General features: G+C 71.1%; 57 protein-coding genes and 1 tRNA gene (1 of these 58 running past the window's edge). 39 read left to right on the top strand and 19 right to left on the bottom strand.

Features of this window, described 5'->3' with window-relative positions; translation table 11 throughout:
• Positions 1-2,142, top strand: the 3' portion of a protein-coding gene (locus ABGB11_RS29985) for a DUF4132 domain-containing protein (protein ID WP_347638212.1). Its footprint begins 2,748 nt before the window's first position; the window shows 2,142 of its 4,890 coding nt (coding positions 2,749-4,890); its start codon lies off the left edge, out of view; the stop codon is at positions 2,140-2,142.
• 14 nt (positions 2,143-2,156) lie between these two features.
• Positions 2,157-3,077 (top strand): ankyrin repeat domain-containing protein, encoded by a 921-nt coding sequence (locus tag ABGB11_RS29980; protein ID WP_347638210.1) that lies wholly within the window; start codon positions 2,157-2,159, stop codon positions 3,075-3,077.
• 122 nt (positions 3,078-3,199) lie between these two features.
• Here the strand turns inward: ABGB11_RS29980 and ABGB11_RS29975 are convergent, their stop codons facing one another.
• Positions 3,200-3,793: a helix-turn-helix domain-containing protein gene (locus ABGB11_RS29975; RefSeq protein ID WP_347638208.1), complete on the bottom strand. Its 594-nt coding sequence runs from the start codon at positions 3,791-3,793 to the stop codon at positions 3,200-3,202.
• Between the two features lie 377 nt (positions 3,794-4,170).
• On the opposite strand from ABGB11_RS29975, the gene ABGB11_RS29970 reads away from it, so the two are divergent.
• Positions 4,171-4,308: a hypothetical protein gene (locus ABGB11_RS29970; RefSeq protein ID WP_347638206.1), complete on the top strand. Its 138-nt coding sequence runs from the start codon at positions 4,171-4,173 to the stop codon at positions 4,306-4,308.
• A gap of 54 nt (positions 4,309-4,362) precedes the next feature.
• Here ABGB11_RS29970 and ABGB11_RS29965 read toward each other — a convergent pair whose 3' ends face one another.
• Positions 4,363-4,899, bottom strand: coding sequence for a transposase (locus tag ABGB11_RS29965; protein ID WP_347638204.1), 537 nt, complete (start codon positions 4,897-4,899; stop codon positions 4,363-4,365).
• Positions 4,900-5,267: 368 nt separating this feature from the next.
• Between ABGB11_RS29965 and ABGB11_RS29960 the strand changes: the two genes are divergently transcribed.
• Positions 5,268-5,840 (top strand): DUF5994 family protein, encoded by a 573-nt coding sequence (locus tag ABGB11_RS29960; protein WP_347638200.1) that lies wholly within the window; start codon positions 5,268-5,270, stop codon positions 5,838-5,840.
• Between the two features lie 203 nt (positions 5,841-6,043).
• On the opposite strand, the gene ABGB11_RS29955 is transcribed toward ABGB11_RS29960, so the two are convergent.
• Positions 6,044-7,138 carry an acyl-CoA desaturase gene (locus ABGB11_RS29955; RefSeq protein WP_347638198.1) on the bottom strand — a complete coding sequence of 365 codons (1,095 nt, stop codon included), beginning with the start codon at positions 7,136-7,138 and terminating at the stop codon, positions 6,044-6,046.
• 274 nt (positions 7,139-7,412) lie between these two features.
• On the opposite strand from ABGB11_RS29955, the gene ABGB11_RS29950 reads away from it, so the two are divergent.
• Positions 7,413-8,087 carry a GAF domain-containing protein gene (locus tag ABGB11_RS29950; protein WP_347638196.1) on the top strand — a complete coding sequence of 225 codons (675 nt, stop codon included), beginning with the start codon at positions 7,413-7,415 and terminating at the stop codon, positions 8,085-8,087.
• 100 nt (positions 8,088-8,187) lie between these two features.
• Positions 8,188-8,955 (top strand): GAF and ANTAR domain-containing protein, encoded by a 768-nt coding sequence (locus ABGB11_RS29945; protein ID WP_347638194.1) that lies wholly within the window; start codon positions 8,188-8,190, stop codon positions 8,953-8,955.
• A 614-nt stretch (positions 8,956-9,569) separates the two neighbouring features.
• Here ABGB11_RS29945 and ABGB11_RS29940 read toward each other — a convergent pair.
• The gene (locus ABGB11_RS29940) at positions 9,570-10,178 is read right to left on the bottom strand and encodes an STAS domain-containing protein (protein ID WP_347638192.1); all 609 of its coding nucleotides are present in this window, start codon (positions 10,176-10,178) and stop codon (positions 9,570-9,572) included.
• A gap of 372 nt (positions 10,179-10,550) precedes the next feature.
• Between ABGB11_RS29940 and ABGB11_RS29935 the strand changes: the two genes are divergently transcribed.
• From ABGB11_RS29935 to ABGB11_RS29915, 5 genes are all read left to right on the top strand, one after another.
• Positions 10,551-11,159 (top strand): YhjD/YihY/BrkB family envelope integrity protein, encoded by a 609-nt coding sequence (locus ABGB11_RS29935; protein WP_347638190.1) that lies wholly within the window; start codon positions 10,551-10,553, stop codon positions 11,157-11,159.
• A 409-nt stretch (positions 11,160-11,568) separates the two neighbouring features.
• Positions 11,569-11,940 carry a hypothetical protein gene (locus tag ABGB11_RS29930; protein WP_347638188.1) on the top strand — a complete coding sequence of 124 codons (372 nt, stop codon included), beginning with the start codon at positions 11,569-11,571 and terminating at the stop codon, positions 11,938-11,940.
• A gap of 47 nt (positions 11,941-11,987) precedes the next feature.
• Positions 11,988-12,566, top strand: coding sequence for a DUF5994 family protein (locus tag ABGB11_RS29925; protein ID WP_131951010.1), 579 nt, complete (start codon positions 11,988-11,990; stop codon positions 12,564-12,566).
• Between the two features lie 58 nt (positions 12,567-12,624).
• Entirely contained in the window at positions 12,625-13,023 is a 399-nt protein-coding gene (locus ABGB11_RS29920) for an STAS domain-containing protein (protein ID WP_347638186.1), read from the top strand.
• Complete coding sequence (locus tag ABGB11_RS29915) at positions 13,020-13,238, top strand: hypothetical protein (protein ID WP_347638184.1); 219 nt, start codon at positions 13,020-13,022, stop codon at positions 13,236-13,238. The genes ABGB11_RS29920 and ABGB11_RS29915 overlap by 4 nt, the downstream gene beginning before the upstream one ends.
• A gap of 67 nt (positions 13,239-13,305) precedes the next feature.
• On the opposite strand, the gene ABGB11_RS29910 is transcribed toward ABGB11_RS29915, so the two are convergent.
• From ABGB11_RS29910 to ABGB11_RS29900, 3 genes are all read right to left on the bottom strand, one after another.
• Positions 13,306-14,544, bottom strand: coding sequence for a PP2C family protein-serine/threonine phosphatase (locus tag ABGB11_RS29910; protein ID WP_347638182.1), 1,239 nt, complete (start codon positions 14,542-14,544; stop codon positions 13,306-13,308).
• Between the two features lie 658 nt (positions 14,545-15,202).
• Positions 15,203-15,278, bottom strand: a tRNA-Glu gene (locus ABGB11_RS29905).
• A 73-nt stretch (positions 15,279-15,351) separates the two neighbouring features.
• Positions 15,352-17,034, bottom strand: a complete 1,683-nt coding sequence (locus ABGB11_RS29900) for a metallophosphoesterase (protein WP_347638180.1) — start codon at positions 17,032-17,034, stop codon at positions 15,352-15,354.
• A gap of 32 nt (positions 17,035-17,066) precedes the next feature.
• Between ABGB11_RS29900 and ABGB11_RS29895 the strand changes: the two genes are divergently transcribed.
• Both ABGB11_RS29895 and ABGB11_RS29890 read left to right on the top strand, forming a co-directional pair.
• Positions 17,067-17,408 (top strand): metallopeptidase family protein, encoded by a 342-nt coding sequence (locus ABGB11_RS29895; protein ID WP_347638178.1) that lies wholly within the window; start codon positions 17,067-17,069, stop codon positions 17,406-17,408.
• A 96-nt stretch (positions 17,409-17,504) separates the two neighbouring features.
• Positions 17,505-18,836, top strand: a complete 1,332-nt coding sequence (locus tag ABGB11_RS29890) for an MFS transporter (RefSeq protein ID WP_347638176.1) — start codon at positions 17,505-17,507, stop codon at positions 18,834-18,836.
• Between the two features lie 11 nt (positions 18,837-18,847).
• Here the strand turns inward: ABGB11_RS29890 and ABGB11_RS29885 are convergent, their stop codons facing one another.
• Entirely contained in the window at positions 18,848-19,156 is a 309-nt protein-coding gene (locus tag ABGB11_RS29885) for a PspC domain-containing protein (protein WP_347638174.1), read from the bottom strand.
• Positions 19,157-19,300: 144 nt separating this feature from the next.
• Between ABGB11_RS29885 and ABGB11_RS29880 the strand changes: the two genes are divergently transcribed.
• Positions 19,301-20,452, top strand: a complete 1,152-nt coding sequence (locus tag ABGB11_RS29880; protein ID WP_347638172.1) for an acyl-CoA dehydrogenase family protein — start codon at positions 19,301-19,303, stop codon at positions 20,450-20,452.
• Positions 20,453-20,555: 103 nt separating this feature from the next.
• The gene (locus ABGB11_RS29875) at positions 20,556-21,578 is read left to right on the top strand and encodes an aspartate-semialdehyde dehydrogenase (protein ID WP_347638170.1); all 1,023 of its coding nucleotides are present in this window, start codon (positions 20,556-20,558) and stop codon (positions 21,576-21,578) included.
• Positions 21,579-21,637: 59 nt separating this feature from the next.
• Here the strand turns inward: ABGB11_RS29875 and ABGB11_RS29870 are convergent, their stop codons facing one another.
• From ABGB11_RS29870 to ABGB11_RS29855, 4 genes are all read right to left on the bottom strand, one after another.
• Positions 21,638-21,856, bottom strand: coding sequence for a DUF2277 domain-containing protein (locus ABGB11_RS29870; protein WP_347638168.1), 219 nt, complete (start codon positions 21,854-21,856; stop codon positions 21,638-21,640).
• A 558-nt stretch (positions 21,857-22,414) separates the two neighbouring features.
• Complete coding sequence (locus ABGB11_RS29865; protein WP_347638166.1) at positions 22,415-23,407, bottom strand: M28 family metallopeptidase; 993 nt, start codon at positions 23,405-23,407, stop codon at positions 22,415-22,417.
• Positions 23,408-23,479: 72 nt separating this feature from the next.
• Entirely contained in the window at positions 23,480-25,066 is a 1,587-nt protein-coding gene (locus tag ABGB11_RS29860) for a M4 family metallopeptidase (protein WP_347638164.1), read from the bottom strand.
• Positions 25,067-25,409: 343 nt separating this feature from the next.
• A complete protein-coding gene (locus ABGB11_RS29855) occupies positions 25,410-26,438 on the bottom strand; it encodes an alpha/beta hydrolase-fold protein (RefSeq protein WP_347638162.1) in 1,029 nt (342 codons plus the stop codon).
• 136 nt (positions 26,439-26,574) lie between these two features.
• Between ABGB11_RS29855 and ABGB11_RS29850 the strand changes: the two genes are divergently transcribed.
• Together ABGB11_RS29850 and ABGB11_RS29845 are read left to right on the top strand one after the other, a co-directional pair.
• Positions 26,575-27,306 (top strand): isocitrate lyase/phosphoenolpyruvate mutase family protein, encoded by a 732-nt coding sequence (locus ABGB11_RS29850; protein ID WP_347638161.1) that lies wholly within the window; start codon positions 26,575-26,577, stop codon positions 27,304-27,306.
• Between the two features lie 101 nt (positions 27,307-27,407).
• Complete coding sequence (locus ABGB11_RS29845; RefSeq protein WP_347638159.1) at positions 27,408-28,232, top strand: oxygenase MpaB family protein; 825 nt, start codon at positions 27,408-27,410, stop codon at positions 28,230-28,232.
• 108 nt (positions 28,233-28,340) lie between these two features.
• On the opposite strand, the gene ABGB11_RS29840 is transcribed toward ABGB11_RS29845, so the two are convergent.
• A complete protein-coding gene (locus tag ABGB11_RS29840) occupies positions 28,341-30,005 on the bottom strand; it encodes a BCCT family transporter (RefSeq protein WP_347638157.1) in 1,665 nt (554 codons plus the stop codon).
• 23 nt (positions 30,006-30,028) lie between these two features.
• Complete coding sequence (locus ABGB11_RS29835; RefSeq protein ID WP_347638155.1) at positions 30,029-31,483, bottom strand: pyridoxal-dependent decarboxylase; 1,455 nt, start codon at positions 31,481-31,483, stop codon at positions 30,029-30,031.
• 71 nt (positions 31,484-31,554) lie between these two features.
• On the opposite strand from ABGB11_RS29835, the gene ABGB11_RS29830 reads away from it, so the two are divergent.
• The 4 genes from ABGB11_RS29830 to ABGB11_RS29815 all read left to right on the top strand — a co-directional run bounded on the left by ABGB11_RS29830 (position 31,555) and on the right by ABGB11_RS29815 (position 33,984).
• On the top strand, positions 31,555-32,499 hold the full coding sequence (locus tag ABGB11_RS29830; RefSeq protein WP_347638153.1) for a helix-turn-helix domain-containing protein: 945 nt from the start codon (positions 31,555-31,557) through the stop codon (positions 32,497-32,499).
• A gap of 78 nt (positions 32,500-32,577) precedes the next feature.
• On the top strand, positions 32,578-33,345 hold the full coding sequence (locus tag ABGB11_RS29825; protein ID WP_347638151.1) for an ATP-binding cassette domain-containing protein: 768 nt from the start codon (positions 32,578-32,580) through the stop codon (positions 33,343-33,345).
• 169 nt (positions 33,346-33,514) lie between these two features.
• Positions 33,515-33,754 carry a hypothetical protein gene (locus ABGB11_RS29820; protein WP_347638149.1) on the top strand — a complete coding sequence of 80 codons (240 nt, stop codon included), beginning with the start codon at positions 33,515-33,517 and terminating at the stop codon, positions 33,752-33,754.
• Positions 33,751-33,984 carry a hypothetical protein gene (locus tag ABGB11_RS29815; RefSeq protein WP_347638147.1) on the top strand — a complete coding sequence of 78 codons (234 nt, stop codon included), beginning with the start codon at positions 33,751-33,753 and terminating at the stop codon, positions 33,982-33,984. Before ABGB11_RS29820 ends, ABGB11_RS29815 begins: the two co-directional genes overlap by 4 nt.
• A 125-nt stretch (positions 33,985-34,109) precedes the next feature.
• Here ABGB11_RS29815 and ABGB11_RS29810 read toward each other — a convergent pair whose 3' ends face one another.
• A complete protein-coding gene (locus tag ABGB11_RS29810) occupies positions 34,110-35,918 on the bottom strand; it encodes a 5'-nucleotidase C-terminal domain-containing protein (RefSeq protein WP_347638145.1) in 1,809 nt (602 codons plus the stop codon).
• Positions 35,919-36,154: 236 nt separating this feature from the next.
• On the opposite strand from ABGB11_RS29810, the gene ABGB11_RS29805 reads away from it, so the two are divergent.
• The 6 genes from ABGB11_RS29805 to ABGB11_RS29780 all read left to right on the top strand — a co-directional run bounded on the left by ABGB11_RS29805 (position 36,155) and on the right by ABGB11_RS29780 (position 43,030).
• A complete protein-coding gene (locus ABGB11_RS29805; RefSeq protein ID WP_347638143.1) occupies positions 36,155-37,042 on the top strand; it encodes a serine protease in 888 nt (295 codons plus the stop codon).
• Between the two features lie 358 nt (positions 37,043-37,400).
• Positions 37,401-38,993: an AMP-binding protein gene (locus ABGB11_RS29800; RefSeq protein WP_347638141.1), complete on the top strand. Its 1,593-nt coding sequence runs from the start codon at positions 37,401-37,403 to the stop codon at positions 38,991-38,993.
• Entirely contained in the window at positions 38,990-40,219 is a 1,230-nt protein-coding gene (locus tag ABGB11_RS29795) for an acyl-CoA dehydrogenase family protein (RefSeq protein ID WP_347638139.1), read from the top strand. Before ABGB11_RS29800 ends, ABGB11_RS29795 begins: the two co-directional genes overlap by 4 nt.
• A 29-nt stretch (positions 40,220-40,248) precedes the next feature.
• Positions 40,249-41,007, top strand: coding sequence for an enoyl-CoA hydratase/isomerase family protein (locus tag ABGB11_RS29790; RefSeq protein WP_347638137.1), 759 nt, complete (start codon positions 40,249-40,251; stop codon positions 41,005-41,007).
• Positions 41,008-41,015: 8 nt separating this feature from the next.
• The gene (locus tag ABGB11_RS29785; protein WP_347638135.1) at positions 41,016-41,954 is read left to right on the top strand and encodes a VOC family protein; all 939 of its coding nucleotides are present in this window, start codon (positions 41,016-41,018) and stop codon (positions 41,952-41,954) included.
• A complete protein-coding gene (locus ABGB11_RS29780; RefSeq protein WP_347638133.1) occupies positions 41,945-43,030 on the top strand; it encodes an acyl-CoA dehydrogenase family protein in 1,086 nt (361 codons plus the stop codon). Before ABGB11_RS29785 ends, ABGB11_RS29780 begins: the two co-directional genes overlap by 10 nt.
• Before the next feature lie 15 nt (positions 43,031-43,045).
• Here ABGB11_RS29780 and ABGB11_RS29775 read toward each other — a convergent pair whose 3' ends face one another.
• A complete protein-coding gene (locus ABGB11_RS29775) occupies positions 43,046-43,648 on the bottom strand; it encodes a TetR/AcrR family transcriptional regulator (protein WP_347638131.1) in 603 nt (200 codons plus the stop codon).
• 66 nt (positions 43,649-43,714) lie between these two features.
• Here ABGB11_RS29775 and ABGB11_RS29770 point away from each other — a divergent pair, with 66 nt between their 5' ends.
• Entirely contained in the window at positions 43,715-44,272 is a 558-nt protein-coding gene (locus tag ABGB11_RS29770) for a TIGR03086 family metal-binding protein (RefSeq protein WP_347638129.1), read from the top strand.
• Positions 44,273-44,353: 81 nt separating this feature from the next.
• A complete protein-coding gene (locus tag ABGB11_RS29765) occupies positions 44,354-45,445 on the top strand; it encodes an epoxide hydrolase family protein (protein ID WP_347638127.1) in 1,092 nt (363 codons plus the stop codon).
• 33 nt (positions 45,446-45,478) lie between these two features.
• Here ABGB11_RS29765 and ABGB11_RS29760 read toward each other — a convergent pair whose 3' ends face one another.
• A complete protein-coding gene (locus ABGB11_RS29760; RefSeq protein ID WP_347638125.1) occupies positions 45,479-46,684 on the bottom strand; it encodes a helix-turn-helix transcriptional regulator in 1,206 nt (401 codons plus the stop codon).
• A gap of 179 nt (positions 46,685-46,863) precedes the next feature.
• Here ABGB11_RS29760 and ABGB11_RS29755 point away from each other — a divergent pair, with 179 nt between their 5' ends.
• The 3 genes from ABGB11_RS29755 to ABGB11_RS29745 are packed head-to-tail and all read left to right on the top strand — an operon-like array spanning position 46,864 to position 47,806.
• Positions 46,864-47,301, top strand: coding sequence for a hypothetical protein (locus tag ABGB11_RS29755; protein WP_347638123.1), 438 nt, complete (start codon positions 46,864-46,866; stop codon positions 47,299-47,301).
• Positions 47,301-47,513, top strand: coding sequence for a hypothetical protein (locus ABGB11_RS29750; RefSeq protein ID WP_347638121.1), 213 nt, complete (start codon positions 47,301-47,303; stop codon positions 47,511-47,513). Before ABGB11_RS29755 ends, ABGB11_RS29750 begins: the two co-directional genes overlap by 1 nt.
• A gap of 14 nt (positions 47,514-47,527) precedes the next feature.
• Positions 47,528-47,806 (top strand): hypothetical protein, encoded by a 279-nt coding sequence (locus tag ABGB11_RS29745; RefSeq protein ID WP_347638119.1) that lies wholly within the window; start codon positions 47,528-47,530, stop codon positions 47,804-47,806.
• Positions 47,807-47,939: 133 nt separating this feature from the next.
• On the opposite strand, the gene ABGB11_RS29740 is transcribed toward ABGB11_RS29745, so the two are convergent.
• Both ABGB11_RS29740 and ABGB11_RS29735 read right to left on the bottom strand, forming a co-directional pair.
• Entirely contained in the window at positions 47,940-48,263 is a 324-nt protein-coding gene (locus ABGB11_RS29740; protein WP_347638117.1) for a type II toxin-antitoxin system PemK/MazF family toxin, read from the bottom strand.
• A complete protein-coding gene (locus ABGB11_RS29735; protein ID WP_347638115.1) occupies positions 48,260-48,568 on the bottom strand; it encodes a hypothetical protein in 309 nt (102 codons plus the stop codon). The genes ABGB11_RS29740 and ABGB11_RS29735 overlap by 4 nt, the downstream gene beginning before the upstream one ends.
• Before the next feature lie 263 nt (positions 48,569-48,831).
• Between ABGB11_RS29735 and aac(3) the strand changes: the two genes are divergently transcribed.
• From aac(3) to ABGB11_RS29700, 7 genes are all read left to right on the top strand, one after another.
• Positions 48,832-49,683 (top strand): aminoglycoside 3-N-acetyltransferase, encoded by an 852-nt coding sequence (gene aac(3) / locus ABGB11_RS29730; protein WP_347638267.1) that lies wholly within the window; start codon positions 48,832-48,834, stop codon positions 49,681-49,683.
• Between the two features lie 9 nt (positions 49,684-49,692).
• Complete coding sequence (locus tag ABGB11_RS29725) at positions 49,693-50,886, top strand: histidine kinase (protein ID WP_347638113.1); 1,194 nt, start codon at positions 49,693-49,695, stop codon at positions 50,884-50,886.
• Between the two features lie 55 nt (positions 50,887-50,941).
• Positions 50,942-51,703 (top strand): LytTR family DNA-binding domain-containing protein, encoded by a 762-nt coding sequence (locus tag ABGB11_RS29720; RefSeq protein ID WP_347638111.1) that lies wholly within the window; start codon positions 50,942-50,944, stop codon positions 51,701-51,703.
• A gap of 149 nt (positions 51,704-51,852) precedes the next feature.
• Entirely contained in the window at positions 51,853-52,119 is a 267-nt protein-coding gene (locus ABGB11_RS29715) for a DUF485 domain-containing protein (RefSeq protein ID WP_347638109.1), read from the top strand.
• On the top strand, positions 52,116-53,846 hold the full coding sequence (locus tag ABGB11_RS29710) for a cation acetate symporter (RefSeq protein WP_347638107.1): 1,731 nt from the start codon (positions 52,116-52,118) through the stop codon (positions 53,844-53,846). The genes ABGB11_RS29715 and ABGB11_RS29710 overlap by 4 nt, the downstream gene beginning before the upstream one ends.
• 156 nt (positions 53,847-54,002) lie before the next feature.
• A complete protein-coding gene (locus tag ABGB11_RS29705; protein WP_347638106.1) occupies positions 54,003-54,377 on the top strand; it encodes a DUF485 domain-containing protein in 375 nt (124 codons plus the stop codon).
• Positions 54,374-55,984 (top strand): cation acetate symporter, encoded by a 1,611-nt coding sequence (locus tag ABGB11_RS29700; RefSeq protein ID WP_347638104.1) that lies wholly within the window; start codon positions 54,374-54,376, stop codon positions 55,982-55,984. The genes ABGB11_RS29705 and ABGB11_RS29700 overlap by 4 nt, the downstream gene beginning before the upstream one ends.
• Positions 55,985-56,024: the final 40 nt, after the last annotated feature.

Here is a 56,024-nt window from a genome sequence, read left to right as displayed (position 1 = left end):
GACATCTCCCACCGGTCCCACGAACGGACCGAGGCGCGCGACCTTGACGACCGCTGCCTGATCGCCGTGGACGGCCGGGTGACCGTACTGGACCACGGCGGCCCGCACTGCCCGCACGGCAGCGCGCACCCTGCCGCCCGCCCTGTCGTGCCGGCCGACGGCGAACGTGTCGCTTTTCCCGGTGGCGCCGAGGCGACCGTCTGGCGCGGCCGGGGCCGGATCATCGAGCTGCGGGACCCGGCCGGGCGGACCATCGGACGCTACGTCCGCGGCTTCGGCAGGGTGCCCGAGCACCAGGGCGCCGAGAACATCGGCTGGGTCGGGCACCACCGCTACGCGTCCGGGACGCGCCTGGTCGCGCCTCCCGGCTGGTGGTCGGCGATGCGTCCGCGCGACCCCGAGGGATCCAGAGCGCTGCGCGCCGTCGACGAGAAGAAGGCGCAGGCCCTCATCGACGTCGCGGACGCCGCGCTCGCCACCGACCTCATGCGTGTGCTGGACCCCGAGACCCGGTTCGAGGAGCAGACCGCCGCCCGGGACGAGCTGGCGGGACGGCTCCGCCCGCTCCTTCCGGAGATCACCGACGAGTCGCTCCGGAAGGGCGTCACGTTCCTGGTATGGACGGCCGTCGAATGCCGCGAGCGCGCGTTCGCCCTGCCGGAACGCCTGGCGCTGGCCCCGCCGCCCCAGCTGCGCCCCGCGCCCGTCTCCGCGGCGCCCGCGGTGCAGTCCGAGAAGCCCTCCGAGCCAGAGGATCCGGGGCCTCAGTCCGCGTACGAGAGGATCGTCCACTTCAGCCGTGCCGCCGTCGATGTGCCGTACGACGGGGACATCGCGATGTTCAACTTCCGCGCCGTCGAGGGGATCGAGAACACGCTCGGCCGCCTCGGCGCCGCCGTTCTCGAAGCCGCGTGGGGCGATGGCGACGGGCGCACGCGACTTCTGGAACTGGCCGCCGTCCCCGAACTCCTCCGTACCGACGGCACCTGGCACGTCGCCCGGCTGCGCCCGGAGTACAGGCTCGGGCAGATCCGTTCGGGCTACGGTCCCATCGCGGTCGCCGCTGTCGCCGACTACGAGCTGGTGGATTACTGGTATGCGGTCACGGCGCTCCTCTACACCCCGGACGGTCCCGACCCGCTCCTGTTCACCCGCAACCGCGTCGTCGAGCTGCGGACCTGCCGCGGCTGGGGCGACCCGGAGCGGCTCCGCCGGGCGCTCGGCCTGGTCGCCGAGAGCGGCCCGCCGCCCGTGAACCGGGAGGCGACCGTGCAGGCGTTCGCCGAGGCCACCGGCCTGTCACCGGCCCAGTGCCTGCTCCTGCTGTCCACCTCGGCCCGCACGCTTTTCTGGCCGGACGGCTGGGCGCGGGGCCGCGTCGCCGCCTTCCACAGGGGCGGCGCCACAAGCACTCGCGACCTGACCCGGGTCGAACTGCGCATCGCCGCGCTCTCCCTGGAGGCGCTCACCACCGCCGACGAGGCCCTCGAAGTCGTCGAGCTGCTCATGCCCGACGACCCCGCCGACCTCTGGCGTACGGGCCCCGATGTGGACCGGGCTGTCGCGTACTGGACGGAACGCCACCCGAGGCTCACCCCGCTCACCACCGAGCAGTGGGTCACCCTCGCCTCCGATGCCGAGGACGCCCTGGAGGCGCTGGTCGCCCTGCTCGGCGAGCGTCCGTCCGTACCGCCGCTGGGTCACATCGCCCGCGCTGCGAGGCTCCTGGCCGACCGCCTCCCCGAGGACCATCCCGCCCGTACGACCGCCGCCGCCCGCCTGCGTGACCTGCACGACCACGTCACCGGCCCGGACACGCACCTGCCCATCGCCGCAGGGGTCACCTCGGTCACCGCCCTGGAACGAGCCGCCGGGGCGACCGCGGCCCACATCCCGGGGAGCAGGCTCGCCATCGGTGAAGCCCTCACCCTGGAGCCGGCCGGAGGCGGCTACCGCGTCCACCTCCGCCCATCCCGCTGGTCCGACCTGGACGCGTTGGCCTCGGCCCTCCGCCGCGGTGGCGCCACCGATGCCGCCTTGGTCATGGAGGACCTGCGCTACCTCCGTTCGTCCGAACCGCTGGAGGCCGCCTCTCGGATGCTGGTGGGAACGCTCAGTAGCCGGAGTGGCACTCACATGTGACACACTTCTTGATCTTGACGGAAATCGAGCAACGGCAGTCGGGACGACTCATGACGGACATTGCGGGTGCGGCAAGCCCGGCCGACAGTGCGGGACCCACGACGGACTCCGAGGACGTGTCGCGGGCGGACGCCCTGCGGACCGCCGCATACCTGGGGGATCTTCCCGTCCTCAAGGAGCAGATAGCGGCCGGGGTCGATGTGAACGTCGCCGACGAGCGGGGCTGGACAGCGCTGCTGGTCGCGTCGCGCGAGGCGTTCCGAGATGGTGTCGAGGCGCTGCTCGCGGCGGGCGCGGATCCAGGAATCGCACTCCCGGGCGGCTTCACCACGCTGCACCAGGTGATCCAGCGCACCAAGGATCGACCGATGGAGTATGCGGTCACCGTGGTGCGCGACGGCGTCGAGACGGTTCTCACCGGCCGCGACGAGATCCGCGCGGAGATCGGATCCCACCCGGACGACGAATACGATGACTGCGTCGATATCGCGCGCATGCTGATCAACGGGGGGATCGACGTCGAACTGGCGACGTCCGCAGGGCAGACCCCGCTGTCGCACGCCGCGTCGCGGGGCACCGCCGAGATCACCGAGCTGCTCATCGCGACGGAGCGGGTCGATCTCGACTCGCGTGACGAAGACGGCGTCTCCCCGCTGCACTACGCCAGTCGCCACGGCCATGTCGACCCGGTACGGCTGCTCCTCAAGGCCGGAGCGAACCCGAACATCACAGAGAACTATGGGTTCACCCCGCTGCACGAAGCGGCGGAGAACGGCCACGCCGAGATAGTGCGTACCCTGCTCGCGGCGGGCGCGGACCCCGGATGTGGGCTGGCAAAGCCGTTCGAGAGCTACCCGGTGAACGCCACACCGCTCGACATCGCGCGGATCAAAGGGCACCAGACGATCATCGATGTGCTCGACCGCCGAAACTGATCGTCGCAACGGCGACGCTGACCGCGATCGACGCCGCCGGGCTGATCGCGGCGACAGTCCCCGCTCTTGCCCGGGTGACCACTCGGAGCCCCCGAACCGCGGGTGGGCGTCTGGCGGTGAACTCAGGGTTGAGGCGGGGCGAACAGGCGGTCGATCATGGCGTGCAGGAAGGCCTGGAAGCCGTGGATGTCGGTGCGGCGAGGAGCGCTGCTAGGGCGTTGGGAGGTGTGGACGGTGCCGGTGTTGAGGAAACCGTAGACGCACCACATCACGCTCCACACCAGGTAGTCGGGATCGACATCGGGGGGAACCCGGTCGCGGATCTTGTCGGCGATCTGCGCGGATCGGGGCTGCACGTAGAGCACGTCCACACCGGCCACGTCGGCGGCGTCTCCCATCCATCCGTGCTGCCACAGCGCCAGCGCCTGCGGGTGGTCGGCGTAGAAGGCCAGGAAAGCGTCCGCGAGCAGCTTGATGCCCTGCCGGTCGGATGTGAAGCGGGCGACGGCGTCCTGCATGGCCTGGTCCTCGGCCGTGTGGACACGCTGCATTACCTGTCGGTACAGGTCGGCTTTGGTCGCCGCGACCTGGTGGACAGAGCCGATGTCACACCCTGTCGCGTCGGCGATCATCCGCAGTGATGCCCCGTCGTACCCGAGCTCGGCAAAGATCCGGGTCGCGGTCTCAATCAGCCGGTCCTGGTCGTTACCCTCCATGCCCTCACCATATGTGACGCGGCAACCGAAACCCGGATCCTTTGCAGGTCACGGGGGTGCCGTTATGGATCGGCGCACCAGGGGCGGGTAGCTCGCCCGGGAGCCGGCGACACCACGTGGTCCGGTCGATCTCATGTCGGGTGTTGGTGGAGATCATTAGGGTCCGATGCATGCCAGATGACCGCATGATGCGCGGTTGTACGGGGCATTCGCACGGCGGTGCCACCTACTCCGGTACGCCGGCGATCGAGCTGGACGGCGCTCCCGTCACGGTCAGCGTCGATGAGGAGGGGGTTGCCGGGGCCGGAGTCTCCCGTCGGCGGCATCGCGATCACCGAGGTGGAGGGCCGCGCCGTGATGCTGGCCTGCGACCGGTCGTGGAGACCACCCTGGCCGTCCTCGGTGAGCCCAGCGACGCCGAGCTGCGCCTCAGCCCGGACGTCGAACGGGTCCTCGGCCGCACGCCCCGCCCCTTCACCGAATGGGCCCGGCGCAACGTCGAAGCCTTCCGGTAACACAGAGCCCTCTCCGGACGCCGCCGTCGCCTCGAAGGTCCTCCCTTCCAGCACCTAGTGTCCCGCGCCAGGAATTCGATCAAGATATGAGGCGAGGCGTTCGAGGATCTCGTCGGCGGTCTTGGTCCAGGTGAAGGGCCTGGGGTTGTCGTTCCACGTCTTGATCCAGTCGCGGATGTCGTTTTCCAGGGCGCGGAGGGTCTTGTGGACGCCGCGCTGGAGGCGTTGCTCGGAGAGCACGCCGAACCACCGCTCGACCTGGTTCAGCCAGGAGGAGTAGGTGGGGGTGAAGTGCATGTGGAAGCGAGGGTGGGCATCCAGCCACCTGATGATGGTCGGATGCTTGTGGGTGCCGTAGTTGTCGCAGATCAGGTGGACGTCCAGGTCGGCCGGCACCTCTTTGTCGATCTTGACCAGGAACTTGCGGAACTCCGTCGCCCGGTGCCGGCGGTGGATCGACCCGATGATCCTGCTCGTCCTGATGTACGGGACCAGGCCGCGCCGACGCCGTGAGGGCGCCGGTTCGTTGGGGCTGTGGCGGCGTCGCCGATTCTGAGACTCCGTCGCATCCGGCGAAGGGCAAGACCGCACAGGAATGCCGGAGTGGCGTCCGCCATCCGGGGGCGCGGTCCGGACAGCAGGCCGGTAGTGGGCGCGCCACGTTCCGGATCATCTGACGGCGACGTGGGTGATGCCGCTCATCGAAGGCCAAGAAAAGTATAATTAATGGCATTTGGATTTTGCCGCCCTCTGCCCCCGAAACGTCAGCAAATCATGAGTATGATGTAGATATCTGATAAACAGGGCATCGTAGCTAGGGGGTAGCTCGACTCGCCGGCCGTCCTGAGAAATCACTTTTGCCGCATCTGTGGGGTAGCGAAGTATCGGGTCGGCCCCGTCCCCGCCGACAACGCACCGGGGGTCGCCGTCCGCGCCTCTCGGGAGAGGGGTGCAGACCTATGCGAACCGCTGCCGGACGAAGAACGACCATCAGCTTCTCCCCGTCCATGACTCCTCGGCTGGCGATGCGGCTGTCGGCCCCGACCGACCGCGCTGGTCCGAAGCAAGACGATACGAGCCGCACGCGGGTGGACGGTGCCTGGTGGCCCCGCTCGGTCGATCCGGCCGTGGAGTTGCCCGGACTGGTTCTGGCACTGCAAGCACAGGGCCCGTCGGACGAGCATTCCCCCATCGTCCACATCATGCTGCGCGCGACCGACTGGGACGCCCATCCCCGCCGGCTGCGCGTCGACGGCCCGGAGGACACCAGGGAGGTGCTGCTCAGCTGGTTCGGCAACCTTCCCGCCGGACTGCTCACCGCGATCTATGCCGACGGCCGTCGCGTCGACCTTCTCACCGTCCCGGCCTCAACCGACGATGCGGCGGCACGGGCCGCCCTGGAAACGGCCGCCCGCATGTCCGCCCCTGACAAGCCGACCGGCCCGCGCGACCGCTCCCGGACACGATCGACGGCGCAGAACGCCGGGAAATCTGATGGGGGACGGCTACAAGAACAGCCGCCGGCACGCTGAACCGGACGCCACCCGGCCTGTGAGGCGCCAGGGGACGCGCCGATGCCCCGCCAGCGTAGGCGCAGCGCGCCGCCGATCCAGGCCCGCTCAGCTTGGGGAGGAGCAGACGGCCCCGAGGCGGGCGGCACGGCCCGTCGGCGAGGAAAGCTCAAAGCTCGGGCAAGCCAGTGCCGCGATCCGGCGCCGGTGACCGGTCGGCGGGGTCAGTACTCCAGCTCGGGACGCAACGGCCCACCGACCGCATGGAGATGGCGCAGCGCCTGCGCGTAGGACTGGAGGAGACTCGTCTCGCAGTAGGCGACGCCGTGCTGGTCGCTGAAGGCGCGCACCAGTGCCTGCGCGCGGCGCAGGTTGGGCCGCGGCATGGACGGGAACAGGTGGTGCTCGATCTGGTAGTTCAGCCCGCCGAGCGCGAAATCGGTGATCCGGCCGCCGCGGATGTTGCGCGCGGTCGTGACCTGCCGGCGCAGATAGTCCGTCTTGTCGTTCCTGCCGAGCATCGGCATGCCCTTGTGATTAGGGGCGAACGAGCAGCCCAGGTACAGGCCGAACAGGCCCTGCTGGAGGAGGAGGAAGCCCACGGCCTGCAGCGGAGGGAGTACCCAGAACAGGGCGGTGAGATATCCGCCGATGTGGGCGAGCAGCAGACCGCCCTCGGCCAGACGGGTTCTGCCCGGCTCGCGCGCGGTGGCATTGCCGCCGAACAGGGCGCGGACACTCGCGAGATGCAGATGGAATCCTTCCAGGAGCAGCATCGGGAAGAACAGCCACGCCTGGTGCCGGGCCAGCCAGACACCGGGGCCGTGCCGGGCCCGAACGCTCTCGCGGGTGAAGATGATCGCTCCGGTGGCGACGTCGGGATCGCGGTCGATCTGATTGGGGTGGGCGTGATGCCGGTTGTGCTTGGAGATCCACCACCCGTAGCTGAGCCCGACCAGTAGGTTGCCGTGCAGTCGCCCCAGCAGCTCGTTCACCCGCTTGGAGCCCGATATCTGCTGGTGACCCGCGTCGTGCCCGAGGAACGCGGTCTGCGTGAAGGCGACTGCCAGGAACACCGCCACCAGCAGTTGCCACCAGGACGGCCCGACCAGTGCGAAGGCCGCCCAACCGGCCGCCAGCAGGACGAGATTCGAAACGATCTTGACGGTGTAGTAGCCCGGCCGCCGGGTCAGCAGTCCGGCCCGCTTCACCTCGCGGGACAGCAGCGCGTAGTCGCTGCCCCGCGGACCCGCATCGCCCCGGTCCCGGGCGGCTGCACTGCCGGCGGCTGGAACGTCCGTGGTCACGCTTGTGGTCACACTGTCCTCTTCCATACGGGCGAGCATTCCCGAGAAACGCCCGCCGATTACTTCCAGAGAAACTCACTGGCGCGAGACGCCGACACAGGCGATCCGAGCAGCGCCCAACAGCAGAGCCGATCGCCTCGCGGTGCCGAGACTGTGCGACGCTGGGTTCAGGGTGTGGCCATCCGGTCGCTTCGGACAGCGGAGGCGGTGAGCGGCTATACCAACAGCGGGCGAGGCGCGGGCGGCCCGGTTGTGGGAGCTGGTCGCCGGGTGTGCGGACGGTGAGATGGTAACGGCCGCGCATGTGTGCCAGGCGGCCGTGGCGGCGGTGGAGGTGGACGGGTCGGCGGTGTCGGTGGCGGCCCGGCCGGACCGCCGGCAGCGGGCGCACGCCACCGATGCGGTGGCCGCGCTCTTGGAGGAGCAGCAGTTCACCCTGGGGGAAGGTCCGGGCATCGAGGCCGGTGCCTCTGGCGGCCAGGTGCTGGTCGCCGATGTGTCCTCGCCGGCCGGCGCCTCCCGGTGGCCGGTGTTCGCGCCGGTGGCCGCGGTGGCCGGGGTACGGGCGATGTTCGCCTTCCCGCTGCAGGTGGGGGCGATCCGGCTGGGCACTCTCACCCTGTACCGGGTCAGGCCGGGACCGCTGACCGCGGAGCAGGTCGCCGACGCCGTGACGCTGTGCCGGACGGCGGTGGCGGTGATGCTGACCGCGGGCCGGACCTCGCCCGACGGCACGACCTCGGATCAGGGGGCCTGGCCGCTGGGCGGGCCGGGCGAGGGCAGGATCGAGGTGTATCAGGCGACCGGGATGGTCGCCGTCCAGCTCGGCGTGGGTCTGCAGGACGCGTTCGCGGCGTTGCGCGCCCGCGCCTTCACCGAAGGCGTCCCGTTGGCCCGGCTAGCCCGCCAGGTGGTGGACCGGCGGCTGCGGTTCCATCCCGACGACCTTCCCGACGGGTGACGACACGATGGATCGACACGATGACCACTGCGGTCTACGAGAGACGACATCACACGACAGGACCCCCAGCCACTGGGCCGAGGAAACGGATTGAGCAGCCATGCCACAGCAACAACGACTCGCTGAGGTGTTCGTCGAGCTGGCCGACACCCTGGTGGTCGACTTCGATCTCATCGAGTTCCTGCACCGGCTGGCCGAGCGCTGCGTGGAACTGCTGAACGTGGAGGCGGCCGGGATCCTGCTCACCGACCAGGCCGACGAGCTACAGGTGATCGCGGCTTCTACCGAACAGACCCGGCTGCTGGAGTTGTTCCAGCTCCAAGCCCGGCAGGGCCCCTGTCTGGACTGCTTCGCCACCGGCCGGCCCGTCAGGGTCGCCGACCTCGCCGCCGAAGCCTCCCGGTGGCCGCTGTTCAGCGCCGCGGCCCTCGACGCCGGCTACGGCGGGGTGGTGGCGTTGCCGATGCGGATGCGAGAGCGGATCATCGGCGCGATGAACCTGTTCACCGCCCCCTCCACGGTCCTGGCCGTCGACGAGGCGACCACGGTCCAGTCGCTGGGGCAGGCCATGGCCGACGTCGCCACCATCGGCATCCTGGGCGAACGCGCGGCCCGCGAACATCAACTGCTGTCACAGCAACTGCAGATCGCGCTCAACAGCCGTGTGATCATCGAGCAGGCCAAGGGCATGCTCGCCGAGCGCCACCAGACCTCACTCGATCAGGCCTTCGCCGCTCTGCGCGCCCAGGCCCGCGACACCAACCGCAAACTCGCCGACCTCGCGCTGGCCGTCATCGACGACGACCCCGCCGTGATGGACTTCCTGCACCCGCCAAACGATCCCGGCCGCCGCGCCGACCACGGTTGACCGCGAAACGATGACGGGAACGAACGAGCACCCGGATGCCTGCCCGCTCGGCAGGTGACGCCCGGTACGCCGCGGGCTTCACGGGCCGATGGGTTCTCGGCCGCGGTCGTGGCCGCGCGGCGTCGTGCAGCGATCCGGGCCGCGGTGGGCCAGCGCACGTCGTACGCCCAGCCGGGCGCCTCCAGCCACCGGATGAGCCGGGCCGAGGGGTCGATCTGGCCCGGCAGCATGCCGTGCCGGGCGCAGGTCAGGTCGGCGTGATGGCCGTTGTGCCAGCTCTCGCCGAACGACACCAGGTGCCGGTGATCAGCAGCCCGGCCGCGGGCGGCGCCAGCAGAGACACCCCGGCCAGGACCGGGAACCACCGGTCCACGCGGCGATCGGCACCACCACCAGTACCCACATCACCACCACGGCCGCGGTGGATTTGCGTCCCTCGGTCAAGGCCGGTGCGGGCCGGCCCGGTGCTCTCGCCCGGTACGCGGTCGGCCCCGGGGAGGTCATCGAGGTCATGACCTTGTCCCTCCTTCACTGGGGGTCTCCGCTTCTGGACCGCACCGGATACCCGAATACGCCGACCCCAGGCCTCCGCGCGGAACGGAGCACTGGGCAGGTCAGCCGTCGAGGGCGCTTTCCGGGTGCCGAGCCGTGCGATCGTCACGTCGGCGCAGCGCCGCCAACGCGTCCGCCGGCTTCGGATGAAGGCTGATGACCTCGCCGATGCCGGTGAGGCGAAGGACACGGTCGACCCGCCCCGTGGCTCCGGCCATGCTCAGGACCAGCCGCTGATTCCGGGCGTGTTTGAAAGCCTTGACCAGGACCGTGATGCCGCTGGCGTCGCAGAACCTGAGGCGCGTGAGGTCGATGACCACACCGCTGCTCGGCGCGGTGCGGCCGTGGCCGGTGGACGCGCTGGTGATCATGGTGTTGAGCCGGACGGTCAGCCAGCTGCTGTTGGACGCGTCGATCTCCCCGGCCAGTGCCAGCAGCGTCGCCGTCGACCCGGCACCGCACTCGACGTCCGTCCGCCGGAGACTGACCGGCGCCCCGGCTCGGCCGCGGTCGCTGGCCGTGGTGTCCAGACCCGCCCGCGTTTCCTGTGGAACGGAGGATGGGGGCGAGGATTCGAATGCCGTCATGACAGCCTTCCCTGGAGCGTACGCACCTACGCCGCCAGGGTCTGGAGCGGCCGGACAGACGACTACCGCCGTCGCACGCAGCATAGACCGCTCACGACCTGCGGTCTAACCCTGCGATCGGGTCCAGACCTCTCGCATGATGCCCAGGGGACCGTCATGCCGTACCGGACCTGAACGTCCTGCACTACGAGGCCGAGGCGCGGCTACTGCCGCCGGACGTCGCCGACCGGGCAGGAGACGGCCCGCGCCCGAACCGGGCGGTCGAGCGTTGGGGGCGCGCTGATGGGGGAAGAAACTGGATTTGGCGCTCGCGCAGTTCCCGGTCCTCGGGGACCAGATCGGCGCGAACATCCATAGCTTTCAAGGAAGCATCCTGGCCCTGGCCACGGGTTCCATAGGCAGCCTGTACGGCGGCCTGGGCGTCGTACAGGCTGCACAGAACGCCCTGAACAAGATGTGGGGGGTGCCGCGCAACTCGCGGCCGACCCCTTCGCCGCCAGGGTGCGCAGCCTGGCGCTGCTGGCGTTCGGTGGCGCGGTGATCCTGGTGACCACGCTGCTGTCGGCGGTGACCGCATCCGGTGGGGTTCTCGGCGGCGGCGCCGGTGTGCGGGCGGTGGCGATCCTGGTGGCCGTCGCCGTCAACGTCGTGCTGTTCACCGTGGCGTTCCGGGTGCTGACCGCCCGGCGGCTCACCATCGCGCAGGTCCGGACGGGGGCGATCACCGCGGCGCTGGTATGGCAGGTCATTCAGTGGGCCGGCACGTTCCTGCTCGGTCACATGCTCAAGGGCGCCAGCGCCACCTACGGCATGTTCGGGATCGTCCTCGGCCTGCTGACGTGGATCTATCTGGGCGCGGTCACCTTCGTGCTGAGCGCCGAGATCAACGTCGTCCGGGAGCAGCGGCTGTGGCCCCGCAGCCTCCTGACGCCCTTCACCGACAACGTCGAGCTGACCGCCGGGGACCGGCGCGCCTACACCTCCTACGCCGAGACCGAACGTCACAAAGGCTTCGAGAACGTCGACGTGGAGTTCGATCAGCCTCGACGCGATGACCCCGACTGACGTCCGGGCCGCCCCCGCGCCGGGCCGCGTCAGCGGCGGGCGAGCTGGCGTTCGCCGCCGGTGCCGGGCCGGCGGTCCGGCCGTAGCGTCGCGTCCGGCCCGACCTCCCCCGGGGTGCGGGCCGGCTGCGTCCAGCAAGCGCGACGGCCCGAGGACGGACACGGTCAATCCATGCATAAACCCATCACTCGCGCTGGTAGCCCGTCGCCTCGACCGGAATACAGCAGAAGTGGGGGCGGGTTTCTCGCACTCCGGCGTCGGCGGTTAGCGTGAGTGAAGCGCTCAGAAACTATTTGCGTCTTCCGTATATCGGCGAATAGTCGAGTAGAATAACAAATATCCGGTAAACGACGGCATCCTGTTCTGAGGGTTGATCCGCCACACCGGCCGCCCCCTGAGAGGGGGAGTGATGCAGACCTCGCACAGGCCGCGCGCCAACGGGCGCACCGGTCAGACCGGTTCAGCGTCCCAGCTCAACCCACCTGGCCCCAGGCTCCCCGATCGGCGCAAGCAGCCACCTGCGCAGCGAACGGTGACGGCGGTCCGCACCAGCGTGGTGTGGTCAGAGCTGTGGGCCGTCGCGGCCATCTCGGTCCTCTTCATGGTGCTCGTGGTGAGCAATACCGGCGATGTGCGGATCTCCTTCGCCGGGCTGAGCGGCGTCCTGCCGCTGGCGGTCGTGCTCATGGCCGCCATGGCCGCCGGGATCGCGGTCACCCTGATCGTGGGATCCGCCCGCCTCACGCAACTGCGCCCGCTGACCCGCAAGCGCCTCCGCTGAGCACCCCCGGCCGCCGCACCGATCGGAAGCCAAGAAAGGCGCCTGCCATGTGGACCACCGCCGAACGCCGCACCACGATCAGCTTGTCACCGCCCTCGACGCCGCGGCTGCTGCTGCGCCCCGCGGCCCCTCCGCGCTCCGCGCGTCCCCTGCTGGACGGCGGCTGGTGGCCCCGGTCCGCCGACCCGGTCGCGGAACTGCCCGGCCTGATCCTGGCCCTGCAGGACCACGGTCCCATCGACGACCACCGCCTCATCACCCACGTCATGCTCCGGGCGGACGACTGGGACAGCCGTCCCCGACGGCTGCGCATCGACGGCCCGGCCGACACCCGGGTGGTGCGGCTGAGCTGGTTCGACTCCCTGCCCTCCGGGCTGCTGACCGCCATCTACGCCGACGGCCGGCGTGTGGACCTGTTCACCGTCCCGGCCGCCACGCCCCGGGAGGAAGCCGAGGCGTCTATGGAGCTGGCGTCCCACCCTCACAACCTCCTGCACACCCCTGACCTGCTGGCCGCCCTCGCCTCACCACCCGGCCGGACGAACCGGGCTGGCACTTCGGACAGCTCGGAGAGCGCCTGGGAGTCCGAGGGCGGGCGACTCCGAGAAGAGTTCGCGGCACGTTGATCCGGCCCGCCGCCCCGGGTCGTCCGGCAGTATGGACCATCTGCGATCGGAGATCGCCATGACCGCTCTTATCACCATTCCCGCGTCGGCTGCCCGAAGTCTGGTCCGGGTCCCCGACGAGGTGAGGATGCCCGCCCGCCAGCGCCCTGGCCACACCATCGTCGCGTTGTCGGGGGCCCTGGACGGCGCCGCCGCTCCGGCACTGCGCGAGCACCTGATCGGCGCGTTGCGGCGCAGCGGCCGACTCCTGATCCTCGATCTGGGGGAGGTGGCGTCCGCCGACGTGGCAGGACTGGCCGTACTGGTCGGCATCCAGCGCCGCGCCGCCGCACTCGGCATCACGCTCCGGCTCGTCGCCCCCGGCCATCAGGTCGCCGCGCTCCTCCGCGTCACCGCGCTCGACCGCGCCCTGCCCCTCTACCCGGCCCCGGACCTCCACACCGACCTCGCCGCATGACGGCGATCACGCCGTGCGCCGCCTCCCGACGGGCGGTTCGGCGTCCGCGCGGGACCGGCTCGCACTCCGGGCTCGACGACCGTGACCAGGACGACAGGTGCCCGATGACCATGAAAGACGATTATCTGCGGCTGATGATGGGTCTCATCAGCGGCATGGCCATTGCGGTGGCCCTCGTCTGCGCGCTCATCGTGGCGGTCGCCTTCGTCTCCTGACGCGACCGAGGGCAGGAACCACATCATGCTCGGCGCTCGCCCTACCCGGCCGGCCCGGGATCTTCGGTCACAGGAGTGGTCTGCTGAGGTGGTCGGCGGTTCCGCCGCGCCATTCGATGAGGAAGAGGGTGGCGTCGTCGCTGGTGACCCCGCTTCGTTCGCGCATGAGGGTGTGGGAGAGGTCGCGCACCATCTGCTGGACGGTCGCGCTGGCGGGTCCGACGCGTTCGATGGTGGCGATCAGGCGGTCCTCGCCGAACTGTTCCCCGCCAGCGGTGTGCTCTTCGACGAGGCCGTCGGTGTAGGCCAGGACGCGGTCGCCGGGGCGGAGCCGCTCGCTGTTGATCTGGGGTTTCGAGCCGCCGAAGCCGACGGGCAGGGTGCTCGTGCCTTCCAGGGCGCCGATGACGCGGTGGTCGCGGATCAGCATCGGGGCGGGGTGGCCGGCGTTGACCCATTCCAGATGGCCGGTACCGGTGTTGAGGCGCATCATCTGTGCGGTGACGAAGTGGTCGGGGCCGAACTGGGCGTCGATGGCGGTGTCCATGAACGCGTACAACTCGGCGAGGCCGGCTTGGGCCCGTCTGGCATGGCGGTAGGCGCCCACGGCGACGGTGGCCAGTACGGCGGCGTTCAAGCCGTGTCCCATCGCGTCGATCACGGCGAGGTGGAGGACGTCGTCGTTGAGGGCGTAGTCGAGGCTGTCGCCTGCGACGTTGTAGGCGGGTTCCAGGATGCCGGCGACGGCGACCTGCGGCGTGGTCATGGTCAGTGGAGGCAGCAGCGACCACTGGATCTCCGCGGACACGCTCATCGGCTCGCGTCGTCGCGTCCGCAGGAACTGGTCGGTGTAGTTGTTCTTGGTGACCAGCATGTCGGCGACCAGGCCGGCCAGCCGCCGCAACAGCCGGCGGTCGTCGTCATCGACGCTGTCCAGGGTCAGGGCCATCACGCCGATCTCGTCACTGCCGTCCAGCAGCGGCAAGAACATCCGCACACCGTCGTCCCGCGGCTGCTCGACGACGGTCTCCGACAGGAACGCGCGCCCGGCCGGAGACCCCTCCAGCCGCACTGGTTCGCCGTCGGTCAGGCCCCTGCCCGGCAGCGGCACCAGAGAGAGCTGGGCGTAGTCCTGCAGCAGGATCGAGATGTCCCGGCCGCCGATCGCGCGTATTTCCTCGGCCACCAGGGGGGCGATGAGCTGCGGCGGCATCTCGTGTGCCCGATCCAGCAGCTGGCCCAGCAGCCGCTCGCCGAACCCTTCGCCGCGGTCGCCCGCATCCCCAGGTCCGCTCAGTTCCCTCACAGTCGTCTATGTGCCCTCCGGAAGGGTCGGTGACTCTACGTATTGGAGGGTGTTCCAAGTCGTGAGCGGTCTAGGGCTTCAAACACCGGACGGCCGCCGTACGGGTACGCGGCCCGACCGTCTCAACGTCCGCCCGCGACAACGTACGGTCGCGGAGTCGCTCCGGTGGCCCGAGCAGGCCCAAGAAGCCTCGGCGGGTCTTCGTGCTGAGGTCCTACATGACGTGCGGGCGGTGCGGGCGGCGGATGTTCGGCAAGCAGGACTCCGGCCACACCTACTACGTGTGCAGCCCGAAGCGCGCCTACCTGCCCGACGGGAACCTGGAGGAGCCCACCCCGGCACTCGTTCAGCGTGTCAACGAGCGCGCCGCCGAGATTGCCGCAGATCCTAAGGCAGAACAGGCCAAGCTTCGGGAACTACAGGAGGCGGCACCCGTCCGCCCGGCACCCGAACTGCTCGATCTCCTGCCGACCGGACCGGTCGACCTGGAACTACTACCCGAGGCGACGTTGCGGCGGCTGCTGGATGTCTTCGGGCTGAAGATGCAACACGACCGGGAGAAGAGCCTCGTGAACTGCGAGGTGACGATCACATCCGAAATCGTCGGTATGCAGCGTGTCGCAAACGCGGTGATCGGTTCCGGGCGAGCCGGTTCCGCTGGTACCCCCTACCGGATTCGAACCGGCGCTACCGCCTTGAAAGGGCGGCGTCCTAGGCCGCTAGACGAAGGGGGCCCGGTGGGTGGCGGGCAAAGCCGCCACTCGACCTCGCCAGTGTAGAGGACGTGGCGGTGCGGCGCGCAAACGGTTAGCGGGGTTCCGTGGTGCGGCTGGGGGAGGGGGAGGACGGGGTGCGGGAGGGCCAGTCGGACGGGAACTCCGACGGGAACGGGGAGGTCGGGGACGGGGGCGGGGACGTGGCCGGGGGCTGCGGCTTGATGACGCGGTCCGGGTCGGGTTCCAGGTGGCGCTCGATCTGGGCGGAGGTGAGGCCGAGGCCGCCGAGGCGCAGGTCGTCCCAGCCCTGGAGGCGGTGGGTGGCGCGGCTGAAGTAGAGGACGGACAGCTCGATGGGGGTGGGCTGCTCGTGTTCGAGGCCGCGGAGGCCGGCGCCGCCGGTGGAGCCCTGGACGAAGAGGCGGGTGCCGGTGGGGAGGAGCTTGGTCGAGCGGGCGTGCGCGTGGCCGGCGAGGACGAGGGGGGTCACGCCGGAGAAGGCGTCGCCCTCGGTGGGGTCGTGGGTGACGACGAGGTCGGGCAGGTCGCCGGAGGCGCGGAGCTTCTCGGCGTAGCGGAGGCCTTCGGCGCGGAGCTGGTCGGCGCCGACATAGTCGTCTCGGGTGCTCTTGTCGGGGGTGAAGCGGGGGTCGCCGACGCCGTAGATGTGCAGGCCCGCGACCTCGCGCGTCTGGTCGTCGAGGACGATGGCGTTCTTCTCGCGGGCGACGGCGCGCTGGGTGGTCTTGGAGTCGTGGTTCCCGCGGACGTAGACGTAGGGGGTCTTCAGGTCGGAGATGGACTCGGCGAACCTGTCCTCGGGCTTGCTGCCGTGGTCCATGAGGTCGCCGCTGTCGATGACGAGGTCCACCTTGAACTGGGTGCTGACGGACTTGATGACGCTCCACGCGGCGGGGTTGAGGTGGATGTCGGAGACGTGCAGGACGCGGATGGTGGACGGGTCGGGCTCGTAGGTGGGCAGCGTCGAGGTGGCGGTGTACAGCTCGGAGACGTTCCCGACGAGGCGGGCGAGCTGGGCGCGGTAGGCGGAGAAGCGCTCCACGATGCTGCGGGCGTCGCCGACGACCTGGGGGGCGTTGGCGAGCAGGCCGGTGTAGCGGGGTTCGGCGATGGACTGCGGGTTGAACGTCGCCCAGCCGAGGAGGGTGAGGGCGACGAGGCCGACGGTGGCGGACGACAGGCCGAGCAGGGCGCGCCGCCAGGAGCGGAAGAGCAGGAGGGACGCGACGAAGCTCGTGGCGAGGGCGATGAGGGCGGCGCGAATGAGGAGCTGGACGAGGCCGTGGCGGATCTGGTCGGAGATCTGGTCGGTGAGCCGGTCGACCTCGGTGTCGTCCTCGATCAGCTTCTTGGCCTGGTCGGGGCGCAGGTCGGTGATGCGGGCCTCCAGCGAGACGGGGCCGCCGTGGGTGTCGAGCTGGAGGGAGCCGAGCGGTGGGAGCTTGAGGGTCGTCCCGCCGTGCAGGGCGGGGTGCAGGGTGAGCTGGACGTCCGTGGGGCCGACCGGCGCGACGTAGCGTCCGCCCACGAGGAGGCCGATGTAGCCGCCGGCGAGGCCGACCGCGACGACGAGGGCGAGGCGCGTCCAGCGGCTGGCGAGGACGGGACGGGTGCGGCGGGCGACGGGTGTCCAGACGGTGCGGGCGCGGCGGGCGACGGGGGACCAGGCGGTGCGGACGCGACCCGCCGCGGCGGCGGTGGCGGCGCGGAGGGTCGAGACGGCCTGGGCCGACGCGGCGCGGACCTTGGGCACGGGTTCCCTTTCCGTCGAGCAGAATGGCCGGTGTGATCGAGTTGTCGCGAGACGCGTTCGAGGACCTCGTGGGCGAGGCCCTGGACAGCATCCCGGCCGAGCTGACCGCCCACATGCGCAACGTCGTCATCGTCGTCGAGGACGAGGCGCCGGAGCGCGGTCTTCTCGGCCTGTACCAAGGCGTACCCCTCACCGAGCGCGGCGACTGGTACGGGGCTGTCCTGCCCGATCACATTTCTATCTACCGAAATGAGATTCTCCGTATATGCGACACCGAGGATGACGTGGTGGAAGAAGTCCGGATAACGGTCGTGCATGAGATCGCCCACCACTTCGGGATCGATGACGCCAGGCTCCACGAGCTGGGATATTGATCTCAAGAATTGCGCACTGTAGGTCACGCGAATGCCACGCAGCGTGAGTTAATAGGGGAGGGCGCCCGGTTGCGGGCGAGCTGAACTGGAGCGTGCGTGGCGGGAAGGCAGACCGGCAGGCATCGTCGTCCGCCGGACGAGCAGGCGACCTACCGTGAGGTGTTCGCGGTCGGGGAGTTCCGTGCCCTCTGGCTGGCGCAGGCGCTGTCGTTCGTCGGCGACCAGCTGGCCCAGGTCGCGCTCGCCGTGCTCGTCTACGACCACACCAGGTCGACGCTGCTGACCGCGCTGGTGTACGCGCTGACCTACATCCCGCCGATCGTGGGCGGTCCGGTGCTGTCCGGGCTGGCCGACCTGTTCCCGCGCCGGACGGTGATGGTCGTCTGCGACGTCCTGCGGGCGGGGCTCGTGGCGCCGATGGCGCTGGTGGAGATGCCGGTCTGGCTGCTGTCGGTCCTGGTGTTCCTGACCGTGCTGCTGGGGACGCCGTTCTCCGCTGCCCGCGCCGCCGTCATGCCGGAGGTCTTGGAGGGCGACCGGTACGTGGCGGGGTCGGCGATCGCGAACGTCACGCACCAGGTCACGCAGGTGCTGGGGTTCCTGGTGGGCGGCGCGATCGTCGCCGTCGTCGGGACGTACGAGGCCCTCGCCCTGGATGCGCTGACGTTCGGCTTGTCCGCGGTCATCCTGATCGGCGGGATGCGGCGGCGGCCCGCGCCGCGGCGGCGGGAGCGCGAGTCGCTCGGGCTGCTGCGCGGCACGCGGGACGGCGCGCGGCTCGTCTTCGGCGACCCCGCGCTGCGGTCGCTGGTGCTGTTCGCGTGGCTGTGCGCGTTCTACGTGATCCCGGAGGGCCTGGCCGTTCCGTACGCGGCGACGTTCGGCGGCGGCGCGGTCACGGCGGGGCTGCTGCTGGCGGCGATGCCGGCGGGGATGGTGGTCGGTTCGCTGCTGTTCAGCCGGTTCGTCCGTCCGGCGAACCGGCTGCACGTGATGGGGTGGATGTCGATGCTGGCGTGCCTGCCGCTGATCGGCGCGGGCGCCCACCCGCCGCTGTGGTGGGTCGTCGGGCTGTGGGCACTGTCGGGCGTCGGCGCCGCATACCAGCTGGCGGCCAACACCGCGTTCGTGGCCGCGGTGCCCCCGGCGGGGCGGGGGCAGGCGTTCGGGCTCGCGCAGTCCGGCATCCTCGCCGGGCAGGGCGCGGGCATCCTCGTCGGCGGCGCCGCGGCGCAGGTTCTCGGCCCGGAGACGGTGGTGGCGCTCGCCGGGGTCCTCGGCCTGTCGGCCGCCGCGATGCTCACCCTGACCTGGAACCAGGTCCGCGGCGGCGTCATCGCGGGGACGCGCGAGCGCGCCGGGCCGCTCACCGTCGCCCCGCCCCCCGCGGGCGGCGATGAGCTGTCGGGCGTCGGCAGCGCCTCCTAGGACGGTGCTGCTCAGGCGTGGGTGCGGTTCTTGCCGACCGCGTCCTTGGTCTTCTGGACGGCGTCCTGGACGGTCGGGGAGTCGCTCGCCTTCCTGGCCAGGTCCTCGGCGATCGACTTGGTGGCGCCCTCGTCGGGGATCAGCACCCAGGCGATCGCGTAGAGCGCGACGCCCGCGCCGCCGAAGATCGTGAAGACGGCCAGGCCGAGCCGGATGATGTTGGCGTCGACGCCGAGGGACCGCGCGGCGCCGGAGCAGACTCCGGCGATCATGCGGCCTTCGTGGGTGCGGCGGAGCTTCGTGCTCGTGGTCTTCTCCATGTCCATGATTCGAGCATGCCCAACCGGGCGCGAGTGTGACATCCGGATTCGCCCTGATCGACCCCTGAGTCCACCCCTGTCCGGTCCGGGGGCCGTCCCCGACGTACCCTCGTGGGCGGACGGCCCCAGACGGAGGAGACCCGCATGGACGTGCTGCGCGTGGACGACCGGCTCACGGACGAGGAGCGGATGGTCCGCGACACCGTCCGCGCCTTCGTGGCGGAGAAGGTGGCGCCCCACGTGGCCGGCTGGTTCGAGGACGGGACGTTTCCCGCCCGCGACCTGGCCCCCGAGCTGGGCGCGCTCGGCCTGCTGGGCATGCATCTGAAGGGCTACGGCTGCGCCGGGACGAGTGCCGTCGCGTACGGGGTGGCGTGCCGGGAGCTGGAGGCGGCCGACTCGGGGCTGCGCAGCTTCGTGTCCGTCCAGGGGTCCCTGGCGATGGCGGCGATCCACAAGTACGGGTCGGAGGAGCAGAAGGAGGAGTGGCTCCCGCGGATGGCGGCCGGGGAGGCGATCGGCTGCTTCGGCCTGACCGAGCCGGACCGCGGCTCCGACCCAGGCGACATGCTGACCCGCGCGCGCCGGGACGGGTCCGGCTGGGTGCTCGACGGCACGAAGATGTGGATCACGAACGGCTCCATCGCCGACATCGCGGTGGTGTGGGCGCAGACCGACGACGGGATCCGCGGCTTCCTCGTCCCGAAGGGCACCGAAGGTTTCACAGCGCGCGATATCCACCGGAAGCTGTCGCTGCGGGCGTCCGTCACGTCCGAACTCGTCCTGGACGGCGTACACCTCCCCGACACGGCGATGCTGCCGGGCGTGAAGGGGTTGAAGGGCCCGCTCGGCTGCCTGTCCGAGGCGCGCTACGGCATCCTGTGGGGCGCGATCGGCGCCGGACGGTCCTGCTACGAGGCGGCCGTCGACTACGCGAAGACCAGGGAGCAGTTCGGCAAGCCGATCGGGTCGTTCCAGCTCACCCAGGAGAAGCTCGCCTGGATGGAGGTCGCGCTCGGCCAGGCCGGCCTCGTCGCGCTGCACGTCGGGCGGCTCAAGGACGAGGGGATGGTCACACCGCAGCAGGTCTCGTTCGGCAAGGTCGCGAACGTCCGCGCGGCGCTGGACATCGCCCGCCAGGCCCGCACGGTCCTCGGCGCCAACGGGATCACGCTCGAATACCCGGTGATCAGGCACATGAACAACCTGGAGAGCGTGCTGACCTACGAGGGCACCGAGGAGGTACACCTGCTCACGCTGGGTAAGGCCGTCACCGGGCTGGACGCGTTCCGTTAAGGAGCGCTTGAACCGTCCCCGTAGGGTTATTCACTGGACGTCCTTGCACGGACCTGGGCAGACTCGCGAGCGCCCAGGTCAAGCGATTACCAGAGGGAGCGGCATGAGAGTCGGCATCGTCGGGGCCACCGGACAGGTCGGGGCCAAGATGCTCGAAATCCTGGCCGAGCGCGGATTCCCGGTCGACGAGCTGCGGCTGTTCGCCTCGGCGCGCTCGGCGGGCCGGAGGCTGCCGTGGGACGGCACCGAGATCACCGTCGAGGACGCGGCCGCCGCCGACTACTCCGGTCTCGACATCGTGCTGTTCTCCGCGGGCAAGACCACGTCCAAGGATCTCGCCCCGAAGGTCGCCGCGGCCGGCGCCGTCGTGATCGACAACTCCTCCGGCTGGCGGATGGACCCGGACGTCCCGCTGGTCGTCTCCGAGGTGAACCCGCACGCCGCGCGGAACCGCCCGAAGGGGATCATCGCCAACCCGAACTGCACGACGATGGCCGCGATGCCGGTGCTGCGGCCCCTGCACGCCGAGGCCGGGCTGACCGCCCTCGTCATCTCCAGCTACCAGGCCGTGTCGGGCAGCGGCCTCGCGGGCGTCGCCGAGCTGCACGACCAGGCGGCGAAGACCGTGCAGTCGGCCGACAAGCTCACCCACTCGGGCACCGCGGTGGAGTTCCCCGAGCCGTCCGTCTACGTGCGGCCGATCGCGTTCAACGTGCTGCCGATGGCGGGCTCGATCGTCGACGACGGCCGCGCCGAGACCGACGAGGAGCAGAAGCTCCGCAACGAGAGCCGCAAGATCCTGGAGATCCCTGAGCTGAAGGTCTCCGGCACCTGCGTGCGCGTCCCGGTCTTCACCGGCCATGCGCTGCAGGTCAACGCCCGTTTCGAGCGTCCGCTCAGCCCGGAGCGGGCGAGCGAGCTGCTGGCGGGCGCCCCCGGCGTCGCGCTGTCGGACGTCCCGACGCCGCTGCAGGCGGCCGGCCAGGACCCGACCTACGTGGGCCGCATCCGCCGCGACGAGACCGTCGAGAACGGCCTCGCCCTGTTCTGCGCGGGCGACAACCTGCGCAAGGGCGCGGCGCTCAACACCGTCCAGATCGCCGAGCTGGTCGCCGCCGGCGGCTGACCCCCGCCACGCTCAAGGCCCGCCGCGGACATGTCCCGGCGGGTCTGCGCGTTTCCGGGCTAGCTCGCGCGGCGGCCGCGAACCTCCAGCGAGTCGAGAAGGGCGGCGGTGCTCCGGGCGATCTCCTCAACGGCCCGGTCGAACGCCTCCGCGTTATGAGACGCGGGCGCACGGAACCCGGAGATCTTGCGAACGTACTGAAGCGCCGCCGCCCGCACATCGTCATCGGTGACGTCGTCGGAGTACGGCGGTCGAAGCGTCTTGATACTGCGGCACATCCCCCCATTCTTACTCCGACCACCGACATCAGCCGTCGCAGCAACCCCGCAACAACTTCAACGGTTGCGATCGCGTCCGAAGGCAGGTTCGAGCTTGCGAGAACCTGATCGCGCAGCGAGCCGCAAGGCGAGTCGGAGCGATGCCGGCGATCGCCCGCAGTGCCCGACGATGGAGGGCCGCCAGGCCCGAAGGAGGAGGGCACTGCAATGAACACAGCAGCGAGCCGCAAGGCGAGTCGGAGCGATGCCGGCGATCGCCCGCAGTGCCCGACGATGGAGGGCCGCCAGGCCCGAAGGAGGAGAAAACGATCGCCCCTCGGCACCGGCGGGGAGTCGGTGCCGAGGGGCGGGCGGGGGGCGGGGCCCCGCGGGTGGCGGGACGGTCCGGGCCGAGATCGTGCCGTGCCGCCGCCGGAGGTCAGCCCAGGGTGGAGAGAGGGGGCTGACTGAGAGTGCATCGTGGCGGGCGCGGGGGTGTCAACGAATCCATCCGCCACTGGATTTTCAATTGTGTGAACGAGGCCGTTGAAAGGACTGAAACCGGCCTCTGGCCTGCGGTCACTTGGTGATCTTGCGGGCGCCGGCCCCGCCGCCCGCCAAGGTCCAGACGGCGTGGGCGATGGCGTCGGCGTTCCGGTCCAGGGCGGTGTCGTTGATGTTGGACGTGGTGTCGCACGACCGGTGGTAGCAGCGGTCGAACGCGACGCCCGCCTGGCCGCCCCACAGCTGCGCCTGCTGGGACGTCTTGCGTCCCTCGGCGCCGGTGAACATCCCGCCGGCGGGGATGCCGGCGCGGATGAACGGCCCGTAGTCGGAGCGCCCGTCGAACGCGGTGTCCTGGACGGGCACGTCGATGGACGAGAAGTAGGACCGGAGCACCTGCTCGATCTCGGCGGACCCGGCCGGGCCGCCGCTGCCGCTGGACCCGTCGCCGTCGTAGGCGAAGTAGCCCGGGTTGGGGGAGCCGACCATGTCGAAGTTCAGGTAGCCGGTGATCTTCGACCGTTCGGAGGACGGCAGGTTGTTGACGTAGTAGGTCGACCCGACGAGCCCGAGCTCCTCGGCGCCCCACCAGGCGAAGCGCAGGTGCCGGTCCGGTTGCAGGCCCTCACGGGCGACGGTGAGCGCGGTCTCCAGGACCGCCGCGGAGCCGGAGCCGTTGTCGTTGATGCCGGGCCCGGCGGACACGCTGTCCAGGTGCGCGCCCGTCATCAGCGTGTCGTCGGCATCGCCGCCCGGCCAGTCGGCGATCAGGTTGTATCCCGTCGCCCCGCTCCGCGAGAACGGTTGGACGGTGGTCTGGTAGCCGGCCGCGTCCAGCCTGCCCTTCACGTAGTCGAGCGAGGCGCGGTAGCCGGGACGTCCGTGGGCGCGGTTGCCGCCGTTGGCGGTCGCGATGCTCTGCAGCTGGGACAGGTGGGCCTTGACGTTCGTGAGCGAGACGTCCGGTGCGGCCAGGGCGGCGGGCGCCGCGGACGCGCCGGACGGGGCGAGGAGGGCGGACGCCACCAGCGCCGCCGCCCCGAGGGTCGCCATCGTGCGCGATCTCATGTGGTCCTCCAGAGGGGAGCGCGGCCCGCGACGGGGGAGCGGGCCCCGTCGCGGGCCGCGGGCGGGGGGCGGTCAGGACCGGGTGATGGTGTTCTGCCGGGCGCCGCAGGACGCCTCGCCGCTCTGCGCGGGCACGTTGATCGCGCTCCAGGCCGCCTTCACCGCGTTGCACTCGGTGGCGGAGCCGGGGAACAGCTCCAGTGCCGCGTTGACCGTGGCGACGCGGGCGCGGGCGTGGCTCCAGCTCGTGACCTTGCGGTTCAGGCCGCCCATGAAGATCTGGCCGGCCTTCTGGACGCCGATGCCGGTGACCGTCGAGCCGTTGCAGGTCGGGCTGCCCGGCTTGCCGCCGCCCGGGTTGGAGCCCTCGGCGAGCAGGTAGAACCAGTGGTTCTGCGGCCCGGCCGCGGCGTGCACCTCGGTGCGCGGGATCGACGACGAGTAGCAGTTCGGGTCGCCGAGCGCGGACGGGTCGTACATGTTGCGGATCGGCCCGGACCCGACCAGGTCGACCTCCTCGCCGACGAGGTAGTCCGGCGGGTCGAGGTTCGACGGCTCGTTGATGTAGTGCTCGGTGAGCGCGCCGAAGATGTCGCCGGCGGACTCGTTCATGCCGCCCTTCTCGTTGCCGTTGCCGCCTCCGGCGCCGCCGGGGGTGGTGGAGAAGACGGCGTGGCCGTTCTCGTGCCCGACGACGTCCACCGACGTGGCCTGACGCGTGCCGGACGAGTTGCGGCCGTAGTTGGTGTAGCTGCCGTTCCAGAACGCGTTGGCCTGGTTCAGGCCGACGCGCATCGGGAAGCCGCCGCCGCTGCCGTTGATGCCGTTGCGCCCGAGCCAGGCGCCCAGCATGTCCCATTCCTTCTGGACGGCGTACATGGCGTCGACGCAGGCGGTCTCCAGGTTGGTGCCGCTGCCGTTGCCCCAGGCGCTGTCACTGCCGGTGTAGGTGGAGCCGTTCTGGCCGCCGCACCGGACGCCGGAGCGCTGCGGGTCGCTCATGGACGTCGCGGCGGTGCTGAGGTCGACGGTGCCGTGGTAGTAGCTCCGGTCGTCGGCCGCGTCCCTGACCTCGTCGAAGGTCTTGACGACCTTGCCGGTCCTGGCGTCCACGAACACGTGCAGCTTCGTGGGGGCCTTCTTGTGGGTGCCGGTGACGACGGTCTCGTAGGCGAGCCGTCCGGAGCCCTCGGCGATCACGATCAGGCGGGGCGTGGACGTGCTCTCGACCGTGGACACGCGGGACCGCGAGGTCGCGGCGGCCTGGGCAGCGGTCACCGCCGCCTTGGTCGCCACGTCCAGCTTCGCGCTCTGGCCGACGGACGTGCTCAGCACGCCGCCGCTTGCGTTGGTCGTGACGACGAAGTCGCCCCCGTAGACGGGCAGGCCGTCGTAGGTGCGCTCGTAGGACACGTGCTGCAGGCCGCGCAGGCCGGAGACGACTCCGCGGCGGACGATCCTGTCCTTCGGGGCCGTCTTGAAGGTGGCGGGCTTCGCCGCGACCAGGCGGTCGGCCGAGGCGGCGGCGAGGGTGCGGGGGTCCGGCTTGCCCGGGGCCGCGGGGGCGGTGCGGGTCGTCGCACCGGTGGCGGGGGGCGACATCGCCACGGCAAGGCCGACGGACAGCGCCGCCGCCCCGATCGCGGTCTGGTGTCTCACGGGGGTGCTCCTTCCACGTGCCGGGCGGGGTGGGGAGCCGGCGCGCGGAGGTCCTTGTGGGAGCACTCCGCGAGCCGCCCGTCCGGCGGGGGCTTGGATGGGGGACTCATCCGGATGAGCTGACCCGAAGTGCACTCCGAATTATGAAAGGTGTCAATAAATCCAATTGGTACTGGATTTTCAACTTTTAGCGTTCGATGACTGAAACCACTGGAAAAGTCGGGCTGGGCAGCGCGAACGGGCCGGGCCGGTCATGCCGGCCCGGCGCGCCCGCCGGGGAACCCTCGGCGCCCCGCACGCGTTGAGGCGGCCCGCTCGGCGGCGAGCCGTCAGGGATGGCCCGTCAGGGGGCGATGCGGCGGCAGAGCCAGGCGAGGGCGAGCGGGTAGCGGTAGTCGATGCCGCCGTGGCCCGCGTCGAACAGCTCGAAACGGATCGCGTCCTCCGCGACGCCCGCGTCCAGCAGCGCCCGGTGGAACGCCTGCGCGCCGATGTCCAGGTACCACTCGTCGCGCGTGCCGCCGTCGATCCAGATCGCCCGCTGCGACCGCATCGCCTCGGCGTGCCCCGGCACCATCCGGACCGGGTCCCACGCCAGCCAGCGCTCCCACACGTCCTGCTCGAGCACGCCGGTGACCGGGTCGAACGGCAGCTCGGGCGTGCCGTCGTCGCGCGCGGAGTAGCACAGCGCCATGCCGAGGATGTTGAGCAGCTCCATGTCCTCGGGCTTGGTGAACGACGTGCGGGAGCGGAAGTCGTCCCACCAGCGCCAGATGTCGCCCTCGTACTTGCGCAGGTGGCGGACGCACTTGGGGAACTCGGGCAGGTAGCAGAACTCGAAGAGCGCGTCGCCCGCGTGCGTCGCGAGCGCCCCGAACAGGTCCGGCCTGAGCATTGGCGTGATCATCGCGCCGTAGCCGCCGCTGGACTTGCCGCTGATCGCCCGGTGCTCCGGCGCGTCCAGCGTCCGGTAGCGGGCGTCCACCCACGGGACGATCTCGTCGCAGATGTAGGAGTGGTAGCGGCCCGTGCCGGGCGAGTCGACGTACTGGCTGCCGCCGTGCGCCGTCCAGGCGTCCACGAACACCACGATCGCGGGCGGCGCCTCCCCGCTCGCGAACACCGCGTCGGCCGTCTCGGGGAACGGCTGCCGGTACGGCATCCGGTTCCGCCAGATCCCGACGTGCCCGGTGAACCCGGTGATCACGTACACGCTGGGGTAGCGGCGGTCCGGCTCGTCGTCGTAGCCGGGCGGGACGTACACCAGCACCGGCCGCTCGTGCGGGTCCTTCAGCGGGTTGCCGCGCAGCAGCTCGCTGGCGACGACGTGCTCTTCCAGGCGCCCGGCGAACTCGGCGGACCACGGCAGCATGTGCACTCCCTCACCACGGATGGATGATCGACTCGACGCTAACCCACGCCTCCGACGGAGAACATCGCCGCGGGGGCGGATGTCACACTCCGGCAGGGCCGACTGGTCCTATGCACCGAGGGGAAGGAGAACGAACATGCCCGACAACGCCGCACGACTTCGCGACCTGCACCGCCCCGGAGACCCGCTGCTGCTGCCGAACGTCTGGGACGCCGGAAGCGCGCAGATCGTCCAGGAGGCCGGTTTCCCCGCGCTCGCCACCGCGAGCGCCGCCGTGTCCGCCATGCTCGGCTACCCCGACCACGAGGGCGCCCCCGCCGAGGAGATGTTCGCCGCCGCCGGACGCGTCATCCGCGCCGCGACCGTCCCGGTCACCGTGGACGCCGAGGCCGGGTACGGCCTCCAGCCGGCGGAGCTGGTGGAGCGGCTGCTCGGCATCGGCGCGGCCGGCTGCAACCTGGAGGACACCTACGCCGGGGAGCTGGCCGCCCCCGAGACGCAGGCCGAGTACATCGCCGCCGTCCGGGACGCCGCGGGCGACGCCCTGGTCATCAACGCCCGCGCGGACACGTTCACCGCCGGGGTACCCGACCCGGTGGACGCCGCGATCGCCCGGGGCCGCCTGTACCTGGAGGCCGGCGCGGACTGCGTCTACCCGATCACCGCGCCGCCGGACGCCGTCCCGTCCCTGGTCAAGGGCCTGCCGGGGCCGGTCAACGCGAACAACTTCCCGGGCACGTCCCTCCGGGAGCTGGCGGAGATGGGCGTCGCCCGCGTCTCCTACGGCCCCATGCCCTACCTGCGCGCCCTGGACGCCCTGAAGGACTTCGCCGCCCGCGTCCAGGCGATGGAGGACCCCTACGCCTGACACGTGTGAGGGCGCCCACCCCTGGTCGCCCTTGCACGGGCCCACTCGCGTTGGCACAGTGATACGCGAAGTGTTGCTACGTATCAGAGGGTGAGGCCCGCATGACCACGATCGCGGAGGAGACGCCCCCGAAGGTCGTCCTCGACTCCATCAGCGGCGTCGCGCTCGCCGCCGCCGCGTCGAACGTCGTCATGCAGCTCGCCCGCCTCCCCGTCGGGCACGGCGTCGCCGAGAGCACGGTGGACAGCGGCCGCGTCGACAAGCACCCGATCAAGCGCGCCCGCACCACCCTCAGCTACATCGCCGTCGCCATGCTCGGCACCGAGTCCGAGCGGCTCGCCATGCGCCGCGAGGTCAACCGCGCCCACCGGCACGTCAACGCCAGGGCTCCGGTCCGCTACAACGCCTTCGACCGCGAGCTGCAACTCTGGGTCGCCGCCTGCCTCTACCAGGGCATCGAGATGATCTACACGCTCCTGTACGGGGAGCCGACGCCCGGGCAGGCCGAGGAGATGTACCGGTACGGCGCCCGCTTCGGCACCACCCTCCAGGTCCCGCAGGACATGTGGCCGCCCGACCGCGCCGCCTTCGAGGAGTACTGGCAGGACGGCCTCAGCAAGATCGAGATGGACGACGTCACCCGCGGCTACCTGCGCGACCTCACCGAGCTGCGGCTCTTCCCGGCCCCGCTCCGCTGGGTCCTCGGCCGCCACCACCGCTTCCTCACACTCGGCTTCCTGCCCCAGCCCTTCCGCGACGAACTCGGCTACCCGTGGACCCCCCGCGACCAGGCCCGCTTCGACCGCCACACCCGCTTCCTCGCCCGGACGAACCGCGTCCTCCCCCGCCCGCTCCGCGAGTTCCCCTTCAACGTCTACCTCCACGACGTCCGCCGCCGCATCAGGAAGAACCGCCCCATCGTCTGACCCCTCAGCGGAGGCCATCTGCGTTGGCGCCGGTGCCGGTGGCGACCGGGCTGGCGGTGCCCGCGGCGGTGTCGACGGAGCAGCCGGCCGTGCTGCCGGCCGCCGTGATCAATCGGTTGGATCGGATCGTTCAGGAGCGTTCCTGACGGGTTTGATCTGGAGTTCGAAGTCGCCCTGGTGGTGTCGGACGCCGGCGACGACGGCGTCCTCAAGGACTTCGGCGCCCTTGTTCTGGCGGCGCATCATGGGGTCGGAGCGGACGTCCTTCGCCAGCGAGAAGCAGAGCAGGATCAGGACGATCGCGAACGGCAGCGCGCCGATGAAGGTGATGTTCTGGATGCCGCTGAGGGCCCGGTCGCCGCCGATCACCAGCATGATCGCGGCGACGCCGCCGGTCATCGCGCCCCAGAAGACCACGATCCAGCGGGACGGGCTCGTGGAGCCGCGCTGCGACAGGGTGCCCATGACGATCGACGCCGCGTCCGCGCCGGACACGAAGAAGATCGCGACGAGGACCATGACGACGATCGCGGTGAGCATCTCCCAGGGCAGGTTGCCGAGGACGTTGAAGGTGATCTGCTCCTCCGAGCCGTTGCCGTAGGGGTTCAGGCCGTCGCGCTGCTGGTCGATGGCCGTCCCGCCGAAGATGGCGAACCAGCCGAGGCTGACCACGCTGGGCACGAGGATCACGCCGGCGACGAACTGGCGGATGGTGCGGCCGCGGCTGATCCGGGCCAGGAACATGCCGACGAAGGGGGCCCAGGAGATCCACCAGGCCCAGTAGAAGATCGTCCACTCGGAGAGGAACTTCTTCATCGGCTCGCCGCCGGTGGCGCCCGACCGGGACGCCATCTCGCCGAAGTCCTGGATGTAGACGCCGACCGTGGTGGGCAGCAGCTCCAGGATGAACACGGTCGGGCCGGCCACGAACACGAAGAAGGCCAGGAAGGCGGCCAGCACCATGTTGGTGTTGGACAGCCACTGGATGCCGCGGGCGATGCCGGACACGGCCGACAGGATGAAGCAGATCGTCAGCACCACGATGATCAGGACGAGGACGGAGGTGCCGAGCGAGTCGATCCAGCCCGCCTCCTGCATGCCGGTCCGGATCTGCAGGGCGCCGATGCCGAGCGAGGCGGCGGAGCCGAACAGGGTGGCGAAGAGCGCGAGGATGTCGATGAGCCGGCCGACGCGGCGCTCGGCGCGGTGGCGGCCGAGCAGCGGGACGAACGCCGCGCTGATCAGCTGGCCGCGGCCCCGGCGGTAGTGGCCGTACCCGATCGCGAGGCCGAGGACGGCGTAGATCGACCACGGGTGCAGCGTCCAGTGGAAGATCGTGGTGGCCATCGCGGTCTCGATCGCCGGCTCGCTCTGCGACGGGTCGGTGCCCGGCGGCGGCTTGAAGTAGTGGGTCAGGGGCTCGGCCACGCCGAAGAACATCAGGCCGATGCCCATGCCCGCGCTGAACATCATCGCGACCCACGAGACGGTGCGGAACTCCGGCTCGTCGCCCTCCCGGCCGAGCGGGATCCGTCCGTAGCGGCTGAACGCCAGCCACAGCGAGAAGATGACGAACCCGGTCGCGGCGAGGACGAACAGCCAGCCGACGTTCGCCAGCAGCCAGCCGAGCGCCCTCTTGGTGACCGAGTTCAGGCCGCGGTGGTCCGCGGCGCCCCAGATGACGAACGCCGCGGACAGCACCGCGGTCACGCCGTAGACGATCCAGTCGGTACGCGAGCGCGCCCGGGCGCCGATTCCCTCGGAGATCTTCACAGTCCGGAGTCATGCCCGCAGAATCACGTCTCAGTGACGCCATCGGCCGAGGCTTCCTTGCGCGCGTCGTTCACCGCCCTGACGAGTTCGCCGATGTCAGAGGGCGTGGTGCGGTGGCTGATGACGCAGGCGCGGAGGGCGGCACGGCCGTCGAGGCGGACGGGGCTGATCCAGGCGCGGCCCCCGGTGACGACGTTCCGGGCGAGGGCCTCGTGGTGCTCCCAGGCGGCGTCGTCCGGGTCGGCGAAGCAGACGACCGGGAGCGGGGTGTCGTTGACGACGTCCCAGCCGGCCGCGGTGAGCCGTTCCCGGAGGTCGTCCGCGAGGCCGGCGTCGCGTTCGAACTGCTCGGCGTACCCCGCGCGGCCCGCGACGGCGAGGCTGAGGAACAGCTTGAGGCCCATGAAGCGGCGCGACCACTGCTGGCTGGAGGTGTAGGGGTCGACCGTGTCGGGGATCTCGGCCGGCATGTAGGACGTCGTGACCCGGAACGTCTCGGCGAGGCCCGCGGCGTCGGTGCACAGGAGGGCCCCGGCGCCCATGGGGACGCTCAGCCACTTGTGCGCGTCGACCGTGATCGAGTCCGCGCGCCCGATGCCGTCGAGCGCGGGCGCGAGCCGGTCGGAGAGCGCGGCGGCGCCGCCGTACGCGGCGTCCGCGTGCAGGTGGAGGCGCTGGTCGCGGCACAGGTCGGCGATCTCGTGCAGCGGGTCGATCACGCCGGCCGCCGTGGTCCCGGCGGTCGCGACGACGAGGAACGGCAGGTCGCCGGCCGCGCGGTCGGCGGCGATCCGGCGGGCCAGGGCGGCGGTGTCCATCCGCAGGCCGGGGCCGGACGGGACGAGGCGCACGGCGTCCCGTCCGATGCCGGTGGCGTGCGCGATCTTCAGCCAGGCGAGGTGGCTCTCCGCCGACGCGTACATCGCGGGACGGCCCGGCAGCGCCCGCACGCCCTCCTCGCCGTAGCGCGGCCACGCCTTCGTGAGGGCCAGCAGCACCGCGGTCAGGTTGGCCTCGGCGCCCCCGCTGGTGAACGACCCGGCGACCTCACCGGGCGGGTAGCCGAGCCGTCCGCCCAGGTAGCGCAGCAGATGCGCCTCGATCTCGGCCGCCGCGGGCGCGTGCGACCAGGCCGCCATCTGCGGGTTGAACGCCGCCGCGAGCGTGTCGCCGACCACGCTCATCAGGGTCGGCGTCGGATTGAACAGTCCGAAGTACCGGGGATGGGTCGTGTGGACGGTGGTCGCGCGCAGCATCCCGGCGACATCGGGGATCACCTCGTCGGGGGCCACCGGACGTTCGAAGTCGTACGCGCCGATCCCGGCCCGGAGCCGCTCGATGTCCACCGGCCTGCTCACGGGGCGGCCGGCGATCTGCGCGCGCTCGTCATGGAGGAGATCGACGACGTCCCTCCACAGCCGTGAGGAGACGGACGGGGGCGGGTCGAAGGAGGCACGTCCCAGGGGAAATCGGTCCATGCCGTCGACCCTCGCGCCTGCTCGACGATGACCCAAGTGGCAGAAGCGACCACTACCGCTAAGATTGTGACATGCACCGGCTCGCCGTCGCGGTCACCGAAGGGGTACCGATCTTCGAGCTCGCCATCCCGTGCGAGGTGTTCGGGTACGAGCGGCCGGGCCTCGCCCCCACCTGGTACGACTTCCGGCTGTGCGCCGCCGCCGGCACCCGCACCACCGCCGGGTTCGCCGCGGACGCCCGGTACGGCCTCGACGCGCTCGCCGAGGCCGACACCGTCGTCATCCCCGCCTGCGCGAACGTCCTCGGCGACCAGCCCCCCGGCCTCGTCGAGGCCGTCCGCGCCGCGCACGGCAACGGCGCCCGGATCGTGTCGCTGTGCACCGGCGCGTTCGTCCTGGCCGCCGCCGGCCTCCTGGACGGACGCCCGGCGACCACCCACTGGATGCACGCGGACCAGCTGTCGGCCCGCTACCCGGAGGTGAGGGTGGACGCGTCCGTCCTCTACATCGACGACGGCGACGTCCTGACCAGCGCGGGCACCGCCGCCGGCCTGGACCTGTGCCTGCACGTCGTGAGGAAGGACCACGGCGCCGCCGTCGCGGGTGCGCTCGCCAAGCGGCTCGTCATGCCCGCGCACCGTCCCGGCGGCCAGGCCCAGTACATCGACACGGGGATCACCGTCCAGGACGCGGACGAGCTCGGCCCGCTCCTCGACTGGGCCCGCCGGCACCTGGACGAGCCGCTGACCGTGCCCGTCCTCGCGCGCCGCGCCAACGTCACCACACGCACCCTGATCCGCCGATTCCACGCCGCGACCGGGACGACGCCCATGGCGTGGCTGCGCGGCATCCGGATCGACCACGCCCGCAAGTTGCTGGAGACGACGTCGCTGCCCGTCGACCAGGTCGCCGAACGCTCCGGCCTGGGAAGCCCGGCCAACCTCCGGCACCACTTCACCCGCGCGGTCGGCGTCCCGCCCACCGCCTACCGGCGCGCGTCCCGTCCCGAGCGCTAGAAATAAACAGGGCGAGCCGGCGTCGATACTGAAGTAATCACACCGGAAAAGTACCGAACGTGCTGAAAGAGTGGACGCATGATGTCTGCCGAACTCCGCGACCTGACCGTCCACGTCGACACGGGCCGGTGGAGCGGGACGGTACTCGACGCGGTGAGCCTCGTCGTACCCGAGCGGCGGCTCACCGCCCTGCTCGGCGAGTCCGGGTGCGGGAAGTCCATGGCCGCCGCGGCGCTCACCGGGACGCTGCCGGAGACGGCCGCCAGTACGGGGGAGGTCCGGATCAACGGGGCCGTCGTGCGGGACCGGCTCCAGTGGCGGCGCCTCCGGGGCCGCGCCGTCGGGCTGGTGCCCCAGGAGGGCGTCACGGCCTTCGACCCCTCGGAGACCGTGGGCGCCCAGCTGCGCGAGCTGGAACGCCGGTACCGCCGCTGGAGCCTCGACCGGGCGTGCGGCGCGGCCCATTACCCCGCCGAGCTGTTCGACCTGTACCCGAACCAGCATTCCAGCGGCCAGATCCAGCGCGCCGCGCTCGCCGCGGCCCTCCTGCCGGCGCCCGCCGTCCTCGTCGCCGACGCGCCGGCCGCCTCCCTCGACACCGAGACCGCCTACGGGGTGTGGACGACCCTGCGCAGGTACGCCGACGACGGGGCCGCCGTCCTGATGATCACCCACGACGTCGCCATGCTCACCGCCACCCGCGTCGCCGACCAGGCGGCCCTGATGCGCCACGGGAGGATCGTCCACACCGGCGGCACCGCCGACCTGGCCGCTCTGGACGACCCCTACGTCCGCGGCTTCTTCGCGGAGCCCGTGGTGAACCCCCTGAGTTCGGGGTGCGTATGACGCGCTGAGGCTGGGAGGATCCAGGGCGACATGGCCCGTCCACCGGGACAGGGCCGCCATCGACGCCGCCGATCCGCCGGCGGCCCGGCCGGCGGGGAGCAGGCGGCGTCTTGACAGGTCCGGGCGGTCGGCCCAAGGATCAGATCACCCAGGGTGGCGGGAGGTCGGTGTGCGGGCCCACTGCGCGGCGATGGCGGCGGTCGTCGTCGTGGGCGCCGGGATGCTCGCCGGATGCGGCACCTCGAGCAACGTCGTGGAGAAGTCGTTCACCGACCGGAACGGGCGCGCCTGCACGTACGTGGTGGTCCGCGACGTGGAGGACGAGGGCACCGAGGACGACTACGACGTCCACAACATCGACTGCGACTACCCGCCCTCACCGTCTGCGAGCGCAGGGGGACCCCCATGACCAGGCGATGGCTGTACACCGTGCCCGTCCTCATGCCCGTCCTCGCCGGGGCGCTGAGCGGCTGCGGCGAGGATGTGAGGGAGAGGTCCTTCACCGACGACCACGGGCGCGTCTGCACCTACATCCTGGTCGAGGAGTGGGACGGCGACAAGGACGTCGGCAACATCTCCTGCGAATACCCGAGGTCCCCCGCCACGACCCCGTCCCCAACCCCCTCACCCAGCGGCTGACCCCTCAACGGTCGAACGCCTGCCTGATGGCGGCCTCGACCGGGGAGGCCCCTTCGAGGCGGAGCGGCCCGGCCGGGCTCAGCTTCGGCCGCCGGCCGGCGGCCCGCGCCAACGGTTTTCCGGGGTCAGAAGACCGGGGTGCCGTCGCGGACGAGTCTCCAGTTGTCCACGTGGAACGTCGCGGGGTCGATGGTGCCCGCTTCGGACGCGTACTCGACGATCGCCTCCCGGATCGCCACCTGCGCGTTGTAGACGACCGGGGCCGTCGCGATGTGGGGGAACCCGCCGCCGCCCGACTGGCGGTAGTTGTTGACCGCCACCAGGAACCGCTGGTCGTCGGCGACCGGCGTCCCGTCGTAGGCCAGGCCGACGATGCGCGAGCCCTCGGCCTTGGCGATGTCGACGTCGTAGGTGACGCCCGAGAACTGGTCGTAGTTGTAGTCGGGACGGTTGTTGGCGTTCGTCCACGAGGCGGGGTCGACGGGGGCGTCCGCCGCGACCTGCGTGAAGTACTGCGCCGAGTACTCCAGGTACTCCTTGATCTGCGCGCCCGTCAGGATGCTCGCCAGCAGCGTGTTGTCGTAGATGTAGAGCCCGGCGATGTCCTTGATCGTGACCTTGCCGGCGGGGAAGGTCGCGGCGCGGCTGAACGGGGCGGCGATCGACACCACGGGCAGGGACGCGTGCTCGGTGCCCTCGACGGCGGCCGTGACCGTCGCGGTCTGCACCAGGTGGATGTAGTCGAGGATCGTGGTGTCCTTCCAGCAGGACTCCGCCGCCGACATCTCCTCGGTGGAGGTGGCGACCTCCTTGTTCACATAAGTGATCACCGCGTCGTGCTGCTTCTTGATCAGCGTGACGAGTTTCGGATCCTCCTGCACCGTGTTGCTGTTCACGGTCGTCGCGGACCTGCCCGTGACCTTCCACCGGCCGCGCTCGTGGCGGAGCGTGAGGTCGAAGACCGAGAGGCGCTGGCCCCAGCACTTCGGCTCGCTCAGTACGACCGTCCGGCCGGTGGCCTTGTTGGTGACGAACCGCTCCGGGACCTCCTGGTGCGCGTGCCCGAACAGGATGGCGTCGATGCCCGGGACCTGCTCGGCGACCAGGGCGGCGGCGTTCTCGACCGGGAGGTCGTCGCCGTAGGACGAGGTGCCGCTGTCCCCGGAGTGCGCGCTGACGATCACGACGTCGGCGCCGCGGGCCCGGATCACCGGCACCCAGCGCTTCGCCGTCTCCACCAGGTCGAGGAAGTCGAGCTTGCCGGAGACGTTGGCCTTGTCCCAGATCGCGACGCCCGGGTTGGTGAGGCCCAGCAGCCCGACCTTGATCGGCGGGTGTCCCCGGACGTGCATCTTCTTGATCATGTACGGGGCGTAGGCGGGGCGCCGGGTGCCCGCGTGGACGGCGTTCGCGGCGAGCACGGGCGCGTCCATCTGGTCGATCCACGTGTCGAGGAAGGGGATGCCGTAGTTGAACTCGTGGTTGCCGAGGGCGACGGCGTCGTAGCCGATGGCGTTCATCTGGCGGGCCATCGGGTGGACCGCGCCGGTCTCGGTGATCGGCTCGACGGAGGCGTAGTAGAAGCCGAGCGGGGTACCCTGGATGGTGTCGCCGGCGTCGAAGAGCAGGGTGCGGTCGCGTCCCCGGTCGGCGCGGATCTGGTTCACCAGGCTGGACACGCGCGCCAGGCCGACCGTGTTGCCGTCGGCGTCGGAGTACTCGGCGTCCTTGTAGTAGTCCCAGTTCACCGCGTGGCTGTGGATGTCGGACGTGCCCATCACGGTGATCGTCACCGACCGGCCGTGCGTCGCCGCCGCCGCGGACCCGGGCCACCCGGCGAGGGCGAGGGCGCCGGCGGCGGTGAGGCCGCCGAGGACCTGCCTGCGGCCGACGTCGGGGACGCGGCAGGAACACCAGCGGGGCTCCGGGGGCATCGGGTTCTCCATGGCGCGCTCGTTCCTTCCGCGAGGGGGACGGCAGAACGATAGAGGCGCCGGTCAAGATCATTGCTGGCGAACATTCCCGATCCTGCGGGGAGATCGTTGGCACTCCTTGTGCAGCCGCTCCGACCTGGGCGTTCTTGATCTTGTAGGACGAAGCGTCGCGAACCGGGGTGAGGGGCCGGTAGCGTCCCTCAGGTCAAGATCAACTCGACCGATCGGAGCTGTCCTTGCGGACGCACGACAGGATGATGAACGGCACCTGGCGACGGCTCGCCGGCACGGCGGTGGCGGCGGCGCTCGCGACCGGCGCATTCACCGGCCTCGGCGTGGCGGCACAGGCGGACGAGCCGCCGCCCACCCCGAAGATCATCGGTGGGACGCCGGCCGACCAGACCTACCCGTTCATGGCCTCCCTGCAGTACGAGCGGGACGGGAACCCGAACTCGCACCGCTGCGGCGGCGGGCTGATCGACAGGGAATGGGTGGTCACGGCCGCCCACTGCGTGGCCACGGCGGGTACCGGCGGCGCCCCGCACGACGTCATGGACCCGGCGCTGTTCCACCTGCGCATCGGTTCCAACGACCGGACGAAGGGCGGCAGCGTCGCCAAGGTCAAGGAGATCGTCGTCCACCCCGAGTACCAGCACCTGGACGACCGCTCCGAGGGTAAGGACATCGCGCTCCTGCACCTCGACGCCCCCGTCCCGCAGGCGACCGTCCCGCAGGCCACGAGCATCCCCGCGCCGGGGACGCCGGTCCGCCAGATCGGCTGGGGATACACCTCGACCAGCGCCGACGACCCGAGCCAGCTGCCCGTCAAGCTCCAGCAGCTCGACACCAAGGTGATCGCGCCGAGCACGGAGAAGTGCCGGGTGGACGCGGGCGGCGACGACGCGTGGGGCATTCGCGACAACGACATCTGCACCGACAACCCCGAGGGCGTCCGCGGTCCCTGCGGCGGCGACTCCGGGTCGCCGCTGCTGTCCAAGGTCAAGGGCCGCTGGGTCCTCCAGGGGGTCGACTCCCGCGGCGTCGGCGACGTCTGCGGCGAGACCCCCGACATCTACACGAGCATCGGCCACTTCCACGGCTGGATCGCCGGCGTCATCGGCTGATCCCGTCCTCGCGCGAACGCCCGGTCAGGCACCGCCTGGCCGGGCGTTCGGCGTTCCGGGCGACGGGGTATGACGTCCCGAATGCCGAGTGCGTATGTCCGAAATCCGGGTACACGAATGTTGTGGCCTCTGTCACTCTGTTTGCCATTCGCCCCAGAAGATCACTACTGTCACGGCTTTGTTCCCTTTTAGTCAGTGTTGCCGTGTCTAGCGTTTCGTGTTCCTCTAATTAAGGCAATGTCCGGTTGCGGATCGCTCCTGGCCGATTCCGCCCCACAGCCCGCCCGACACCGCCCGCCCGCCACCTCACCGCCCAGCCCCCGACGACCCACGCACGCACGCGACAGCGGAGGTCCGGATGCGCAAGGAGACGCTGGAGAGCTTCGTCCTCGGGGACGTCCTCCGGTCACAGGCGCAGGTTCACCGAAGACAGACGTTCCTCAGGTTCCGCGACGGAGAGATCACCTACGGCGAGGTCGACGCCACCGCCGACCGGCTGGCCCGCATGCTGTCCGCCGCCGGCGTCCGGCGCGGCGACCACGTCGGCCTGATGCTGCCCAACTGCGCCGACATCGTGCACCTCGTCTTCGCGCTGGCGCGGCTCGGCGCCGTCGCGGTGCCGATCAACATCGCCTACAAGGGCGAACTGCTCCGGCACGTCCTGGACAGCTCCGACTCCGGCTGGCTGATCATCGACGGGCCGTACGCGGAGCGGATCACCGAGATCGCCGACCGGCTGCCCAAGCTGGGCCGGGTGCTCGTGCGGGACGCCGCCGGGTCCGGGGTGCCGCTCGACCGGCTCGGCAAGCCCGCCCGTGACCTGTGGGCGCTGCCGGACGACGGAGACGGCCGGGTCGACGTCAAGGTCGGCTTCGGCGACATGCAGGCGATCATGTACACGTCCGGCACCACCGGGCCGTCCAAGGGCGCGATGGTGCCGCACGCCCTCGCGCTGACCTGCGCCTACGACTCGCTCGACTTCCTGGACCGGTGGGGCAAGACGATCTACTGCCCGCTGCCGCTGTTCCACGCCGCCGCGCTCTGGGACGGCATGCTCTCGGCCCTGCTGGGCGGCGGGTCCATCGCGATCGTCGAGCGGTTCAGCGCGTCGCGGTTCTGGGACGACGTGCGCCGCTTCGACGCGCAGGTGTGCATGAGCGTGTTCTCCATGATCCCGATCCTGCTGAACCGGCCGCCGACGTCGCGGGACCGCGACCACCGGCTGGAGACGTTCTACATGGGCAAGTCGAACCTGGACGAGCCGATGCGGGAGCGGTTCGGCGTCCGGTCCGTGGAGACCTACACCAGCACCGAGGCGGGCATCGCGACGGGCAGCCCGTACGGGGAGTGGCGCGCCGGGTCGTGCGGGCAGGCGCACGAGGAGCGCTTCCACGTGGCTGTCGTGGACGAGCACGACCGGGAACTCGGCCCGGGGGAGCCGGGCGAGCTGGTGCTGCGGCCGAAGCAGCCGTTCGTCCTCACGACGGGGTACTACGGCAACTGGGAGGCCACGACCCACTGCTTCAGGAACATGTGGTTCCACACCGGAGATCGGGTATGGCGCGATGACGACGGGTACTTCTTCTTCCTGGACCGGATGAAGGACGCCATCCGCCGGCGTGGTGAGAACATCTCGGCCTTCGACCTGGAGACCGAGATCAACCAGCATCCGGCGGTGCTGGAGTGCGCCGCGATCGGCGTGCCCTCGGAGTTGGAGGACGAGGACATCAAGGTGTCGATCGTTGTGCAACCGGACACCGGCATGGAACCGGAGGCGCTGGTGGCCTACTGCGAGGAGCGGCTGCCGCGCTCGATGGTGCCGCGCTACGTGGAGTTCGTGGACGCGCTGCCCCGCACCCCCACGGACAAGGTCGCCAAGTACAAGCTGCGCGCGCAGGGCGAGCACGGGATCACCGACACGACCTGGGACCGGGAGGCGGACGGCCGGTGAACTGGGACGACACGCCGGAGCAGGCCGCCTTCCGGGAGGAGGTCCGGTCGTTCATCGCCGAGCGGTTCCCCATCGGGTACCGTCCGGCGGCGGACGAGGAGCAGAGCCTCGAACCGGAGGACGTCGCGGGCTACAACTGGCCCGTCGACCGGGTCGCGGACGATCCGGAGCGCCGCGAGGGCGCGCGCGCCTGGGCGGCGGCGCTCGCCGAGCGCGGCTGGATCGCGCCGCACTGGCCCGCCGAGTACGGCGGCGCCGGCCTGTCGGCGCTGGAGGAGTTCATCCTGCACGAGGAGATGATGCGGGCGCGGGTGCCGACCGTGAACGGCATCGGCGCGTTCCTCCTCGGCCCGACGCTGCTGGTGCACGGCACCGAGGAGCAGAAGGCGACGCACCTGCCGCCGATCGCGAGCGGTCGGGCGACCTGGGCGCAGGGGTTCTCCGAACCGGGGTCGGGGTCCGACCTGGCCTCGCTGCGCACCCGGGCCGTCCGGGACGGGGACGAGTACGTCGTGGACGGCCAGAAGGTGTGGACGTCCCTCGGGCAGTACGCCGACTGGCTGTTCGTCCTGGTCCGCACCGATCCGGACGCCGACAAGCCCCACCGCGGCATCACGTTCCTGCTCGTCGAGGCGGACGCGCCCGGGGTGACGATCCGCCCCATCACCGACATCCGCGGCGCGGCGCCGTTCTGCGAGATCTTCTTCGAGGGCGTCCGGGTGCCGGTGGCGAACCGGGTCGGCGAGGAGAACCGCGGCTGGTACGTGGCGATGTCCGCGCTCGGCTTCGAGCGCGCCGGGATCGGCGCCACGATCAAGTACGAGCAGGCGCTCGCCGACCTGGTCACCTACCTGCGCTCTCCCGAGGGGCGGCGCTTCGCGCGCACGACCCCCGCGCTGAGGCAGGAGCTCGCCCGCCGGCAGACCGAGATCCGCGTCCTGTACAACCTGGCCCGCTACACCGTGTCGCGGCAGGCGGCGGGGGACGAGCCCGACTTCGAGGCGTCCATCAACCAGCTGTTCGGCGCCGAGCTGCACCAGCGGCTCGCCCGCACGGGCGCCCGCGCGTTCGGGCGGTCCGCCGCGCTGTGGGAGCGCGACGGGGCGCCGCTCGGCGCCGCCTTCACCCACATGCGCCGGGACTCGGTGGCGTCGACCTTCCTCGGCGGCACCACCGAGATCCAGCGCAACGTCATCGCCACCCGGGGCCTCCACCTGCCCCGTTGACCGATCATTCACTTGAGGAGCGCACGCGTATGCCCGACGAGAACGCCTACGAGACCGTCGATCTGCGGATAGAGGAGCGGGTCGCCTGGCTGACGCTGAACCGCCCGGACAAGCTCAACGCGCTGACGCCGACGACGATGGCGGAGCTGCGCGACATCTTCAACCGCGTCGACGACGACGAGGACGTCTGCGTGGTGGTGCTGCGCGGCGCCGGCGAGCGCGCGTTCTGCGCCGGGATGGACCTCGGCTGGTCGGAGAAGCTGACGCCGCGGGAGCGGATCGAGCAGGGCAGGCTCGGCGAGAAGACGTTCGCGATGATGGAGCGGCTGTCGGTCCCGGTGATCGCGGCCGTGCACGGGTACGCGGTCGGCGGGGGGCTGGAGCTGGCGCTCGCGGCCGACTTCATCATCGCCTCGGACAACGCGAAGATGGGCCTCGTCGAGATCACGCTGTCGGCGCGCCCGCCGTACCGGCCGAAGATGACCGAGGACGGCGACCCCGACCAGCCCGAGTTCGGCGGGTCGGCGCCCGGCTGGGGCGGCGTGAAGCGGCTGCCGGAGCGGATCGGCAAGGCCCGCGCCAAGGAGCTGCTGTTCACCGGCGCCCGCATCGACGCCGACCGCGCGCTGCGGCTCGGCCTGGTCAACGACGTGTACCCGGCGGACGAGTTCGACAAGCGGATCGGCGAGCTGGCCGAGCGGATCGCCGCGATGAACCGCTACAACCTGCGGCTCGTCAAGGAGCTCGTCACCTACGGCTACGACTGGATCGAGCCCCACCCGAGCTAGGAGGACCCGTGCAGATCTATCGGATCGATCATGTGGCGCAGGTGACCCCCGATCTCGACGCGCAGGTCGCGCGGCTCTCCGGGCTGTTCGGGTTCCGGCCGGTCCGGAGCTGGGACAACCCGGGCGAGGGTACGCGCGGTGTCCGGCTGGAGATCCCGGGCAGCCGCGGCCAGGCGTGGGAGGTCGTCGCGCCGTCCGGCGAGGGCTCGTCGTTGCAGACCTGGCTGGACGAGCACGGCGGGCGCCCCGGGCTGCACCACGTCGGCGCCGAGGTGCCCGACCTGGAGGCCGTCCAGGCGGAACTCGAAGTGCGCGGCATCAAGGCCACCGACGGCGCGCGGGGACGCTGGCTGGAGGCGTCGCTGAGCCCGCCGGAGAAGGGCCCCGGCGTCCTGTGGCGGTTCCGCGGGCCGGGCAGCCTGGACATGTGCGGCGACTCGTCGGCCTCGACCCCCGCGACCGGGTCCGTTGAGGGGCCGTCCCTCGGCATCGTGGCGCTCGACCACATCTGCCAGGCGTTCCACGACCGCGACGAGCTGGCCCGCTGGTACCACGACCTCGCCGGGTTCGTGCAGGTGTGGCGGACGGCCGACGACGAGCACCCCGACATGGCCGACCTCGTGCTGAACATCCCCGGCTCGGCCATCTGCTGGGAAGTGATCATGCCGCGCGGGGAGGACTCGTTCATCGAGCGGTTCCTCGACAAGGGAGGCCCCGGCGCCCACCACGTCACGTTCGAGGTGGACGACTGGGACGCGGCCATGGCCGCCTGCGAGCACCACGGCACGCCCACGTTCGACGACGAGGAGGGCGTCACCGACGGCGCCGCCTGGAAGCACACGTTCATCCACCCGAAGCACACCGGCGGCGTCCTCGTCCAGCTGTTCTGGGAGGAACGGCCGGGCGTGTGGGTCCGCTCCGACAAGGTGCCGCCGCGATGGACCTGAGCCTGACCGAGGACCAGGAGCTGATCGCCTCCACCGCCCGCGAGCTGCTGGAGTCCCGGGCCGCGGCGGCGGGGGTCCGCGCGCTGGGCGACGACCCCGCCGGGTACTCGGCCGCGCTCTGGAAGGAGATGGTCGAGCTCGGCTGGACGGGCCTGCCCTTCCCCGAGGAGCACGGCGGCGTGGGAGGCGACTTCCTGGACGTCTGCCTGCTGTTCGAGCAGCTCGGATACGCGCAGGTCCCGAGCCCGCTGCTGACCGCGGTGGCGTGCTGCGGGATGCCGGTCGCCCGCTTCGGGGCGTCCGCCCAGAAGCGGCGCTGGCTGGACGCGATAGCGAACGGTGAGATCGTGACCGCCGCCCCCCTCCCCTGGGACCGCCCGGGGGAGGGGCCGGTGGCAACGCGTTCCGACAGCGGGTTCGTCCTGGACGGGACCGCCACGTTCGTCCCGTTCGCGGCGTCCGCCGAACACCTCCTGGTGGCGGCGCGCCTCGACGGCGAGCCGCACGCCTTCTGGGTGGACACCGCCGACGTGACCTTGAAACCGCTGGGGACGATCGGCGCCGGCCGCCCCTGCCACGTCGACCTGGACGGCATCTGGGTATCGGCGGATGCGGCAATGGGGACGGACGCCGCCAACGCGGTCTCCCTGTTCGGCGCGGCGGCGACCTGCGCGGAGATGGTCGGCGCGGCGCAGCGCGTCCTGGACATGACGGTGGCGTACGCGACGGAACGCGAGCAGTTCGGCCGCGCGATCGGGTCGTTCCAGGCCGTCCAGCACCACTGCGCGAACATGGCGATCGACGTCCTGGGATCCCGGTTCATCGCCTACGAGGCCATCTGGCTGCTCTCGGTGAACCGGGATGCGGCACAAGAAGTGGCCATGGCCAAGGCGTGGGTGAGCGAAGCGTACGAGCGCGTCTGCGCCCTGGGCCACCAGGTGCACGGCGCGATCGGCTTCACCCAGGAGCACGACCTGCACCTGTTCTCCGAACACGCCACGGCCGCGTCCCTGGCCTTCGGCGACGCCGACCTCCACCTCGACACCCTGGCCAACGCGTTCGATCTGGATGGGTGAACGCCCTTCGAGCCCCTATGCGTCCAACCCGGCGGCGTGGCGCATGGCGGTGCGGGCACGGGCCGGGGCCGCAGGGTCCTGCAAGAGCTGGATCTCCTGGTTGGCCGCCATGGACAGGCCGAACAGGGTCGTGGCGACCTCCTCCGCCGGACGGTGCGGTCCCGGAAGTTCGCCTTGGGCGGCTGCGACCTCCGCGGCCAGCGCCCCGCGCAGGGACGTGACGACCTCCAGCAACCGTTCGCGCAGCGGCCCGGGGCGCCCGTCGAGCTCGGAGGAGGCGGCCGTGAGGAAGCAGCCGCCGGGGAAGGGGCAGTCGGCCAGGTAGCCGACCCACCCGTCGATCAGCCGCTCCAGGCGCTCCGCGCCGGGCGGCAGGTCTTCCAGCGGCGCGGTGACCGCCGCGCGGAAGATCTCGACGGCCTGTTCGAGCGCCGCCATGAGCAGCCGGTCGCGCGATCCGAACGGACCGACGAGGCCCGCCTTGCTCATGTCGAGCCGTCGCGCGAGCGTGCCGACCGTCAGACCTTCGAGGCCCAGCCGGGAGGCGTCCAGCATCGCGGCCCGCACGATCCGCTCGCGCGTCCGGGCCGCCTCGGCCGCCGAGTGACGAGGAGACATGGCTCCACGATAGCGAACAGGTGTACGCTATTTGACGTACGACCGTTCGCCAAAGGAGGGGCCGACATGACCGATCTGCTGGGGTTCGACGCCACCGCACTCGCGCTGCTGGGCCATGACGTGGCCCTGGTTCCCGACGCCGCGATGGCGAACCCGACGCCCTGCGACGGGTGGACGGTCACCGACTTGCTCCACCACATGAACGAACGGCACGAGGCCATCGCCCGGACGGCGCTGCCGCCCTTCGAAGCGACCGGCGACCCGCGCGACGCCTTCGCCCGCATCGCCGCCCGCTGCTTCGCCGTGCTCGAACAGGCCGGCGAGGCCGTGAACCTGCCGCAGCGCGGCCCGACGCCGACCGAGCTGGTCCTCGGCGTCCACGGGGTCGACATGCTCGTCCACCGGTGGGACCTGGCGCGTGCGCTGCGGGCCGACCCTGCCGTGCCGTCCCGGCTGGCCGAGGTCGCGCTGCCTCTCGCCCGGATCAGCACCGCGCCCGGCAGCCCCCTCAACGGACCCGGCGGCGTCTATCGTCCGCCCCTGCCCGAAGATCCGGGACGCTCCGCGATCGACAACCTCGCCGCCCTCCTGGGCCGCGACCCCGGCTGGTCTCCGCCGTCCTGACGACTTGTTGGCCACGCCAACGGTAACGTATGGTTGGCCGTACCAACATTGGCATGGCCAACGAATATGGGAGCCGCGACCATGATCAAGCCGTTCCGTATCGACGTCCCGCAGGCCGACCTCGACGACCTTGCCGACCGGCTCGCCCGCACCCGCTGGCCCAACGAGGTCGCCGACGCCGGGTGGGACTACGGCTTCCCGCTGGCACGCCTCAAGGAACTGGCCGAATACTGGCGCACCGGCTACGACTGGCGGAAACACGAGGCCGAGCTCAACGAGCTTCCGCACTTCACGACCGAGATCGAGGGCCAGAACATCCACTTCGTCCACGTCCGCTCTGCGAACCCGGACGCGCTCGCGCTGGTCCTCACCCACGGCTGGCCGGGTTCGTTCCTGGAGTTCCTGGACGTGATCGAGCCGCTGTCGCGCGACTTCCACCTGGTGATCCCGTCCATCCCGGGTTACGGCTTCTCCGGGCCGACCCACGAGCGCGGCTGGGACGTCGTCCGGATCGCGCGGGCCTGGGCCGAGCTGATGAACCGCCTCGGGTACGAGCGCTACGGCGCGCAGGGCGGAGACTTCGGCTCCGGTATCTCGCTGGCCCTCGGGGCGGTGGCACCGCAGCAGGTCGTGGGCGTGCACGTCAACTACCTGCCGACCAGGCCCGTCCCGGACGCCGACATCGAACTGTCCGACACGGACGAGGCCCGGCTGGACAAGGTCAGGAAGCTGATGGCGAACCGTCCGCCGTACCAGGCCCTGCAGGCCCTCACGCCGCAGACCATCGGCTACGCACTGACCGACTCGCCGGTCGGCCAGTTGGCCTGGATCGCCGAGCGCTTCGCGCACTGGACGGACCCCCGCTCGCAGATCAGCGACGACCGGATGATCACCGACATCTCGCTCTACTGGCTGACCGCCACCGCGGCCTCTTCCGCCCGCCTCCACCACGACGCACCGCGGGGGCAGGGCGCGCCATGCCCGGTCCCGGTCGGCGTGGCCGTCCTCCCACACGACATCACGCAGTCGGTGCGCCCCCTCGCCGAACGCCTGTACGACATCAGGCACTGGACGGAGTTCGACCACGGCGGCCACTTCGCCGCAATGGAGGTCCCCGACCTACTGGCCGAAGACATCCACCACTTCTTCAAAACCGCAACGGCCACCCACTAGAACCCTGCCGCGTGCCTCTGAACTGCGATGGCGCTATCCAGCGCCTGCGCTGTGGCCATTTCCGGAGGATGTGCACAGCTCGTGGTACGCCTCGTGCAACTCAGCGGCCTCCGGCACGCCACGGGCTTCCACAGCCGTCATCACCTGCGTCACCCGCCAGTAGTGCGAGGGGACAAGCCGACCGCTCTCCACCGCCTCCAACGCGGTGTATGCCGCCTGTGCAGGCTGATCCCCGGCGAGCAGCGCGAGCGCCAGGTCGAGCCTTGCGGACGCCGCCCGCCGGGGACGCGCCGTGCCGCCGGCAGGCTGCTCCAACCGTGCCAGGATTCCCCGCGCGTACGATTCGGCCGCCGGGTCTCCGACCCATGCGAGCGTGGTCGCGATGTACGCCTCACGCTTCGTCGGGTCGTACCGGTAGTGGTGCTCGGGCCGGTCAGGCTGCGCGAGTGGTTCCACGAGCCGATCCACCCGATTCAAGGCGTCACGCGTCTCCGGATCGGCGCCGAGCCGTGCCCACGCGCGGCCTTCTTGCGCCGTCGCCTGGATGAACGCCGACGACGTGCGGGGTGCGACCTCCTGTGCACCCCGCGCCAGGCGGACCGCCTCCCGGCAGTCCCCGTCCGTGAGCCGCTGCCACGCGCGGGTCTCCAGTACCCACGCGAGGATCTCGGGGTGGTCGGCGTGCTCGGCGAGCTGCGCGGCGGTGCGCAGCCGCGCGGTGGCGATGAGGTCCTCACCCCGGTCGATGTCGCAGGTCGCGGCGAGCAGTGACAGCCAGCCGCCGACCACGGTCAGGCGGCGGCGCTCGGCCAGCGTCATGCGCACGTCCATGAGCGCGGCCACGTAGCCGAGGTGCCGCCGGATCCGGGGCAGCAGGTCGGCGGGCCGGGTCAGCGCGTACGCGGAGGCCAGCTCGTCCACGGCCGTCTCCAGCGCGACGAGCGTGCCGTCCCCCACCTCGCTGGCGGCGACGCGGCGCGCCAGCTCAAGCGCCTCGATCTCCTCCGCGACCCCACCACTCGGCACGGACGGCGGTGCGCAGGGACGGAGCGCGGCGAGTTCACCCCCGGCGTCGAGCAACGCGTCCAGCCGCGCGGCCAGTTCGGGGGACGGGCGCCTGCGGTCGTTGGCGATGCGCGAGAGAAACCCGTCATCGCACGGGACGAGTCGCGCGAGCTTGCGCTGACTGATCCCACGCTCCGCCATGAGCTGACGGAGCCTCTCACCGAAGGTGGCCATCGCCTCACCGTTTCGCCCCGGCTTGACCCATTACCTGACGCTGCCCGCGCGGGGAGTCAGCAGGCAGCGGCTTCCACGCTAACGCTGGCCGCGGTCAGGTGGGAGGCGAAGGGTGTCGCAGGACACGAAGACGGCCCCGGCCGGCGGGCGAACGCCGGTGGTTCCGGGGCCTTGGCCCGATGGAGGTCAGATCTGTGAACGATGCTAAGGGCGGCGCGTCCCCCGCCGAAGTGGACGTTGGTGGGCTTGCCGTCGAGTTTCTTGGGTGGACGGTCGAGGTCGTCCAGGATCCGCCGGTGTGGCGGGCGTCTCGTGACGTGGCGCCGCCGTTGGTGATCGCTGCGGGTTCGGTCGTCGAGTTGCGGACGCTGCTGGACGAGGCCGACCGGTTCGACTGCCGTCGCGCGACCCACGCTCTCGCCGAGGTTCTGCGCGGGCGAGGCGTGATCGCGCAGGTTTACGGCCAGGCCATCGTCGCCGAATCGCCGTGCGGTGTCCGGCGCACCATCGTGGCCGGGCGCGGTCTCTACCGCTGGACGTCCGGCGTGGTGATCGGTGCGATCGGTGAGGTCGCCGGGGCTGCGGAGCGTGCGCTGCGCGGGCTGGGGGCGTCGTGATGGCGAGCCGTGTGACCTGCTGGTACGGGCACGCCACGGGCAGTTGGTGGGCGGTCGCGCGTGATGGTGCGGGGCGGTGGCGGCTGGTCGAGGCCGCCTCCCAGGTCGAGCTTGGCCGCCGCCTGGTCGAACTGGGTGTGTACGGCGTGGCCGTGCCGCCCGCCCGTCCCGCCGCCGTGCGCAGCCCAGCGCCGCGCTACCACTACCTCTGACGGGAGCCGAGTTGGTGCGAGACATCTTCGGGCCTGCCGAGGTTCTGCACGCGGCGGTGCGCCGCCGCGCCCCGCAGGTCGCCGCCGCGATCGTCCTGGACGAGGAAGAGGGGCTGCGCCGGGTCCGCGTCACCTACCGCGACGCTGGGCCCTACCTCGTCGGCTGGGACGGCACCGCCTACCAGTGGCGCTCCGGGCCGGCCTCGGGCCTGCCGCTGCCCGCCGACCCCGAACGAGCCGCCGCCTTGATCGCGGCCGCTCTCGGCGCCCCCGTCCACAGGGAACCGACATAGGTCCGCAGGGCCGAAGGTCGGCCATCGGGCTCAAGGGGCCCCAGGATGGTCGGCGACGATGACCACGCCACGCGTACGCCTCCCGGCATGCCGACCTCCCCTGCAAGAGCCAGCCCGTGTCGGCCAGGAGCCGTCACAGCGCTAGGGCGTGCCGCAGTGCCTGGCCGACATCCATCATGGTGGGGATCGACAGCGCCCCTAGGTCGGCGACGATCTGGTCTCGGTACAGGGGGCCGAGGTCGTCGCAGTTGACGTATCCAACGAGCGGGTCACCAGGGCGCAAGGGGGCCCAGGATGGCAGATCGCGGCGAGTGGTGGTGATCCGCGCGACCAGGCAATCACCGATGGCGTTGTTGCGGGCGTTGTTGGACACCACCAGCCACGGCTTGAGTCCGAAGCCGAGGTTGGCGCGGTAGATCCGGCCGCGGACGGGGATGATGTTGGGGGCGGCGTTCATGCGCTCGTACCAGCATCCACCTCGTCGCCGCGATCCCAGCCACGACGGGCGGCACGGTACGCGCGGTCCTCGTCGTCCATCTCGGCCGCCCATGCCGCGTACCCGGTGGCCGCGACCTGTTGGGTGACGGCCTCCCGTCCTACGCGGACCAACGCGGCAAGGATCTCCGCGTCAGAGGCGTTCGCGCCCAGTTCCTGGCCGGTGAGCTGGGTCAGGGCCTGGCGCTCGGGACTGGCGGGGGCGTGCATGCGCTCCAAAGTGGTGACGTCTTCGGGTCCCATGGGGACACTCTTGCGAACACTCATGTCGCCAACTATACAGCAGAAGTTGCAGCATGTAATGCTGCATTACGTGCTGCTCTGCGCAGGAAGACATCGAAATGTTCGCCCGGGTCTTCGCCGACAATTGGCAGGCCAACCTCGCCATACAGGGGGAAGGTCGGGCGCTCGAACATGCCGCTGGGGCCCGGATGGTGGGCGGCTTACCGGTGTGGGCGCAGTTGATCCTGCGCGATCCGCGGACTCTTAAGGGTTTGGCTGGTCGGGGGGCTGCGCGTAGGTTGCGCTTCATGGATGAGACAGACCTGCTCAAGCGCTCTGAAGGTCCGGTCACCCGCGACCGCATTGCCCGCGACCTGGCCACGTTGGGCTTGGTCGAGGGCGACACCGTGATGTTCCATACCCGGATGTCGGCGCTGGGGTATGTCGCCGGCGGTTCGCAGACGATCATCAATGCGTTGCGGGACGCGGTCGGCGAGCAAGGCACGCTGATGGTCACGTGCGGGTGGAACGACGCCCCGCCCTACGACTTCACCGACTGGCCCGCGGAGTGGCAGGCCGTCGTGCGGGCCGGGCACCCCGCCTACGACCCCCGGCTCAGTGAGGCCGACCACGGCAACGGCCGGCTGCCCGAGGCCCTGCGCCGCTGGCCGGGCGCGGTGCGCAGCCGCCATCCGGACGTCAGCTTCGCCGCGCTCGGCCCGAAGGCCCACGCCCTGATGGACGACCACCCCTGGGACGATCCGCACGGTCCCGGCAGCCCGCTGGCACGCCTCACCGGCATGGGCGGGCGGGTGCTCATGCTGGGTGCACCGCTGGACACCATCACCCTCCTGCACCACGCCGAGGCGCTCGCCAAGGCGCCCGGCAAGCGGTTCGTCGACTACGAGCAACCGATCACGGTGGACGGTGAGCGCGTCTGGCGGCGCTTTCACGACATCGACTCCGAGAACGGCGCCTTCGACTACAGCCCGGTCGTGCCGGGGGATCAGGATCCCTTCGAGGCCATCGCCCGCGACATGGTCGCCGCCGGGCACGGGCGTCAGGGCAGGGTCGGCGCCGCCACGAGCCACCTGTTCGAGGCGCCCGACGTCGTGAGCTTTGGCGTCGACTGGATCGAAGGCAAGCTTTCACCGGCGTAGGTTTGGCGCGTGGACGTGGTCGTTGCGGTTGTCGCGACGCTGGTGGTGACGTGGGTTCCGGCGTTGCTGTGGTGGCGGCGGCAGGGGCGGGGCGGCGATCTCGGCGGGCCCGCGCGGCGGGCCACGTTCGAGACGCTGCACACCGCGTCGCGGGCGGCGCCCGCGTTCCGGGCCGGGCTGACCGAGCAGGGGGCGCAGAAGGCGGCGCGGCACCTGCGGACGCTGCTCGGGTGCCCCGCGCTCGCGATCACGGACGGGGAGCGGCTGCTCGCCTGGGACGGGGAGCACGAGCACCATGCCGAGGGCGCGCTCGGCCACGCCGAGGCGACGCTCGGGAACGGGCGGACGCAGGTCCGCGACGTGACGTGCGATCGGCTCGACTGCCCGATCCGGCGGGTCGTGGTGGTCCCGCTCGCGACGGACGACCGGGTGGTCGGGACGCTCGCCGCGTACGGCGAGGAGGTGCCCGCCGGGCTGATCCGGGCGGCGGAGGAGGTCGCGCAGTGGGTGGACGCCCAGCTGGAGCTCACCGAGCTCGACCATTCCCGGACGCTGCTGATGGAGGCGGAGATGCGGGCGCTGCGGGCGCAGATCTCGCCGCACTTCATCTACAACTCGCTGACCACGATCGCGTCGTTCGTCCGGTCCGATCCGGAGCGGGCGCGGGAGCTGCTGCTGGAGTTCGCCGGGTTCACGCGCTACTCGTTCCGGCGCCACGGGGACTTCACGACGCTGGCCGAGGAGCTGCGGTCGATCGACCGGTACCTGCTGCTGCAGCGGGCGCGGTTCGGTGAGGAGCTCCGGGTGACGCTGCGGATCGCGCCCGAGGTGCTGCCGGTCGCCGTCCCGTTCCTGTGCCTCCAGCCGCTCGTGGAGAACGCCGTCCGGCACGGGTTGCAGGACCGGTCGGAGCCGGGCCTCATCACGATCGTGGCCGAGGACGCCGGGGCCGACTGCGTGATCAGCGTGGAGGACGACGGGATCGGCATGGACCCCGAGGACGTCCGGCGGCTCCTCGCGGGGGAGCGGCGGGCGCACGCGGGCGACGCCGACACCGCCGGGATCGGGCTCGCCAACGTCGACGACCGGCTGCGGCAGGTGTACGGCGACGAGTACGGGCTGGCCGTGGAGACCGGGCCCGGCGCCGGGACGAAGGTGACCGTCCGCGTGCCGAAGTACCGGCCCGGTGTGACGGCCTCTTGACTCCCGCCCTGTTCGTTGCGTGGAATGTGGCGGACGCTACGCGGAGGACGGTGTTGTGGGGCTGCGTGTCCTGGCGGTGGATGACGAGGCGCCCGCGCTGGACGACCTCGTCCACCTGCTGCGCGCCGACCCGCGCATCGGGGAGATCCACACGGCCCGGGACGGCGCCGCCGCGCTGCGCAAGCTCGACCGGGCCCTCGCGGACGGGCGGCCCATCGCCGCCGTCTTCCTCGACATCCGGATGCCGGGCCTGGACGGCACCGTGCTCGGCCGCGTCCTCGCCCAGTTCGCCCGCGCCCCGCAGATCGTCTACGTCACCGCGTACGAGGAGCACGCGGTCGACGCGTTCGAGATCAAGGCGGCCGACTACATCCTCAAACCGGTGCGGCCGGAGCGGCTGGCCGTGGCGATCCGGCGGGTGACCGAGGTCGTCGAGGAGTCCGGGGACCTCGCCGCGGAGGCGCCCGCTCCGTCCGAGCCGGAGCCGATGCCCGTCGAGCTCGGCGGGGTCACCCGGTTCGTGAACCCGGCCGAGGTGCTGTACGTGGAGGCGCAGGGCGACTACGCGCGGCTGCACACCTCCGGCGGCAGCCATCTGGTGCGGATCCCGCTGGCGGCGCTCGGCGAGCGGTGGAGCGGCGCCGGGTTCGTCCGGGTGCACCGCAGCCATCTCGTCGCGCTGTCGGCGATCAAGGAGCTGCGGCTGGACTCGGGGCGCTGCACGATCGTCGTCGGCGACACCGAGCTGCCGGTCGCCCGCCGGCACGTGCGCGAGCTGCGCGACCTGCTCGTCCGCCGGGCGAGGCGGTCGCCCTGAGCGGCGAGGAGCGCCCGCGCGGCCCGGCCCGGGACGGGCCGGCGCCCGGCCGGACGCTGGTCACCGGGCCGCGGACCCGGACCGTCCGCCGCCCGCGCTATCCGGTCACCCGCGAGATCGACGAGCAGACCGGGCTCGGTGAGGCGTACATGCGGTCGCTGGTGCGGACCCAGCTGCGGCTCGCGACGTGGCTGTGCCTGGTGCTGGCCGCCGTCGTGTTCGGGCTGCCGCTGCTGTTCGCGCTGGTCCCGGAGGCGCGGTCGCAGGAGGTGCTCGGGCTGCCGCTGCCGTGGGTGCTGCTCGGCGGGCTGATCTACCCGTGGTTCGTCGGCTGCGGCTGGTGGTACGTGCGGCAGGCCGAGCGCAACGAGGACGACTTCGCCGATCTCGTCGACCGGGCGGAGAAACGGCCGTGAGCGCCGCGTACGGCATGGCGGGCGTCGTGCTGGTCGTCGTCGCGACCATGCTCATCGGCGTGCTCGGGGTGCGGATCTCCCGGACCACGTCCGACTTCTACGTCGCGTCCCGGACGGTGACGCCGCTGCGGAACGCGTCCGCGATCGGCGGCGAGTACCTGTCGGCGGCCTCGTTCCTCGGCATCGCCGGGCTGATCCTCGCCTACGGCGCCGACATGCTGTGGCTGCCCGTCGGCTGGACGGGCGGCTACCTCGTCCTGCTCGTGCTGGTCTCGGCGCCGCTGCGCCGCTCGGGCGCCTACACGCTGCCGGACTTCGCCGAGGCGCGGCTGGAGTCCATGGCGGTGCGCCGCGTCGCGAGCGTCCTCGTCGTGCTGATCAGCTGGCTCTACCTGCTGCCGCAGTTCCAGAGCGCCGGGCTCGTGCTGCGGACGGTCACGGGCGCGCCGGTGTGGACGGGCGGCGTGCTTGTCGCGGTCGTCGTCGCCGGCAACGTGCTGTCCGGCGGCATGCGCAGCGTCACGCTCGTCCAGGCGTTCCAGTACTGGATGAAGCTGACCGCGCTGGCCGTCCCGCTGGTGTTCCTGCTGCTGGCGTGGAGGCACGACGGCGCACCCGGCCTGTCCTCGGACGTTCCGCCGCAGTTCAAGGAGCAGACGACCGTCTCCGTCGGCATGGCGGTCACCGTGAACGTCCGGACGCCGGTCGACGTGGTCGTGGACGGGCGGGTCGACGGGCGGCCCTACTCCGGCGCGGCCGTGCGGCTCGACCCGGGGGAGCACCGGTTCCAGCAGGACGCGTCCGTCACGTTCCCGGCCGGCGCCGACGTCCCGCACGTGACCGGACGGCCGGTGAGCACCGACCGGGAGTGGGCCCAGCCGCTGGACAGCCGCGACCACTCCCTCTACGCCACGTACTCGCTGATCCTCGCCACGTTCCTCGGGACGATGGGCCTGCCGCACGTGCTCGTCCGCTTCTACACCAACCCGAACGGGCGGGCCGCGCGGCGCACGACCGTGATGGTGCTGTCGCTGCTCGGCGCGTTCTACCTGCTCCCGGCCGTGTACGGGGTGCTCGGTCGCCTGTACACCCCCGAACTGCTCATGACGGGACGGGCGGACGCCGTCGTGCTGACCCTGCCCGGACGGCTCATCGGCGGGGTCGGCGGCGACCTGCTGGGCGCGCTCGTGACGGGCGGCGCCGTCGCGGCGTTCCTGTCCACCTCGTCCGGGATCACGGTGTCCGTGGCGGGGGTGCTGGCGCAGGACATCCTGCGCGGCGGGGTCCGCTCGTTCCGGGTCGGGACGCTGCTGGCGCTCGTCGTCCCGCTGTGCCTGGCGATCGCTGCCCGGTCCCTCGCCGTCGCGGACGTGGTGGGGCTGGCGTTCGCCGTCGCCGCCTCCACGTTCTGCCCGCTGCTCGTGCTCGGGGTCTGGTGGCGGCGGCTCACCGTGCCGGGCGCGCTCGCCGGCCTCGCGATCGGCGGCGCGCTCGCGGGCACCGCGGTCGTCGTGACGATCGCGGCCGGGCCGCCGTCCGGGCTGCTCGGCGCGCTGCTCGCCCAGCCGGCCGCCTGGACGGTCCCCGTCGCGTTCGCCGTCATGATCATCGTGTCGCTGTGCACGCAGGGCCGCGTGCCGCCCGGTGTCGCGCGCATGATGGTGCGCCTGCACACTCCGGAGTCGCTCAGCGTCGACCGGGGCACGTGGCGCCCGCGGCGGGTCTGACCGTTCATCGCGCCAGATCGACCGTTCGCCGACGGGCGCGGCAGGCCGTCGACGGTGAATGGCAGCTGAACGCAGCCCCGGCGTTGACCCCTCGCTCGCCCCTGGCCAGGTCCTTAGCGTGGCGCGTGACCGGCGTCACAACACAGGAGGGCCCTCGTGTCCGTCGATAAGAGCGCCTCCGGCACCGTCTATGAACGGTTCCAGGGCACCTCGGAGTTCCAGGAACTCCGGCGCAGATTTCGCAGGTTCGTATTCCCGATGACCGTGGCGTTCCTCGCCTGGTACCTGCTGTACGTCGTCCTGTCAGGATGGGCGCGCGACTTCATGGGCCACAAACTGGTCGGCTCCATCAACGTCGCGCTCGTCTTCGGGCTGCTCCAGTTCGTCTCGACGTTCGCCATCGCGTACTGGTACGCCAAGCACGCCGAGCGCAAACTCGACCCGGTCGCCGACAAGATCCGCAAGGACATCGAGGCCGAGGCGGCGCCGGCCACCGACGCGACGGCCGGAAGCGCGGAGGACGCCCGATGAGCAACGAGACCCTGTCGATCATCCTCTTCCTGGTGTTCGTGGCCGCCACCCTCGCGATCACCGTCTGGGCGAGCCGCAACACCAAGACCGCCACCGACTTCTACGCCGGCGGGCGGTCGTTCTCCGGCGCGCAGAACGGCCTCGCCATCGGCGGCGACTACATGTCCGCCGCGTCGTTCCTCGGCATCGCCGGACTGATCGCCCTGTACGGCTATGACGGCTTCCTGTATTCGATCGGGTTCCTCGTCGCCTGGCTCGTCGCATTGCTCCTCGTCGCCGAGCTGCTGCGGAACTCCGGCCGGTTCACGATGGCCGACGTGCTGGCGTTCCGGATGAGCCCGCGGCCCGTCCGCACCGCCGCCGGGGTGTCCACCATCGTCGTGTCGATCTTCTACCTGCTGGCGCAGATGGTCGGCGCGGGCGCCCTGGTGGCGCTGCTGTTCGGTTTCACCAGCGATTTCGCCAAGGGCGCGACGATCGCGCTGGTCGGCGTGCTGATGATCGTGTACGTGGTGTTCGGCGGCATGAAGGGCACCACCTGGGTGCAGATCGTCAAGGCCGTCCTGCTGATGACCGGCGCCACCCTGATCACGCTGCTGGTGCTCGGCAACGCCGGGTTCAACTTCAACGACCTGCTGAACGACGCCGCCGAAAAGAGCGGCAAGGGCGGCGCGTTCCTGGAGCCCGGCCTGCGCTACGCCACCGAGGAGTCGGGGCTGTCCGGCAAGCTCGACCTGATCAGCCTGGGACTCGCGCTCGTGCTCGGCACCGCCGGGCTGCCGCACATCCTGATCCGCTTCTACACCGTCCCGACCGCCCGCGACGCCCGCAAGTCCGTGCTGTGGGGCATCGGCATCATCGGCGCGTTCTACCTGCTCACGCTGGTGCTCGGGTTCGGCGCCGCGGCGCTCGTCGGGTCCAAGGAGATCGCCGCTGAGAACCCGGCCGGCAACACCGCGGCACCGCTGCTCGCCAAGGAGATCGGCGAGATCGTCTTCGGTGACGCGGGCGGGACGATCCTGCTCGCGGTCATCGCGGCGGTCGCGTTCGCGACGATCCTCGCGGTCGTGGCGGGCCTCACCCTCGCCTCGTCCTCGTCGTTCTCGCACGACCTGTACGCCCACGTGTTCCGCAAGGGCAAGGCCACGGAGCGGGACGAGGTCCGCGTCGCCCGCATCTCCGCCTTCGTCATCGGAGCGGTGTCGATCGTCCTCGGGATCTACGCGCAGCGGCTCAACGTCGCGTTCCTCGTCGCCCTCGCGTTCGCGGTCGCCGCGTCCGGCAACCTGCCCGCGATCCTCTACAGCCTGTTCTGGAAGCGGTTCAACACCACCGGCGCCGTCGCGGCCATCTACGGCGGCCTCGGCTCGGCGATCTTCCTGGTCGCCTTCTCGCCGGTCGTGTCGGGTGACGAGAAGGCCCTGTTCACCGACTCCGACTTCAGCTGGTTCCCGCTCAGCAACCCCGGGATCATCTCGATCCCGGTCGGCTTCCTCGCCGGCTTCCTCGGGACCGTCCTCAGCAAGGAGTACAACAACGAGAAGTACGCCGAGATCGAGGTCCGCTCCCTGACCGGAGCGGGCGCCGAGGGGGCGGTGAAGCACTGATCCCCTAGAGCCGAGCCGATCCCGTCCCCGGCGGCCGAGC

The sequence above is a fragment of the Actinomadura sp. B10D3 genome, from assembly GCF_039871695.1.
Taxonomy (GTDB): Bacteria; Actinomycetota; Actinomycetes; order Streptosporangiales; family Streptosporangiaceae; genus Spirillospora; species Spirillospora madurae.
This window is presented reverse-complemented; position numbering and strand designations above follow the sequence as displayed.

Bases quoted from the DNA above. Each gene is read 5' to 3' on its own strand.
- ABGB11_RS29975 (WP_347638208.1), bottom strand. From the start codon at position 3,793: ATGGAGGGTAACGACCAGGACCGGCTGATTGAGACCGCGACCCGGATC.
- ABGB11_RS29960 (WP_347638200.1), top strand. From the start codon at position 5,268: ATGCGAACCGCTGCCGGACGAAGAACGACCATCAGCTTCTCCCCGTCC.
- ABGB11_RS29950 (WP_347638196.1), top strand. From the start codon at position 7,413: ATGGTAACGGCCGCGCATGTGTGCCAGGCGGCCGTGGCGGCGGTGGAG.
- ABGB11_RS29945 (WP_347638194.1), top strand. From the start codon at position 8,188: ATGCCACAGCAACAACGACTCGCTGAGGTGTTCGTCGAGCTGGCCGAC.
- ABGB11_RS29940 (WP_347638192.1), bottom strand. From the start codon at position 10,178: ATGCTGCGTGCGACGGCGGTAGTCGTCTGTCCGGCCGCTCCAGACCCT.
- ABGB11_RS29930 (WP_347638188.1), top strand. From the start codon at position 11,569: ATGCAGACCTCGCACAGGCCGCGCGCCAACGGGCGCACCGGTCAGACC.
- ABGB11_RS29925 (WP_131951010.1), top strand. From the start codon at position 11,988: ATGTGGACCACCGCCGAACGCCGCACCACGATCAGCTTGTCACCGCCC.
- ABGB11_RS29920 (WP_347638186.1), top strand. From the start codon at position 12,625: ATGACCGCTCTTATCACCATTCCCGCGTCGGCTGCCCGAAGTCTGGTC.
- ABGB11_RS29915 (WP_347638184.1), top strand. From the start codon at position 13,020: ATGACGGCGATCACGCCGTGCGCCGCCTCCCGACGGGCGGTTCGGCGT.
- ABGB11_RS29885 (WP_347638174.1), bottom strand. From the start codon at position 19,156: ATGGAGAAGACCACGAGCACGAAGCTCCGCCGCACCCACGAAGGCCGC.
- ABGB11_RS29880 (WP_347638172.1), top strand. From the start codon at position 19,301: ATGGACGTGCTGCGCGTGGACGACCGGCTCACGGACGAGGAGCGGATG.
- ABGB11_RS29875 (WP_347638170.1), top strand. From the start codon at position 20,556: ATGAGAGTCGGCATCGTCGGGGCCACCGGACAGGTCGGGGCCAAGATG.
- ABGB11_RS29870 (WP_347638168.1), bottom strand. From the start codon at position 21,856: ATGTGCCGCAGTATCAAGACGCTTCGACCGCCGTACTCCGACGACGTC.
- ABGB11_RS29865 (WP_347638166.1), bottom strand. From the start codon at position 23,407: ATGAGATCGCGCACGATGGCGACCCTCGGGGCGGCGGCGCTGGTGGCG.
- ABGB11_RS29855 (WP_347638162.1), bottom strand. From the start codon at position 26,438: ATGCTGCCGTGGTCCGCCGAGTTCGCCGGGCGCCTGGAAGAGCACGTC.
- ABGB11_RS29850 (WP_347638161.1), top strand. From the start codon at position 26,575: ATGCCCGACAACGCCGCACGACTTCGCGACCTGCACCGCCCCGGAGAC.
- ABGB11_RS29845 (WP_347638159.1), top strand. From the start codon at position 27,408: ATGACCACGATCGCGGAGGAGACGCCCCCGAAGGTCGTCCTCGACTCC.
- ABGB11_RS29835 (WP_347638155.1), bottom strand. From the start codon at position 31,483: ATGGACCGATTTCCCCTGGGACGTGCCTCCTTCGACCCGCCCCCGTCC.
- ABGB11_RS29830 (WP_347638153.1), top strand. From the start codon at position 31,555: ATGCACCGGCTCGCCGTCGCGGTCACCGAAGGGGTACCGATCTTCGAG.
- ABGB11_RS29825 (WP_347638151.1), top strand. From the start codon at position 32,578: ATGATGTCTGCCGAACTCCGCGACCTGACCGTCCACGTCGACACGGGC.
- ABGB11_RS29815 (WP_347638147.1), top strand. From the start codon at position 33,751: ATGACCAGGCGATGGCTGTACACCGTGCCCGTCCTCATGCCCGTCCTC.
- ABGB11_RS29810 (WP_347638145.1), bottom strand. From the start codon at position 35,918: ATGCCCCCGGAGCCCCGCTGGTGTTCCTGCCGCGTCCCCGACGTCGGC.
- ABGB11_RS29800 (WP_347638141.1), top strand. From the start codon at position 37,401: ATGCGCAAGGAGACGCTGGAGAGCTTCGTCCTCGGGGACGTCCTCCGG.
- ABGB11_RS29790 (WP_347638137.1), top strand. From the start codon at position 40,249: ATGCCCGACGAGAACGCCTACGAGACCGTCGATCTGCGGATAGAGGAG.
- ABGB11_RS29780 (WP_347638133.1), top strand. From the start codon at position 41,945: ATGGACCTGAGCCTGACCGAGGACCAGGAGCTGATCGCCTCCACCGCC.
- ABGB11_RS29775 (WP_347638131.1), bottom strand. From the start codon at position 43,648: ATGTCTCCTCGTCACTCGGCGGCCGAGGCGGCCCGGACGCGCGAGCGG.
- ABGB11_RS29770 (WP_347638129.1), top strand. From the start codon at position 43,715: ATGACCGATCTGCTGGGGTTCGACGCCACCGCACTCGCGCTGCTGGGC.
- ABGB11_RS29765 (WP_347638127.1), top strand. From the start codon at position 44,354: ATGATCAAGCCGTTCCGTATCGACGTCCCGCAGGCCGACCTCGACGAC.
- ABGB11_RS29760 (WP_347638125.1), bottom strand. From the start codon at position 46,684: ATGGCCACCTTCGGTGAGAGGCTCCGTCAGCTCATGGCGGAGCGTGGG.
- ABGB11_RS29755 (WP_347638123.1), top strand. From the start codon at position 46,864: ATGGAGGTCAGATCTGTGAACGATGCTAAGGGCGGCGCGTCCCCCGCC.
- ABGB11_RS29750 (WP_347638121.1), top strand. From the start codon at position 47,301: ATGGCGAGCCGTGTGACCTGCTGGTACGGGCACGCCACGGGCAGTTGG.
- ABGB11_RS29740 (WP_347638117.1), bottom strand. From the start codon at position 48,263: ATGAACGCCGCCCCCAACATCATCCCCGTCCGCGGCCGGATCTACCGC.
- ABGB11_RS29735 (WP_347638115.1), bottom strand. From the start codon at position 48,568: ATGAGTGTTCGCAAGAGTGTCCCCATGGGACCCGAAGACGTCACCACT.
- ABGB11_RS29715 (WP_347638109.1), top strand. From the start codon at position 51,853: ATGCGGTCGCTGGTGCGGACCCAGCTGCGGCTCGCGACGTGGCTGTGC.
- ABGB11_RS29700 (WP_347638104.1), top strand. From the start codon at position 54,374: ATGAGCAACGAGACCCTGTCGATCATCCTCTTCCTGGTGTTCGTGGCC.